This window comes from Shigella sonnei, from assembly GCF_002950395.1.
GTDB lineage: Bacteria > Pseudomonadota > Gammaproteobacteria > Enterobacterales > Enterobacteriaceae > ECMA0423.
On record NZ_CP026802.1, the window covers coordinates 2,302,640 to 2,360,310 of the forward strand.

Here is a 57,671-nt window from a genome sequence, read left to right on the forward strand (position 1 = left end):
AGGCTCATAAGACGCCCCAGCGTCGCCATAGTGCGTTCACCGAATACGTGCGCAACAACCGTCTTCCGGAGACTGTCATACGCGTAAAACAGCCAGCGCTGGCGCGATTTAGCCCCGACATAGCCCCACTGTTCGTCCATTTCCGCGCAGACGATGACGTCACTGCCCGGCTGTATGCGCGAGGTTACCGACTGCGGCCTGAGTTTTTTAAGTGACGTAAAATCGTGTTGAGGCCAACGCCCATAATGCGTGCAGTTGCCCGGCATCCAACGCCATTCATGGCCATATCAATGATTTTCTGGTGCGTACCGGGTTGAGAAGCGGTGTAAGTGAACTGCAGTTGCCATGTTTTACGGCAGTGAGAGCAGAGATAGCGCTGATGTCCGGCAGTGCTTTTGCCGTTACGCACCACCCCGTCAGTAGCTGAACTGGAGGGACAGCTGATAGAAACAGAAGCCACTGGAGCACCTCAAAAACACCATCATACACTAAATCAGTAAGTTGGCAGCATCACCGTAATTGAGTTGTTGACCAATTTGTCTGTGGCAGGTAATCACTTGCTGTCTTTGTCTCCATCCCTGGATACTGGGGATCATCCTGCGGCATACAAGTCAGATTGGGTTTTACCCACTTCCTGCAATACAGTGTGTAATCGTAAGGGCTTAATGCTCTGAAGAATGTTTTGAAAACATTAGGCGCACTACTGGCCTGGTCAATAGGATATGGCAGTCTTAATTGTTTCGCTATGTCTGGCAACTTACTTGGATCGGGCGTAGGCGGTTTGCTGGGTTTCGCTCCATATCCGCCATTATTTAAGTGTCCATATTTAGATGCCAGCCCCATTGAATCTATATACTGAACCGGATTCAACGGATACTGATAAAAATTCCATCCCCCTTCAGTCCAATCGGATCCTGAGTGATATACCGCCCCTGCAGCGGGTCATAATAGCGGTGGCGGTTGTAATACAGGCCGGACTCCTCATCATACTGCTGCCCCGGCAGGCGAATGAGCTGCTGCAGATGATGCGGGTTCTCATCACTCAGCAGGTTGCCCCATTCATCATATTCTGCGCACCACGCTGTTGTCCCTTCCGTGCTGATAAGGGCCAGCGGCAGGCCGCGATGGTCGCAGTGGTACAGGTGAATTTTTCGCGCCGGCGTGTATACCGGGTCCATCTGGCTTTGCATCTGCGCCACCGTCAGGCCGCACGATGCCAGCCAGCGGCGGCTTTCCTCACTCACCCGGTCAGCCAGGATTTCACTTTCCAGCCGGTCGAGCATCTGCACCAGCACCGGCGGGAACACCACACTGCCACCGTCTTCGCCGCCGGACTGCTGAAGGGCATCCGCCAGGCTGCGGCGCTGCGTTTTCGCCAGCTCACCGGTGGCAGTTTCGACCCTGATGAGTGGCGTGAAGCTCCCCGGCTGATAAATCGTCTGGATGCGGGTTCTGTCGTTCTGTATTGTGGTCAGCCGGTCGCCGTCCCAGCCGTACCAGGTCACTTGCGGTTTCCGTGACAGCGACATCCAGCCCGTCAGGTCCCGTTCACGCCGCCATACCCGTTTTGCCACCCTGCGGCCCAGCGGGTCGTAAAGATAGCGACTTTCGACCAGCGGCTCTGCATATTGTGTCCGCGTGTAGTGCACCAGCCGGTGCTGACTGTCGTAATGGTACCGATGGGTGCGCTCATCATCCGTGCGGATAACCCCTTCCGGGATGAGGTCGGTTTTCTCTGTCAGTCTGCCGTGATGGTCATACCGGTAAAGATAGTGCGCGTCACGGGCGATACGGTTATCCGGCCACATGCTGAGGGTGCTGTCCGGGTGCAGCTCCGGGTCGGGCAGGCGGTTCCCCGCCGGGTCTGTGGCATACGGGATGCGGATATCCAGATTCGCTGCGGTGGTGTGAACGCCGGTCAGCCTGCCGGTGGTGCTGTAGCTGTAACTCCGGGTCTGGCGCGGGCTGCTGATGCGGATGAGTTCGCCGTTGTCGTTCCAGGTGTAATCGCGGTCAGACAGCAGGCTGTTCAGGTGCTGGCTCTGTAACTGCCCGGCAGGGGTATAAGCGGTGGTGAGTTCATAACGGCCGAAGCTGCGCAGCGTTTCCCGGTGCAGGCGGTCGCGGGTGTACTCCACCAGCGGTGTGTCGCCGAGTTTCATGCCTGACAGCCAGCCGCTGCCGTAGGTCAGCCATTCCACGGCGGACAGGCTGTCCGGTATACAGCGGTTCGCCAGCCCCTGCGCGTTGTACGCATGTCTGGTCTCATGCTGCCAGAGCAGTGCTTCCGTCTGCGGGTGATGCACCGTCTGACGCTCACCGGTCAGCCGGCCTTTCTCATCATACCCGTAATGCACCGTCACCCGGTGCCCTTCGCTGAGATGGCTGATGTCTGTCAGCCAGCCGCGTTCGTCATACTGCCACCGCTCTGCGGTTTCGCCATTCACGGTGCGGTGCGTGAGGCGGTCTGCTTCGTCATAGTGCCAGTGGGTGACCAGCCCCTCATCCTCGCTGCGGATAAGTTTGCCGGTCAGGTCGTGGTGATAACGCTGTGTGCGGCCGTCAAAGCCGGTTTCCTGTATCAGCAGGTCGAGTACATCGTAACGGAAGGTGGTGTGGCTGCCGTTTTCACTGGTCAGGCGGATGACCCGTCCGGCAGCATCGTATTCCATACTGCGCGTCAGACCGCCCTGCGTGGTACAGATAGCTTTTCCCCACGCATCGTACTGTGTCCCGTTTCTGCTGCCGTCCGGGGCAATGACGGTGGTCAGGTCACCGGCGGCGTTGTATTCATACCGCGTTTCATGGCCCTGCGTGTCTTTCACGGCAATTAACTGTCCACGGCTGTCGTATGCGCGGTACTGACTCAGCCCTTCCTCGCGGTGCACCGCCGTCATCTGCCCGAAGCGGTCATGGTCATAACGGGTTACATAACCGGAACAGTCGGTGAAGCTCAGCAACTGACCGTAACGGCTCCACGTCATGGTTTTCCGGCTGCCGGTGGCATCTTCCGTTGCGCAGGGTAAGTCACTGTGTGGATTATCATAACGGTAGCGGATGATATCGCCGTCAGGGGCAGTTTCCTGAATCAGACGGCCGGATTCATCATATTTGCGGCGCATTTCCAGCCCGTCAGGCCCGGTGGCTGACGTTAACTGGCTGTGGTGGTTATAGTAAAACGCCGATGCCCTGCCATCCGGCGTGGTGATGCGCGTGATGAGTCCCGTCACCACATCCGGGCTGTACTCAGTCGTCCGGCCTGCGGCATCCGTCTGTGCCCTGAGCCTGCCCACCGCATCAAACTGACTCTGCGTGACGCTGCCGTCCGCGTGTTCCTTTTTCACCACCCGCTTCAGCCCGGCTTCACCCTGCGTGTGCAGCACTTCACGGCGGTTCAGGCTGTCGGTGATGGTGATGCGGTCCTTCTCATACTGATACGTGTAGCTTAAGCCTGCCGGGTTTAGCTGTTCTGTCACCCGCCCGTCGCTGTCGTAACGGTAACGGATTTCCGGCCGGCCCGTGTGACGGTGCGCCACCATCCGGCCCCGGTATTTATCATCGTAAGTAAAGCTGCGCACCTGTGTATTGCTGCGGTCATACACTGCCGCCAGTTCGCCGCGCGGCGTCCAGCCATAGCGCACCAGCGGCGCGGCAGGTAAATTCTCCGGGTATTCCGGGTCGTGCGTCAGCCACACGGCAGACAGACGGATGCCGTTGTCCCGGCCATATTCGGTGTAACCCGGCAGGGTATCAGGAAAAGCGGACGGTTCCGTCCCGCCGGAAATGGCCTGCTGCCGGGCTTCTTCTGCCCGCTGCGCCTGCGTGGTCAGTACCAGCTGCGTATTCCGCTCTATTCGATCACGGATTGGCATCGAAGTTCGATCAGCGATTCGCATCCATTCGATCAACCGGGAACTTAACTTTTTCTACCGCTTTTTAACTCGTTTTTTCGCTGCTTTCCACTGTCGGGGGATTTTTCCTCAGGGACTCTCCCTGAAGGACCACTCTGTGTGAGTTATGTACCAGTCTGTCCAGGATGGCATCTGCTGTTGTTGGGTTCTCCATCAGACCATGCCATTTATCTACCGGGAACTGGCTTACCACTATCGTGCTGCTTTGTCCGTAACGATCCTCTGTGATCTCCAGAAGGTCATTACACTGGGCGTTACTTAACTGTTCCAGCCCCAGATCGTCCAGGATTAGAACCTGTATTTTTTGCAACTGTTTCAGATATTTCAGCCAACTGCCATCAACACGTCCCTGAGCCAACTGTTCCAGTAATCGCCCGGTTCTACAGTACCGGACGCTGTATTTCTGTCGACATGCCTGTTCGCCCAGCGCATTGGCTATCCAGCTCTTACCGCATCCTGTCGGACCGGTTATCAGTAGGTTTTTCCTGTGGATTATGTAGTGGCCGTTCAGCAGTTCCCTCATCTGTTCAGCCCGCAGACCTCTTGAGGCCGGATAACGCAGCCCTTCCGGTGTTGCCTGATATTTCAGGCAGGCATTTTTTCTCAACCGTGCCACACGACTGTTTTCTCTGCTCAGAAGCTCGTCATCAACCAGCAGTGTCAGCCTTTCCTCGAACGACAGTTCGTCGTAAGTCTGAGGCGTTTCCCGTTGCCGTATCAGGCTCCCGGCCATCGCCGGGAGTTTCAGTTGGGTCAGTTTGTTTAACAGATTATCACTCATACGGTTGTTCCTTCTGTCAGTGATAGTAGCCAGGACCACGCAGGTTTTCATGCTCTGAAGCATATGCCGGATGTTGTTCGCCCTGGCGGGATAACGGAAGCTCAACGTTATCCCGATGATGACGCAGCAGATTGTCGATAAAGCGTCTGTCCGGGGCGTTATAGTGCAGGGCAACGTAACAGGCCTTTTCCAGCCGTTCCGGGCCGTATTTTTTCTGAAGTGCCAGCAGACCCAGGACTGCACGGTAAGCCAGCTCCGGATGGGGTTTGGCTTTCAGCATGGATTCAACCACCCGGCCTGTGGACGGACCTGTACGGTTTCCCTGCTCGATAAGGCGTTCCGGTGTCCATGTCCCATGCCGCCGGTGGCGTTCTGGCATGTGAAGCGGATTGGTTGTGTGTTTATATTCATGTGTGCTGCGCGGATGTTGCGCCACACACTGCCCCTTGTGCCAGAGCTGTACCACCGACTGCCCCACCTTCAGTGACAGACGCTGACCGACCAGTTCGTGTGGAACGGAGTACCAGTGACGGGCATATTCAACGTGGTAGTCAGGGCCAACCTTCACGGCTTTGTATTCCGTGTATTCATAAGGCTCCAGAGGCAGCGGAGAGAGTGCTGGTGCATCCAGCATGCGGAAGCGTTCTGCGCGGGTTTGATTACCGTATCCCTTCATTGGTCGGTTATTCATGTCCGTCAGCAACTCCCGAAGGCGTGCATTCAGCGCCCTGAGCGTGTGGAAGGTTTCATTACGGATGCGGGCAAGAAGCCATCGCTCGACGATGAGGACGCCGTTTTCTGCTTTTGGTTTATCTTTAGGTTTGCGCGGGCGGGCCGGGATAATAACCGTGCCATAGTGCTCAGCCAGCGCCTGATAACTGTCGTTGATGACAGGCTCATAGCGATCGGCTTTTTTCACTGCGCTTCTGAGGTTATCGGGGATGAGCAGCTTCGGTACGCCGCCCAGGAAGGTCAGGCAACGGCTGTGGGCATTTAACCATGACATCATGTCCTGACCTTCGCACGCTTCAACATAGGTATAGTTGGACGCCCCCATTACAGCCACGAAGATTGCCACGCGGCGTATCTCTCCGGTGTCCGGATTAATAACAGGGACCGTAGGACCACAGAAGTCGATAAAGAGCTTTTCGCCAGCACGATGCTCCTGTCGCATGGAGAGGCGTCGCGTTTTTTTCCACTTCCGGTAGCAACGGCAGAAGTGTGAGTATCCCATCGCTTTGTCACCCGCCTGTGCCTTGTATTCCATCCACAACAGTTGGCGCGTCACGCCAGGTTTTCTCATTTCCGTATCGAAGTACAGCATGTCAGGCATAACAAGCTCTGACGCAGAGGTGTCTTTGGGCGGGAAAATGAGTTTCTCCAGCGTGTCATGGGATATATCCGCAGGTAATGGCCATGACAGAGAAGAGGCTTTGAAGCGGGCAAGAACCTCAAAAACGGTTGAGGCGCTGATGTGTAACGTCAGTCCGATACAACGGTTAGTCAGCTTCTTATCGAACTTGAGCTGAAGGATCTTAAAACAAGTTTCCATAGTGCTCCTGGATTTTCTCTTTTTGGACATTGACGTCTCCACTGGTTTAAACACGGCAATGGAGACTGTGGTGAAAAGAGTTAATTCCCGGAGTGACTGGCGAATTCCAATCAATGATCGGAAGTATGCCAAATCGTGATCGATTGTGATGCCAAACTGTGATCGGAGATGGATGCCAAATCATGATCGATTCGAATGCCAAACTGCGATCGATTCAGATGCCATTTTGCACCAGCCGGAAGTGACGCCCGGCACCATCCGTCACGCCGGTGATTTCGCCGCTGAATTCACCGGCGGCTTCGCGGTGGAACGTCTGTGTGCGCCCGAAGCGGTCCACCAGCCCGGTCAGTACCCGGTACGGCGGCAGCGGCGCAGGCAGCACCTCATCCGCTTCCGGCACCCGCTCACACCAGCCGAGCAGCCACCACGGCCCCTGCGGACTGTTTGTCGCCAGATAACGATGCGGACTTAAGCGGAGTTCTTCCGGCAGCGCCTGCCAGAGTGCGGCCAGCCGGTGACCTTCATCCAGTTTCGCCACGCCGCCGCGCACCAGCCAGAGTGATTCGCTGCGGCTGTAACCGTCCTCACCGGGAAACAGGTGCTCAAAATACAGGCTTCTGCCGCCGTTATCACTGAGTATCAGTGTGTTATCGCGCAGCTGTAAGCGGATATCCGCAGGCATTTTCCAGCCGGGGCCGAGGCTCCCCACCGGCGCGGGCGTTTTTGTCCGGTAACTGCTGTAGGTGCGGGAGAGGATGAACGGCAGCGGGGCGGGCAGGGCGATGTCGGTTTCACCGGGAAGGACCTTTGCACCGAGCAGGGGATTGACCGGATGGCCGGACGTCACTCCGCCGGGGCACACCGAACAGGCCACACCGGTGGGGGCACCGATGCGCACCCCGGCTGAACCCTGGACAATGCTACCGCCATACTGCGTCATGTCGCCCTGACGCGCCGCCGGTTTTCCGCTCATTTCTCATCCTTGTTTTATCGGGTTATTTGTCCGCTGACAGGCAAGACCCTACAGATTTATAAGAAAGCCTTAAGTGAGATATCCGTCAGATAGAAACAATTAGGAAAATATTTATATATATTTCATGAATATATGTTTCGATTGGTATAACGGTGTCTAAATATTCCTCTGAACATCTTCCTGATACAAAAAACCGCCAGCGTTTCCGCTGGCGGTTTTCAATGTATTCAGAACTCAGCAATCAGTAAAAATCACCGGTTGCCTTTTCGGCCTGATCCATCCACACCGGTTTATCGCTGGTTTTCGACCAGACGCGGTGCAGGTAGCTGTAAAAGCGGGCGCGGTCTTTCCAGAAAAGCATGAAAGGCAGCGCCAGAACGCCCGCTGCAACCGCATATGTACGGCGTAAAAAGATAAGCCATGCAGGATATTCTCTGTAGAGTTCCATACTTTTCTCCCCCTTTTGTATCTACCCGGTGAATAGCACCGGAAAAATGAATTTGTTTATCTGATGAAAATAGTACCGCCTTTTGTGTAATTTTACTACTCATCCGACCACTTATTTTTGCTTATTGATGGTTTATTTACATTCACTCTGTAATTAAGTTACACAAAAGTTAAATTAATACTAAACATTAGTTAAATCATGGCTTTTGCCATTTTTATACTTTTTTTACACCCCGCCCGCAGATTTTTGCGAAATCTTTGCAGCCAGAATTCTACTCTTCCGGTATCACTTTTAGGCCACTGGAGGTGCACTGTGAGTGCAGGCGTGATAGCCGGCGTGTTGCTGGTGTTTTTATTACTGGGTTATTTGGTTTATGCCCTGATCAATGCGGAGGCGTTCTGATGGCTGCGCAAGGGTTCTTACTGATTGCCACGTTTTTACTGGTATTAATGGTGCTGGCGCGTCCTTTAGGCAGCGGGCTGGCGCGGCTGATTAATGACATTCCTCTTCCAGGTACAGCGGGCGTTGAACGTATACTCTTTCGTTTACCTGGCGTCTCTGACCATGAGATGAACTGGAAGCAATATCTTTGTGCCATTCTCGGCCTGAACATGCTGGGGCTGGCGGTGCTGTTTTTTATGTTGCTCGGTCAGCACTATCTGCCGCTTAATCCACAGCAGTTGCCGGGGCTGTCGTGGGATCTGGCGCTGAATACCGCCGTCAGCTTTGTCACGAATACCAACTGGCAATCTTATAGCGGTGAAACCACGTTGAGCTATTTCAGCCAGATGGCAGGCTTAACGGTACAAAACTTTCTTTCTGCCGCCAGCGGGATTGCGGTGATTTTTGCCTTCATCCGTGCGTTTACTCGCCAGAGCATGAGCACACTCGGGAATGCCTGGGTCGATCTGCTACGCATCACGTTATGGGTGCTAGTCCCTGTGGCGTTGTTGATCGCACTGTTTTTTATTCAACAAGGTGCGCTGCAAAACTTTCTGCCCTATCAGGCAGTGAATACCGTTGAAGGAGCGCAACAGCTGTTACCCATGGGACCAGTAGCTTCTCAGGAAGCGATCAAGATGCTCGGTACTAACGGCGGTGGCTTCTTTAATGCCAACTCGTCGCATCCGTTTGAAAACCCAACCGCACTGACCAACTTCGTGCAGATGCTGGCGATCTTCTTGATCCCAACAGCGCTGTGCTTTGCCTTTGGTGAAGTGACGGGCGATCGCCGCCAGGGGCGCATGTTGCTGTGGGCGATGTCAGTGATTTTTGTCATCTGCGTAGGCGTGGTTATGTGGGCAGAAGTTCAGGGTAATCCTCATCTGCTGGCGCTCGGCGCAGACAGCAGCATCAATATGGAAGGTAAAGAGAGCCGTTTCGGCGTGCTGGTCAGTAGCCTGTTTGCGGTCGTGACTACGGCGGCGTCCTGTGGCGCGGTGATTGCGATGCATGATTCGTTTACCGCTCTCGGCGGCATGGTGCCGATGTGGCTAATGCAAATTGGTGAAGTGGTGTTCGGCGGTGTCGGTTCTGGTCTTTACGGCATGATGCTGTTTGTCCTGCTGGCGGTGTTTATTGCCGGGCTGATGATTGGTCGTACACCGGAATATCTGGGTAAAAAAATCGACGTACGCGAGATGAAACTGATTGCACTGGCGATTCTGGTTACTCCAACACTGGTACTGATGGGCGCGGCGTTGGCGATGATGACCGACGCCGGACGTAGCGCCATGCTTAACCCTGGCCCGCATGGTTTTAGCGAAGTGCTGTACGCCGTGTCGTCCGCCGCTAACAACAACGGCAGCGCCTTTGCCGGATTAAGCGCCAACTCTCCGTTCTGGAACTGTTTACTGGCGTTCTGCATGTTTGTCGGTCGCTTCGGGGTGATTATCCCGGTGATGGCAATTGCCGGTTCGCTGGTGAGTAAAAAGAGCCAACCCGCCAGCTCCGGCACGCTGCCAACGCACGGCCCGCTGTTTGTTGGCCTGTTAATCGGCACCGTGTTGCTGGTTGGCGCACTGACCTTTATCCCTGCCCTGGCGCTTGGTCCGGTGGCGGAATATCTCTCCTGATGATATTGAGCGAGCACTGAATATGAGTCGTAAACAACTGGCGCTATTCGAACCAACACTTGTCGTTCAGGCGCTGAAAGAAGCGGTGAAAAAATTAAACCCGCAGGCGCAATGGCGCAATCCGGTGATGTTTATCGTCTGGATCGGCAGTCTGCTGACCACCTGTATTAGCATCGCGATGGCAAGCGGTGCGATGCCTGGCAATGCGCTGTTTAGCGCGGCAATTAGCGGCTGGCTGTGGGTCACCGTACTGTTCGCTAATTTCGCCGAGGCGCTGGCAGAAGGCCGCAGTAAAGCGCAGGCCAACAGTCTTAAAGGGGTGAAAAAAACTGCCTTTGCCCGCAAGCTGCGTGAGCCGAAATATGGCGCTGCGGCGGACAAAGTTCCTGCCGATCAACTGCGTAAAGGTGACATCGTGCTGGTAGAAGCTGGCGATATTATCCCCTGCGATGGTGAAGTCATTGAAGGCGGCGCATCGGTCGATGAAAGCGCCATCACCGGGGAATCGGCACCGGTGATCCGTGAATCCGGCGGCGATTTTGCCTCCGTCACCGGCGGCACGCGTATTCTTTCTGACTGGCTGGTGATTGAGTGTAGCGTTAACCCCGGTGAGACATTTCTGGATCGGATGATCGCGATGGTGGAAGGCGCACAGCGACGCAAAACACCGAACGAGATTGCCCTGACTATCCTGCTGATTGCTCTGACCATCGTCTTTTTACTGGCAACCGCCACGCTGTGGCCGTTTTCCGCGTGGGGCGGTAATGCCGTGAGTGTAACGGTACTGGTGGCGCTGCTGGTCTGTCTGATCCCAACCACTATTGGCGGCCTGTTGTCAGCGATCGGCGTCGCCGGGATGAGTCGGATGCTGGGCGCGAATGTGATTGCCACCAGCGGACGTGCAGTTGAAGCGGCAGGTGACGTTGACGTTCTGCTACTGGATAAAACCGGCACCATCACACTCGGTAACCGTCAGGCGTCGGAGTTTATCCCCGCGCAGGGCGTGGATGAAAAAACGCTGGCTGACGCCGCACAACTGGCTTCGCTGGCTGATGAAACGCCGGAAGGTCGCAGTATTGTGATCCTCGCCAAGCAACGTTTTAACCTGCGCGAGCGCGATGTGCAGTCGCTCCATGCCACCTTTGTACCGTTTACTGCGCAAAGCCGGATGAGCGGGATCAACATCGACAACCGCATGATCCGTAAAGGTTCTGTCGATGCCATTCGCCGCCATATTGAGGCTAACGGCGGTCACTTCCCTGCCGATGTTGATCAAAAAGTCGATCAGGTTGCGCGTCAGGGAGCCACGCCGCTGGTGGTGGTGGAAGGTTCTCGTGTGCTGGGCGTTATTGCGCTGAAAGATATCGTCAAAGGCGGTATTAAAGAGCGCTTCGCCCAGCTGCGCAAAATGGGCATTAAAACGGTGATGATTACCGGCGATAACCGTCTGACTGCCGCCGCGATAGCTGCGGAAGCGGGTGTCGATGATTTTCTCGCCGAAGCAACACCGGAGGCCAAGCTGGCATTGATCCGTCAGTATCAGGCGGAAGGTCGTTTGGTAGCGATGACCGGCGACGGCACCAACGATGCTCCGGCGCTGGCGCAGGCAGATGTCGCGGTGGCGATGAACTCCGGCACCCAGGCGGCGAAAGAGGCGGGCAATATGGTGGATCTCGACTCTAACCCGACCAAGTTGATCGAGGTGGTGCACATTGGCAAACAGATGCTGATGACCCGTGGCTCGCTGACCACCTTCAGCATTGCCAACGATGTGGCGAAATACTTCGCCATTATTCCGGCGGCGTTCGCGGCAACATATCCGCAGTTAAATGCGCTGAACATCATGCGCCTGCATTCGCCCGACTCCGCCATTCTCAGTGCGGTCATTTTCAACGCCTTGATTATCGTCTTTTTGATTCCTCTGGCGTTAAAAGGCGTGAGTTATAAACCGCTTACCGCTTCTGCCATGTTGCGCCGTAACTTATGGATTTACGGTCTGGGTGGGCTGCTGGTGCCGTTTATTGGTATCAAAGTCATTGATTTACTGCTGACCGTTTGCGGTCTGGTGTGAGGTTTACCATGAGTGGATTACGTCCGGCATTATCGACATTTCTCTTTCTGTTATTGATTACTGGCGGCGTTTACCCGCTGCTGACCACCGCACTGGGGCAATGGTGGTTTCCCTGGCAGGCCAACGGTTCGTTGATCCGTGAAGGTGATACGGTGCGTGGCTCGGCATTAATCGGGCAGAATTTTACCGGCAACGGCTATTTTCATGGTCGCCCGTCAGCAACGGCTGAAATGCCCTATAATCCACAGGCTTCTGGCGGGAGCAATCTGGCGGTCAGTAACCCTGAGCTGGATAAACTAATAGCCGCACGCGTTGCTGCATTACGGGCCGCTAACCCGGATGCCAGCGCGAGCATTCCGGTTGAACTGGTGACGGCATCGGCAAGCGGGCTGGACAATAATATCACCCCGCAAGCGGCGGCCTGGCAGATCCCACGCATCGCGAAAGCGCGTAATCTCAGCGTTGAACAGCTCACGCAGCTGATCGCAAAATACAGCCAACAACCGCTGGTGAAATATATCGGCCAGCCGGTCGTCAACATTGTCGAACTCAATCTGGCGCTGGATAAGCTTGATGAATAACGAACCCTTACGTCCCGACCCCGATCGTCTGCTGGAACAAACTGCCGCGCCGCATCGGGGGAAGCTGAAAGTTTTCTTCGGTGCCTGTGCAGGCGTCGGGAAGACCTGGGCGATGCTGGCAGAAGCCCAGCGACTGCGGGCGCAAGGGCTGGATATTGTGGTTGGCGTGGTAGAAACCCACGGGCGAAAAGATACCGCCGCAATGCTGGAAGGGCTGGCTGTTCTGCCGCCAAAACGCCTGGCGTACCGTGGGCGGCACATCTGCGAGTTTGACCTCGATGCCGCCCTCGCCCGCCGTCCGGCGCTGATCTTAATGGACGAACTGGCGCACAGTAATGCGCCAGGTTCTCGTCACCCTAAACGCTGGCAGGACATCGAAGAGCTGCTGGAAGCAGGCATTGATGTTTTCACTACCGTCAACGTTCAGCATCTGGAAAGTCTGAATGATGTGGTCAGCGGCGTCACCGGAATTCAGGTACGGGAAACCGTGCCCGATCCTTTTTTCGATGCCGCCGACGACGTGGTTCTGGTGGACTTGCCCCCGGACGATCTGCGCCAGCGGCTGAAAGAAGGCAAAGTCTATATTGCCGGGCAGGCGGAGCGCGCCATTGAACATTTTTTCCGCAAAGGCAATCTGATCGCCCTGCGCGAACTGGCACTGCGCCGTACTGCCGATCGCGTTGATGAGCAAATGCGCGCCTGGCGGGGGCATCCTAGCGAAGAGAAAGTCTGGCACACGCGCGACGCGATCCTTTTATGCATCGGCCATAACACCGGTAGTGAGAAGCTGGTCCGCGCGGCGGCGCGGCTGGCGTCACGGCTGGGTAGCGTCTGGCACGCGGTGTATGTTGAAACCCCTGCCCTGCATCGCTTACCGGAGAAAAAACGTCGTGCAATTCTCAGCGCCTTACGTCTGGCGCAGGAACTGGGCGCGGAGACGGCAACACTTTCTGATCCAGCGGAAGAGAAAGCGGTAGTGCGTTATGCCCGTGAACATAATCTCGGCAAGATTATTCTCGGTCGCCCGGCCTCGCGCCGCTGGTGGCGTCGGGAAACGTTTGCTGACCGACTGGCGCGCATCGCCCCCGATCTCGATCAGGTGCTGGTCGCGCTTGATGAACCACCCGCCCGCACGATTAACAACGCGCCGGATAGCCGCTCTTTTAAAGACAAGTGGCGGGTACAGATTCAGGGATGCGTGGTTGCCGCCGCGTTATGCGCCGTTATCACCTTAATTGCCATGCAGTGGCTGATGGCGTTTGATGCCGCCAACCTGGTGATGCTGTATCTGCTTGGCGTGGTGGTGGTGGCGCTATTTTATGGACGCTGGCCTTCGGTGGTTGCCACCGTCATTAATGTGGTGAGTTTCGATCTCTTTTTTATCGCCCCACGCGGCACGCTCGCCGTCTCTGATGTGCAATATCTGCTGACCTTCGCGGTGATGTTAACCGTCGGGCTGGTGATCGGGAACCTTACTGCTGGCGTGCGTTATCAGGCTCGGGTAGCCCGTTACCGCGAGCAACGCACACGGCACTTATATGAAATGTCGAAAGCTCTGGCGGTGGGCCGCAGTCCGCAGGACATCGCCGCCACCAGCGAACAATTTATTGCCTCCACGTTTCATGCCCGCAGTCAGGTGTTGTTGCCCGATGACAACGGTAAATTGCAGCCGTTAACACATCCGCAAGGAATGACGCCATGGGACGATGCCATCGCGCAGTGGAGTTTTGATAAAGGCCTGCCTGCGGGCGCGGGCACCGACACGTTACCCGGTGTACCGTACCAGATTTTGCCGCTAAAAAGCGGCGAGAAAACCTACGGGCTGGTGGTGGTGGAGCCGGGGAATCTGCGCCAGTTGATGATCCCGGAACAGCAGCGCCTGCTGGAGACGTTTACGCTGTTAGTCGCCAATGCCCTTGAGCGGCTGACGCTAACCGCCAGCGAAGAACAGGCGCGGATGGCAAGCGAACGTGAACAGATCCGCAACGCCCTGCTGGCAGCGCTTTCGCATGATTTACGCACGCCGCTTACGGTGCTGTTTGGTCAGGCAGAAATCTTAACGCTCGATCTGGCAAGCGAAGGATCACCCCACGCCCGCCAGGCCAGCGAGATTCGTCAGCATGTGCTGAACACTACCCGACTGGTGAATAATCTACTGGATATGGCGCGAATTCAGTCCGGCGGCTTTAATTTGAAGAAAGAGTGGTTAACGCTGGAAGAAGTAGTCGGCAGCGCGCTGCAAATGCTGGAACCGGGTTTATCGTCGCCCATCAATCTTTCTCTGCCAGAACCGCTGACCTTAATCCACGTTGACGGGCCACTCTTTGAACGGGTGCTGATTAATCTGCTGGAGAACGCGGTGAAATATGCGGGTGCGCAGGCCGAAATTGGTATCGATGCCCACTTTGAGGGCGAAAATCTACAACTGGATGTCTGGGATAACGGCCCCGGTCTTCCGCCAGGCCAGGAGCAGACGATATTTGATAAGTTTGCTCGCGGGAATAAAGAGTCGGCGGTGCCGGGTGTCGGGCTTGGGTTGGCAATTTGTCGGGCGATTGTGGATGTACACGGCGGCACCATTACCGCGTTCAACCGACCGGAAGGTGGTGCCTGTTTTCGTGTTACACTTCCCCAGCAAACCGCTCCTGAACTTGAAGACTTTCATGAGGATATGTGACAAACGTTCTGATTGTTGAAGATGAACAGGCTATTCGTCGCTTTCTGCGCACGGCGCTGGAGGGCGACGGGATGCGCGTCTTTGAGGCCGAAACTCTGCAACGCGGCTTGCTGGAAGCGGCAACCCGTAAGCCAGATTTGATTATTCTCGATCTCGGCCTGCCCGATGGTGATGGGATTGAGTTTATCCGCGACCTGCGCCAGTGGAGCCCGGTGCCGGTGATTGTGCTTTCCGCACGCAGCGAAGAGAGCGACAAGATCGCCGCGCTGGATGCCGGAGCGGATGATTATCTGAGTAAGCCGTTTGGCATTGGCGAATTGCAGGCCCGTCTGCGCGTCGCTTTACGCCGCCACTCCGCCACCGCCGCGCCCGATCCGCTGGTGAAATTTTCCGATGTTACCGTCGATTTAGCCGCCCGCGTGATTCACCGGGGTGAGGAAGAGGTGCATCTCACACCAATTGAGTTCCGCCTGCTGGCGGTGCTGCTCAACAATGCCGGAAAAGTACTCACCCAGCGCCAGCTCCTTAACCAGGTGTGGGGGCCAAACGCGGTCGAACACAGTCACTATTTGCGTATTTATATGGGACATCTGCGACAAAAACTGGAACAGGATCCGGCCCGGCCTCGCCACTTCATTACTGAAACCGGTATTGGATATCGGTTTATGCTTTGAATTGTTATTCAATAAATTCGCTTAAATAGTGATTAATTTATTATTAAACCTGCGCCGAATATTATTATTTGGCAGGTTTAATTTCTTGGTAATGACTCCAACTTATTGATAGTGTTTTATGTTCAGATAATGCCCGATGACTTTGTCATGCAGCTCCACCGATTTTGAGAACGACAGCGACTTCCGTCCCAGCCGTGCCAGGTGCTGCCTCAGATTCAGGTTATGCCGCTCAATTCGCTGCGTATATCGCTTGCTGATTACGTGCAGCTTTCCCTTCAGGCGGGATTCATACAGCGGCCAGCCATCCGTCATCCATATCACCACGTCAAAGGGTGACAGCAGGCTCATAAGACGCCCCAGCGTCGCCATAGTGCGTTCACCGAATACGTGCGCAACAACCGTCTTCCGGAGACTGTCATACGCGTAAAACAGCCAGCGCTGGCGCGATTTAGCCCCGACATAGCCCCACTGTTCGTCCATTTCCGCGCAGACGATGACGTCACTGCCCGGCTGTATGCGCGAGGTTACCGACTGCGGCCTGAGTTTTTTAAGTGACGTAAAATCGTGTTGAGGCCAACGCCCATAATGCGTGCAGTTGCCCGGCATCCAACGCCATTCATGGCCATATCAATGATTTTCTGGTGCGTACCGGGTTGGGAAGCGGTGTAAGTGAACTGCAGTTGCCATGTTTTACGGCAGTGAGAGCAGAGATAGCGCTGATGTCCGGCAGTGCTTTTGCCGTTACGCACCACCCCGTCAGTAGCTGAACAGGAGGGACAGCTGATAGAAACAGAAGCCACTGGAGCACCTCAAAAACACCATCATACACTAAATCAGTAAGTTGGCAGCATCACCTAATTTCTTAACGCAAATATAAAACACGAAATTACAACATTTAAGTAACAAAACAGCATCTAATATGGCGATATTCATAATTAATGATTTATTATCTGGGGTATGATCGTTTTTTGTTGATCTTCTTCACAGATTATAGCCATTTCATGGATAGAATAACTCTACCTTCAACTGACACAGCAAGAGGTAAAGGTAAATGGAAAATAATAACCGCTTAATGCCTCATATAAGGCGGACAACCCATATCATGAAGTTTGCCCATCGTAATAGTTTTGACTTTCATTTCTTTAATGCCCGCTAGTCTTCTGACTAAAGGGCACCCCAACGTACAGGTCTCCCTGACTTTAAGCATTACAGGTTAATACCTGTATTCCTCGGTGCTCATATACTGCTAACCCTTTTAAACTCTAAATAATTCGAGTCGCAGCACTTGCAACTTGAGGTATGACGAGTATAGCCAGTTACCGGGCTGGTCTGGGTTATTGCATCTGCAAAAAGCAAACTACTGATTTATTTATCAGCGGTGGAGCTTTGCTTTTTTTCCGGCGTGATCGATTTCTCCTTTGAGAAATTGAGGACCTGCTATTACCTGAAATAAAGAGATGAATAAAATGTCAGAATTAAAAATTGCCGTTAGCCGTTCTTGCCCGGATTGTTTTTCCACTCATCGTGCATGCGTGAATATTGACGAAAGTAATTATATTGACGTTGCCGCCATTATTTTATCAGTCAATGATGTTGAACGTGGAAAACTCGATGAAATAGACGCTACTGGCTATGGCATTCCTGTTTTTATTGCAACGGAAAATGAAGAACGTGTACCAGCAGAATATCTGCCACGTATTTCTGGTGTCTTCGAGCATTGCGAATCACGGAAAGAGTTTTATGGACGTCAGTTAGAAACCGCTGCTAGCCATTATGAAACGCAACTGCGCCCGCCCTTCTTCCGCGCACTGGTCGATTATGTCAATCAGGGCAATAGCGCTTTTGACTGCCCGGGTCATCAGGGAGGTGAGTTTTTCCGTCGTCATCCGGCAGGGAATCAGTTCGTGGAGTACTTCGGAGAAACGCTGTTCCGTTCCGACTTATGCAACGCAGACGTAGCAATGGGCGATCTGCTGATTCACGAAGGCGCGCCATGCATTGCACAGCAACATGCGGCAAAAGTGTTTAATGCCGATAAAACATACTTCGTTCTAAATGGCACTTCATCTTCTAACAAAGTGGTTTTAAACGCCCTGCTAACACCGGGTGATCTGGTGCTGTTTGATCGCAATAACCACAAATCTAACCACCACGGAGCGTTGCTACAGGCTGGTGCAACACCGGTTTATCTGGAAACGGCACGTAACCCGTATGGCTTTATCGGTGGCATTGATGCGCACTGTTTTGAAGAAAGTTACCTGCGTGAGCTGATCGCGGAAGTCGCACCGCAGCGGGCAAAAGAGGCTCGTCCTTTCCGCCTCGCTGTGATTCAGTTAGGCACCTACGACGGTACGATTTATAACGCCCGCCAGGTGGTGGATAAAATTGGTCATCTGTGTGACTACATTCTGTTTGACTCCGCATGGGTTGGCTATGAGCAATTTATCCCGATGATGGCTGACTGTTCGCCGCTGTTGCTGGATCTTAATGAGAACGATCCGGGTATTCTGGTTACGCAATCCGTACATAAACAGCAGGCTGGTTTTTCTCAAACTTCACAAATCCATAAAAAAGACAGCCACATCAAAGGGCAACAGCGTTATGTACCGCACAAACGCATGAACAACGCCTTTATGATGCACGCCTCCACCAGCCCGTTCTATCCGCTGTTTGCCGCACTGGATATCAACGCCAAAATGCATGAAGGTGTCAGCGGTCGTAATATGTGGATGGATTGTGTGGTAAATGGCATTAATGCCCGCAAACTGATCCTCGATAACTGTCAGCATATTCGTCCGTTCGTACCTGAACTGGTGGATGGTAAACCCTGGCAGTCGTATGAAACAGCGCAAATTGCGGTTGATCTGCGCTTCTTCCAGTTTGTACCAGGGGAACACTGGCATTCTTTTGAAGGCTATGCAGAGAATCAATACTTTGTCGATCCTTGCAAACTGTTGCTGACAACCCCAGGTATTGATGCACGTAACGGCGAATATGAAGCGTTCGGTGTACCCGCGACGATTCTTGCTAACTTCCTGCGCGAAAATGGCGTAGTGCCGGAAAAATGCGATCTTAACTCCATCCTCTTCCTGCTGACTCCGGCAGAAGATATGGCCAAACTTCAGCAACTTGTTGCCCTGCTGGTACGCTTCGAAAAACTGCTTGAGTCCGACGCGCCATTAGCAGAAGTGCTGCCTTCCATCTACAAACAGCATGAAGAGCGCTACGCCGGTTATACCCTGCGTCAGTTGTGCCAGGAAATGCATGATTTGTATGCCCGACACAACGTGAAACAACTGCAAAAAGAGATGTTCCGCAAAGCGCACTTCCCACACGTCAGCATGAATCCGCAAGAAGCCAACTACGCCTATTTACGCGGTGAAGTGGAGCTGGTTCGTCTGCCGGATGCCGAAGGTCGTATCGCTGCCGAAGGGGCGCTTCCTTATCCTCCGGGTGTGCTGTGTGTTGTTCCGGGTGAAATCTGGGGTGGTGCTGTTTTGCGTTACTTCAGCGCTCTGGAAGAAGGGATCAACCTGCTGCCAGGTTTTGCACCGGAGCTGCAGGGTGTCTATATCGAAGAACATGATGGTCGTAAGCAAGTTTGGTGCTATGTCATCAAGCCTCGTGATGCGCAAAGCACCCTGTTGAAAGGGGAAAAATTATGAGTCAGGCTAAATCGAACAAAATGGGCGTCGTTCAGTTAACCATACTGACGATGGTCAACATGATGGGCTCCGGTATCATCATGCTGCCGACAAAGCTTGCCGAAGTTGGGACAATTTCAATTATCTCCTGGCTGGTGACAGCCGTAGGCTCAATGGCACTGGCATGGGCATTCGCAAAATGCGGTATGTTCAGCCGTAAATCAGGTGGTATGGGCGGTTATGCCGAGTATGCTTTCGGTAAATCCGGTAACTTTATGGCGAACTATACCTACGGCGTCTCACTGCTGATTGCTAACGTCGCGATTGCTATTTCGGCGGTTGGTTACGGCACCGAACTGCTCGGCGCGAGTTTGTCGCCAGTGCAGATTGGTCTTGCGACCATCGGGGTGCTGTGGATTTGTACCGTGGCTAACTTTGGTGGTGCGCGCATTACCGGGCAAATCAGTAGCATTACCGTGTGGGGGGTCATTATTCCGGTGGTAGGCCTGTGCATTATCGGCTGGTTCTGGTTTAGCCCGACGCTTTACGTTGATTCCTGGAATCCGCATCATGCACCGTTCTTCAGTGCAGTAGGTTCTTCCATCGCTATGACGCTGTGGGCTTTTCTCGGTCTGGAGTCTGCGTGTGCGAATACTGATGTAGTGGAAAACCCGGAACGTAATGTGCCAATCGCGGTACTCGGCGGTACGTTAGGTGCGGCGGTGATTTATATCGTCTCCACCAACGTGATTGCAGGGATTGTGCCTAATATGGAGCTGGCAAATTCAACGGCACCATTTGGCCTGGCCTTCGCACAGATGTTCACACCAGAAGTGGGTAAAGTCATTATGGCGCTGATGGTGATGTCCTGCTGCGGTTCGCTGCTTGGCTGGCAGTTCACCATTGCCCAGGTGTTTAAGTCTTCATCTGATGAAGGCTACTTCCCTAAAATTTTCTCCCGTGTAACCAAAGTGGATGCACCGGTGCAGGGAATGTTGACCATTGTGATTATCCAGAGCGGGTTGGCGCTGATGACGATTAGCCCGTCGCTAAACAGTCAGTTCAACGTGCTGGTTAACCTGGCCGTGGTGACCAATATCATTCCGTATATTCTGTCAATGGCGGCATTAGTCATTATTCAGAAGGTCGCTAATGTGCCCCCCTCAAAAGCGAAAGTTGCAAACTTTGTTGCTTTTGTTGGCGCGATGTATAGCTTTTATGCGCTGTACTCATCCGGGGAAGAAGCCATGCTGTACGGTTCCATCGTGACCTTCCTTGGTTGGACACTGTATGGTCTGGTATCACCACGCTTTGAACTGAAAAATAAACACGGTTAAAAAAGCAAAGTAAAAAAGGGCGATCTTGCGACCGCCCTTTTTTTATTAAATGTGTTTACGCGTTTTTCAGAACTTCGCTAACAATCTCAACCGCTTCTTTCTCAATCTGCTTGCGATGTTCTTCACCGAGGAAGCTTTCGCAGTAGATCTTATATGCGTCTTCCGTGCCTGACGGACGCGCGGCGAACCAGCCGTTGTCAGTCATCACTTTCAGACCGCCGATAGAAGCACCATTGCCCGGTGCCGCCGTCAGGCGCGCGGTGATCGGGTCGCCTGCCAGGGTGCTGGCGCTCACCATTTCCGGAGACAGCTTAGACAGCGCCGCTTTTTGTGCGGAAGTCGCAGCTGCCTGCAAACGGTTGTAGCTCGGCGCACCAAAGCGTTTTGCCAGTTCGTTGTAGTGTTCCTGCGGGTTCTTACCGGTGACAGCGGTGATTTCCGCCGCCAGCAGACACATGATGATGCCGTCTTTGTCGGTGGACCACGGCGTGCCGTCGAAACGCAGGAAGGAAGCCCCTGCGCTCTCTTCGCCGCCAAAGCCGAAGCTGCCGTCGAACAGACCATCAACAAACCATTTGAAACCTACCGGGACTTCTACCAGCTTGCGGCCCAAGTCATTGACCACACGGTCGATCATCGCAGAAGAAACCAGCGTTTTACCGACAGCAACATCTTTGCCCCACTGCGGACGATGCTGGAACAGGTAGTTGATCGCCACCGCCAGGTAGTGGTTCGGATTCATCAAACCTGCCGGAGTGACGATACCGTGACGGTCATAATCCGGGTCGTTAGCAAACGCCAGATCGAACTTATCACGCAATGCCAGCAGGCCCGCCATCGCACACTCGGAGGAGCAGTCCATACGGATCGCGCCGTCTTTATCGAGGTGCATAAAGCGGAAGGTTTGATCGACCTGATCGTTAACGATGGTCAGGTTGAGGTTGTAATACTCGCCAATTCGCTTCCAGTATTCGATACCGGAACCACCCAGCGGATCAACGCCCAGCGTCAGGCCCGTTTTCTGAATCGCCGCCATATCAACGATATCGGCCAGACCTTCCACAAACTGCTGCACCAGATCCTGCTCTTTCACATGACCGGATGCCATCGCTTCGTCGAGGGAGATACGCTTCACGCCTTTCAGGCCATCGGCCATCAGTGCGTTGGCACGATCTTCCACCACTTTAGTGACGTTGGTATCAGCCGGGCCACCATTTGGCGGATTGTACTTGATACCACCATCTTCCGGCGGGTTATGGGAGGGTGTAATCACGATACCGTCTGCCAGCGGGCCACCTTTTTTATTATGAACCAGGATGGCATTGGAAACGGCAGGCGTCGGAGTGAAGCCATTGTTTTCCTGCACAATGACATCAACGCCGTTCGCTGCCAGCACTTCCAGTACGGAAATGAACGCAGGCTCGGACAGGGCGTGAGTATCTTTACCCACATAGCAAGGGCCAGTGATGCCGTTTTTCGCACGTTCTTCAGCAATTGCCTGAGCGATCGCCAGAATGTGCGGCTCGTTAAAGCTGTGGCGCGCTGCACTGCCACGGTGACCGGAAGTACCGAATTTCACCGCGTGCTCCGCATTCCCTGCTTCTGGTTTCAGTACATAATATTGCGCCGTCAGTTGGGCGACGTTAATCAAATCACTCTGTTGTGCAGGTTGGCCTGCACGATTGTGGATTGCCATTGCTTTGTCCTTTGTCTGCAACGTTTTAGATAGTTCCGCAAACCTTCTCAATCAATTCCGCCGGGAATTGCATCGACTGCATGATGTGTTCGATCATGCTGCATTTACGGCCGGTGTTGGTGTTGGTGATCACCCAATACGGCGTGCCTGGCACATGTTTCGGCTTGGTCTGATTACCATTTTTCAGCAGCGTTTGTTCATCTGCCGCAAAGTAAACGCGTGTACGACCGTGCAACGATTCCGTTGCTTCGGCAAACGCCTGGGCGTCAAGAGAATATAGTGTAGACAACAGCAGCATAAAGCGATTGACCGCTCGCTTTTGCTCTGCGTATTCGTCAGAAAGCAGAAGTTCACGCATTGCGCGAACCTTGTCTTTAATCGTTTTGACCGGCTTCGCTTCGACGATAGCAGGTGACGCAACGCGAACCTCTTTCGTCACCGGAGCAGCAGGCTGTGATGCGGCGGAAAATTTCAACATACGCCGTAAAATGTCGGATGCGCTCTCGCCGATATGCTTAGTGTGGCTGGCAATATAGCTGTAGAGTTCATCATCAACTTCAATCGTTTTCATCTTAATCCAGTACAGTGTCTTAGCTGAATACAAGTCGCCAAGAGTATATGAATAAATCCCGGCAGCGGATAGCGTCAAGCCTGGCTTGCAGAAAAACTCGGAATAAACCTTATTTGTTGCAGCCCTGTGGCACAATGGTCAACATAATACCCTAACCCGACAACGCGAAAAAAAGAACTTTGCCATGAAATTGAATATCCGCGCGCAAACTGCACAAAACCAGCACAATAATTCTCCCATCGTTCTTGTCCATGGTCTGTTTGGTAGCCTCGACAACCTTGGCGTACTGGCTCGCGATCTGGTAAACGATCACAATATCATCCAGGTTGATATGCGTAACCACGGTCTTTCACCGAGAGATCCGGTAATGAATTACCCGGCGATGGCGCAGGATCTTGTTGATACTCTGGATGCACAGCAGATCGACAAAGCAACATTTATCGGTCACTCCATGGGCGGTAAAGCGGTAATGGCACTTACGGCACTGGCCCGCGATCGCATCGATAAACTGGTGGCGATCGATATCGCACCGGTCGACTATCACGTACGCCGTCATGATGAGATTTTCGCGGCTATCAACGCGGTCAGTGAATCGGACGCACAAACTCGCCAGCAAGCAGCAGCAATAATGCACCAGCATCTTAATGAAGAAGGGGTGATTCAGTTTCTGTTGAAATCTTTTGTTGACGGGGAGTGGCGCTTTAACGTGCCGGTATTGTGGGATCAGTATCCGCATATTGTGGGTTGGGAGAAAATCCCGGCATGGGATCACCCTGCCCTGTTTATCCCTGGCGGCAATTCTCCGTATGTTAGCGAGCAGTACCGTGATGATTTACTGGCACAATTTCCACAGGCACGGGCGCATGTGATTGCAGGCGCGGGTCACTGGGTCCATGCTGAAAAACCGGATGCGGTATTACGCGCTATCCGTCGCTATCTCAATGATTAACGCAACTGATTAAAAACCCAGCGTCCGCGTCGCTTTCCGCGCGTGGGCGTTGGCGTGACTCATCGCGCTGATGTATTATGGCGCGCTATCCATCCGGGCAGAGGCCTGGCTGATTGTTTCCCCCGAAGTCACCAAGATCATGGCCAAAGAACAAACGGACCGTACGACATTAGATCTGTTCGCGCACGAGCGTCGACCGGGACGACCGAAAACTAATCCGCTTTCGCGCGATGAACAGCTGCGTATTAATAAACGCAACCAGCTAAAACGCGACAAAGTACGTGGCCTTAAGCGTGTCGAACTGAAGCTGAACGCGGAAGCTGTCGAGGCGCTGAACGAGCTGGCGGAGTCGCGCAATATGAGCCGTAGCGAACTGATCGAAGAGATGTTAATGCAGCAACTGGCGGCGCTGCGTAGTCAGGGCATCGTTTAAATTTCCACTTTCATGTAGCACAGTGTGCAGTCCTGCTCGTTTGCTGATTCCGCAAGACTGCCTGTTCTGCTATGATTGCCTTTATCCGTGGGCAATTTTCCACCCCCATTTCAATAAGTTTCAAGAGGTTATTTCACTCATGGCTATCACTGGCATCTTTTTCGGCAGCGACACCGGTAATACCGAAAATATCGCAAAAATGATTCAAAAACAGCTTGGTAAAGACGTTGCCGATGTCCATGACATTGCAAAAAGCAGCAAAGAAGATCTGGAAGCTTATGACATTCTGCTGCTGGGCATCCCAACCTGGTATTATGGCGAAGCGCAGTGTGACTGGGATGACTTCTTCCCGACTCTCGAAGAGATTGATTTCAACGGCAAACTGGTTGCGCTGTTTGGTTGTGGTGACCAGGAAGATTACGCCGAATATTTCTGCGACGCATTGGGCACCATCCGCGACATCATTGAACCGCGCGGTGCAACGATCGTTGGTCACTGGCCAACTGCGGGCTATCATTTCGAAGCATCAAAAGGTCTGGCTGATGACGACCACTTTGTCGGTCTGGCTATCGACGAAGACCGTCAGCCGGAACTGACCGCTGAACGTGTAGAAAAATGGGTTAAACAGATTTCTGAAGAGTTGCATCTCGACGAAATTCTCAATGCCTGATGTGATGCGGCGTAGACTCATGTCTACGCCGTATTAATAGATAATGCCAATCAAAATAATTGCTACAAATTTGTAACTTTTGCTGTTGTACCTGTACAATGTCCCGGTGTTCAAGTGGCCTTGCCGTTGTAAATGTAAGCTGTGCCACGTTTTTATTAACAATATTTGCCAGGGACTTGTGGTTTTCATTTAGGCGTGGCAATTCTATAATGATACGCATTATCTCAAGAGCAAATTCTGTCACTTCTTCTAATGAAGTGAACCGCTTAGTAACAGGACAGATTCCGCATGACTGATAACAATACCGCCCTAAAGAAAGCTGGCCTGAAAGTAACGCTTCCTCGTTTAAAAATCCTAGAAGTTCTTCAGGAGCCGGACAACCATCACGTCAGTGCGGAAGATTTATACAAACGTCTGATCGATATGGGTGAAGAAATTGGTCTGGCTACGGTATATCGCGTACTGAACCAGTTTGACGACGCTGGTATCGTCACCCGCCACAATTTTGAAGGCGGTAAATCCGTATTTGAACTGACACAGCAACATCACCACGATCACCTGATCTGCCTCGACTGCGGCAAGGTTATCGAATTTAGTGATGATTCCATCGAAGCGCGTCAGCGTGAAATTGCCGCAAAACATGGCATTCGCCTGACTAACCACAGTCTCTATCTTTACGGTCACTGTGCCGAAGGCGATTGCCGCGAAGATGAACATGCGCACGAAGGCAAATAAGCCAGCCTGAATGAGAAAAAGCCAACCTGCGGGTTGGCTTTTTTATGCAAGGGAAATAAGAAAAGCGAGAGTTACAGCTCTCACTTATTTGTTATTACTGCGAATTTCCTGCCAAACTTTATCACAATCGGCTTTCACCGCCTGATCATTTCCGGTTTGCGTTGCACGCAGACACTGCTGATAATCCAGTACGCGGACACTTTCCTGGTCGGCAAAATGCTGATGTTGTTTCTCTTTCTTCAGCACGTTTAACACGCTCTGGCAGGCTTCAATTTTTTCTGGCGAACCTTGTGCGGTGTTGATACAGGCGCTGTATGCCTCTTTCAGACGACTGTCTTCCTGTGGCGCGGTTGATTGCGCACAAGCTACCAGCCCCGATGCCATTATGGCGATGAGAATCAGTTTTTTCATAGCAAATTCCTCAAACGTGCGGCAGGCACAAAACCTGCCGCGTCGGGCATCAGAAGATGGTGAATGGTGCGATTACCATAAATTTCACGTCACGCTCATCCTGGAAGATGTTGCCGTAACCACCGCCCCAGCTTGGGATGTCGGAGTGGTTGTCGTATTCGGTGAAGTGCAGTTTGAACATCGTGCCTTTGGCGCGACCGTCCTGAATGGTGTAGACCGCATCCAGGCTGTATGCAGACTCTTCAATAGTCCGGTTTTTGTCGTAGTACGCATCCGGATTGCTCTGCTAGGTCGCAGGTTTAGCATCCCATGCGTAAACGTAGGAAGCGCCGATGGCGAAGCCTGGAAGATTCCAGTTTTTCAGGTCATACATCGCACCGAAGAAGACCGCTTTTTCGCCGTTAGCGTTGAAGTCGGAACGGTTATCCCACCAGATATCCAGGCGGCCGTTGGAGGAAGCGTAGGTTGGAGTCATACGTTGCAGGAAGTATCCCTGCTGACCGTCAGCCTTAACCCAGGTGCCTTCGAGGCGCAAATCCACTACGTCAGCCGCCCGGTAACCAAAGGTCAACGCTTGCAGCCAGGCGGTGCCGTCATAAAGGTCGTTGACGCTGCGATCGTCAACTTTATCGCGCGTACCATAGAACTGGTAGCTGGTGGTTAACGGGCTACCGGCGATATCAAATTTGTAGCTGGCTTTGGCAAAATATTGATCGATATACCCTTCCGCCTGACCAAATGCCGCTTCCAGTACGAAGTTATTTTTGAAGTCGTATTTCGCCCCAAGGGAGTGCAGATAATCAACTTTGGTGGTTTTATCGTTCTGATAAAACTCATCCATTTCCAGATGCCACGGCGCTTTGTATTCGTTGGTCCACATGTAGGAGAAACTCAACGCACCAGCATCGCCGTAATCAAAATTCGCCCCGGCTTCCGCCCCCTGATAAGTACCTGGCATAAAGCTCCAGTGCGGCGCTAACAGCGTTTGACCAGTTGGCTGAATGTAACCTGCCCTCGCCCAAACCGGACCGTATTTAAATTTGGCCGCAGCTTTATACAGGCTTATACCGCTTTTGTCGCCGGACCAGTCTTCGTCATAGGCTTTATTACTTTTTGAAAACGCGATTTCGTTCGGGTGGGAGCTGTCGCCGTTTTCCGCCATTTCAATCGCCGTAAACGCAGCAATATCAAGGCCGAACATATCAGCAGCATAACCGGACTGAAAATCGAGGTTGGCATTCCAGGTGGAGTGAGAAAGGTTGGTTTTGTATTTGTCGCCGTCGGTAACATCTTTACGGTCGCGTTCACGCTGCCAGTAATATATACCGCCGGTTAAGGTTGAATCGTCGATGAATCCTTCGGCGCGAGCCTCCGGCATTGCCATAAAGCCCGACATTGCTGTAACACCGGCGATAGCCAGCGCCAGCGTACTATGTTTGCCACTAAACGTACGCATGGGTTAATCCTCTTTGACGTATAAATTGCTGCACCAAAGGTGAACAGCGAAAAAATAAAAATTAAAAAAGTAGCGTTGAGAAAAGTCTCGCTGACTACAGGAACAGACTATTTTTCGCGACGCGAATTATCAATCTCTTTCTGTAACCAGAATGTAAGAACATGAGCAACCGCACATATTTTGATGATTTTTGTTACAAGGCTTAAGTTTGCGGTTGAAAGGCTTGCAGAAGAATAAAAGCGTGAAATTCCAGCAAGATGAAAGCGGTTACATTTTATTTAATTATGTTTTGTTATTTTAAATTTATTTTATGGATAAATTGCGAAGCGGAATTAATTCGCGAAGAAAAGCAGAAAAAACGCCGCTGAACGCGGCGTTTTGGATTGTTTGCATATTTCTTGCCGGATGCGGCGTGAACGCCTTAACCGGCCTACAAAAGCACGCAAACTCAATATATTGCAGAGATCATGTAGGCCTGATAAGCGTAGTGCATCAGGCAATTTAGCGTTTGAAACTGTTTGTCTGTTCCTTGCCGGATGCGACGTAAACGCCCCATCCGGCATAGCGAAACTTAAAATTACTCGCCTACTTTCGCCCAGGTATCACGCAGCCCAACGGTGCGGTTAAATACCGGTTTTTCCGCCGTAGAATGGCGGCTATCGAGGCAGAAGTAACCTTCACGCTCAAACTGGAATGCTTTACCCGCAACCGCATCTTTCAGCGACGGTTCAGCAAAGCCCTGTTTGATCACCAGCGATTCCGGGTTAATCACCGACAGGAAATCATCCGCAGCACCAGGGTTCGGCACGCTGAACAGACGGTCGTACAGACGGATTTCAACCGGCAGCGCATGTGCCGCGCTCACCCAGTGAATAACACCTTTGACTTTACGACCATCTGCCGGATCTTTGCTTAAGGTGTCGGCGTCATAAGTACAGAAGATGGTGGTGATATTGCCTTCGGCATCTTTCTCCACGCGTTCTGCCTTAATGACGTAAGCATTACGCAGACGCACTTCTTTACCCAGCACCAGACGTTTGTACTGCTTGTTAGCTTCTTCGCGGAAATCGGCGCGATCGATCCAAATCTCACCGCTAAACGGCACCTGGCGGCTACCCATTTCCGGTTTGTTCGGATGGTTCGGCATGGTAACCATTTCGCCTTCGCCCTGATAGTTTTCGATAACCAGTTTCACCGGATCGATAACCGCCATTGCGCGCGGGGCGTTTTCGTTGAGATCTTCACGGATGCAGGATTCCAGCGACGCCATCTCAATGGTGTTGTCCTGCTTGGTCACGCCGATGCGTTTGCAGAACTCACGAATAGAAGCAGCAGTGTAACCACGACGACGCAGACCGGAAATGGTCGGCATACGCGGGTCATCCCAGCCTTCAACGTGCTTGTCGGTCACCAGCAGGTTCAGCTTACGCTTGGACATCACAGTGTATTCCAGATTCAGGCGCGAGAATTCGTACTGGCGCGGGTGAACAGGAATGGTGATGTTGTCCAGCACCCAGTCGTACAGGCGACGGTTGTCCTGGAACTCAAGCGTACACAGAGAGTGCGTAATACCTTCCAGGGCATCGCTGATGCAGTGGGTGAAGTCGTACATCGGGTAGATGCACCACTTGTTGCCAGTCTGGTGGTGTTCAGCAAATTTAATGCGGTACAGCACCGGATCGCGCATCACGATAAACGGTGAAGCCATGTCGATTTTCGCACGCAGGCAGGCTTTACCTTCTTCAAAACCACCGGCACGCATTTTTTCGAACAGCGCCAGGTTCTCTTCAACGCTGCGGTCGCGGTACGGGCTGTTTTTACCCGGTTGCGTCAGGGTGCCGCGGTATTCGCGGATCTGTTCCGGCGTCAGTTCATCAACGTACGCCAGGCCTTTATTGATCAGTTCGATCGCATAGGCGTGGAGCTGATCAAAATAATCGGAGGAGTAACGGACGTTACCAGACCAGTGAAAACCTAACCACTCTACGTCGTTTTTGATCGACTCAACATACTCGATATCTTCTTTTACCGGGTTAGTGTCGTCGAAACGCAGGTTGCACTGGCCTTTATAGTCCTGGGCGATCCCGAAGTTCAGGCAGATAGATTTCGCATGGCCAATATGCAGATAGCCATTCGGCTCCGGCGGGAAACGGGTGTGTACTGTGGTGTGCTTACCACTGGCCAGATCTTCATCGATGATCTGACGGATAAAGTTAGTCGGGCGGGCTTCTGCCTCACTCATCGTGGATTCCTCAAAGCGTAAACAACGTATAACGGCGTATGATCTTATAAGCGGGACAGGCTGACAACTGTTAGTTAGCGAAAATCGAAAATCTCACTGAGATTATGGGGATGATTGATGAAAAAAAAAGCGGCAGAGAAGATCTCCACCGCTTTTGCCAGTCCCGCGTCATTGTTGGATGCGCGTCTTATCCAACCAGGACTGAGCTTTTGTAGGCCTGATAAGACGCGTCAAGCGTCGCATCAGGCATAAAGCAGATTACTTTTTGATTTCATACAGCGGTGTTTGACCCGCCACAACATTGCCCTGAGCTTTAATGATCAAGCCACTGAAATCGTCGATATTGCTGCAAACCACCGGGCTAATCATCGAACGGGCGTTAGCGTTCAGGTAATCCAGATCCATTTCCAGAATCGGTTGCCCTGCGCTCACCTGCGCGCCCTCTTCCACCAGACGTTTAAAGCCTTTACCTTCCAGCGCTACGGTGTCGATACCCATGTGGACGACAATCTCCGCGCCTTTTTCGGTTTCTAGGCAGAACGCGTGGTTGGTGTTGAAGATTTTCACGATTGTCCCTGCGGCTGGTGATACGACGATTTTATCTGTCGGTTTCACCGCCACACCGTCACCCACCGCTTTGCTGGCGAATGCTTCGTCAGAAACCTGATCCAGTGCCACGACATCACCGGTAATCGGCGATACCAGCTCCGCGATAGATACCGCGTTTGGTACAGCCTGCGGTTTTGCTACAGGAGCGGCAGTTGCCGGAGTTGCTTCAGCTGACGCAGCTGCTACCGGGCCACGGGCAACGACTTTCTTCATCGCATCGCCAATGGATTCTGCTTTCGCGCCAACAATCACCTGAATGGTCTGTTTGTTCAGTTTTACTACACCAGAAGCACCCAGACGTTTACACATCGCATCGTTGACGCGAGCTGAGTCAGCCACGGTAAGGCGCAGACGGGTAATACAGGCGTCAATCGCTTTCAGGTTGTCAGTACCGCCAACCGCAGCAATATAGTTGGTTGCCAGTTGAGTCAGACCTTCTTCAGTATTGCTGTTAGCCTCTTCAGTTACGATCTCGTCTTCTTTATCTTCACGACCCGGCGTTTTCAGGTTGAACATGCGGATAACCAAACTGAACACCACGAAGTAGATAGCGAAGAAGACAACACCCATCACCAGCAGCATCCAGACGTTCTGGCTGGCGGCCGGCAGGTTATACATCAACGCGTAGTCGATAGCCCCCGCAGAGAAAGAGAAGCCAGCATGGATACCCAGCAGCGTTGCCACAAACAGGCTGATACCGGTCAGCAGTGCGTGCAGGAGGTACAGCAGCGGAGCAAGGAACATGAACAGGAATTCCAGCGGCTCAGTCACACCGGTCAGGAACGCAGTAACAGCAACAGAAAGCAGCATCCCGCCAACCATCGGACGACGCTCTTTCGGTGCTGCGAAGTACATCGCCAGCGCCGCACCCGGCAGACCGAACATCATGATCGGGAAGAAGCCGGACATGAACATCCCCGCGGTGCCGTCACCAGCGTAGAAACGGTTGATGTCGCCGTGGAAAACCGTACCCGCCGCGTTGGTGAATTCACCAATCTGGAACCAGGCGATGGTGTTCAGCACCTGATGCAGACCGGTTGGGATCAGCAGACGGTTGATGAAACCAAAGATACCGGAACCCAGCGCGCCTGCAGAAACGATCCACTCGCCGCCTGCATGGATAGCGTGCTGTACTGGCGGCCAGACGTAACCAAAAATGGCCGCCAGCACCAGGCAGAAGAAGCCGGTGGCAATCGGCACAAAGCGTTTGCCGCCGAAGAAGCTCAGGAAGTCCGGCAGTTTAATATCGGACCAACGGTTATAGGCTGCGCCACCAACCAGACCGGTAATGATACCCGCCAGTACACCCATGTTAATTTCTGGGTTGATGGTCACCATCGCTTTGGTTAACACAAAGTAACCTACCGCACCCGCCAGCGCCGCCGCACCTGCGCTGTCTTTCGACCAGCTGGATGCCACACCGATGGCGAAGATTAATGCGAGGTTATCAAAAATCGCACCGCCCGCCTGGGCAATAAACGCAACGTTAAGTAAATCTGGCTGACCGAATCGCAGCAACAGTGCCGCCACCGGCAGCACCGCGATAGGGAGCTGTAACGCCCTACCGAGTCGCTGGAAAAAACCTAAAATATTCATCTTATTCCCCCTACGAGAACCCTATTTGGCTCGTTTAAAGCCGTATTTTTATTTTGCTGCAAATTGTACTGCCGATGTTCTGTAATCAGATTGTTAGATCATCTGCTACAGAGTGTGTGAAAATTTAATTCGTATCGCAAATTAAACGCGTGCCTTTTGTGAGTTTTGTCACCAAATATCGTTATCATCACTCCCTTTTACTGGCTAAAGCAGAAAACTTATTTTATCATTCAAAAAATCAGGTCGGATTGACGCCTGTCTGCGCAAATCCAGGTTACGCTTAAAGATGCCTAATCCGCCAACGGCTTACATTTTACTTATTGAGGTGAATAATGAGACTGATCCCCCTAACTACCGCTGAACAGGTCGGCAAATGGGCTGCTCGCCATATCGTCAATCGTATCAATGCGTTCAAACCGACTGCCGATCGTCCGTTTGTTCTGGGCCTGCCGACTGGCGGCACGCCGATGACCACCTATAAAGCGTTAGTCGAAATGCATAAAGCAGGCCAGGTCAGCTTTAAGCACGTTGTCACCTTCAACATGGACGAATATGTCGGTCTGCCGAAAGAGCATCCGGAAAGCTACTACAGCTTTATGCACCGTAATTTCTTCGATCACGTTGATATTCCAGCAGAAAACATCAACCTTCTCAACGGCAACGCCCCGGATATCGACGCCGAATGCCGCCAGTATGAAGAAAAAATCCGTTCTTACGGAAAAATTCATCTGTTTATGGGCGGTGTAGGTAACGACGGTCATATTGCATTTAACGAACCGGCGTCTTCTCTGGCTTCTCGTACTCGTATCAAAACCCTGACTCATGACACTCGCGTCGCGAACTCTCGTTTCTTTGATAACGATGTCAATCAGGTGCCAAAATATGCCCTGACTGTCGGTGTTGGTACATTGCTGGATGCCGAAGAAGTGATGATTCTGGTGCTGGGTAGCCAGAAAGCACTGGCACTGCAGGCTGCAGTTGAAGGTTGCGTGAACCACATGTGGACCATCAGCTGTCTGCAACTGCATCCAAAAGCGATCATGGTGTGCGATGAACCTTCCACCATGGAGCTGAAAGTTAAGACTTTAAGATATTTCAATGAATTAGAAGCAGAAAATATCAAAGGTCTGTAATTGTTATCCCTGCCCTGGCTCCTTGCTCAGGGCAATATTTTTTAAAATCGGGGGGCAGAATGTATGCATTAACCCAGGGCCGGATCTTTACCGGCCACGAATTTCTTGATGACCACGCGGTTGTTATCGCTGATGGCCTGATTAAAAGCGTCTGTCCGGTAGCGGAACTGCCGCCAGAGATCGAACAACGTTCACTGAACGGGGCCATTCTCTCCCCCGGTTTTATCGATGTGCAGTTAAACGGCTGCGGCGGCGTACAGTTTAACGACACCGCTGAAGCGGTCAGCGTGGAAACGCTGGAAATCATGCAGAAAGCCAATGAGAAATCAGGCTGTACTAACTATCTGCCGACGCTTATCACCACCAGCGATGAGCTGATGAAACAGGGCGTGCGCGTTATGCGCGAGTACCTGGCAAGACATCCGAATCAGGCGTTAGGTCTGCATCTGGAAGGTCCGTGGCTGAATCTGGTAAAAAAAGGCACCCATAATCCGAATTTTGTGCGTAAGCCTGATGCCGCGCTGGTCGATTTCCTGTGTGAAAACGCCGACGTCATTACCAAAGTGACCCTGGCACCGGAAATGGTTCCTGCGGAAGTCATCAGCAAACTGGCAAATGCCGGGATTGTGGTTTCTGCCGGTCACTCCAACGCGACGTTGAAAGAAGCGAAAGCCGGTTTCCGCGCGGGGATTACCTTTGCCACCCATCTGTACAACGCGATGCCGTATATTACCGGTCGTGAACCGGGCCTGGCGGGCGCGATCCTCGACGAAGCTGACATTTATTGCGGTATTATCGCTGATGGCCTGCATGTTGATTACGCCAACATTCGTAACGCTAAACGCCTTAAAGGCGACAAACTGTGTCTGGTTACCGACGCCACCGCGCCAGCAGGTGCCAACATTGAACAGTTCATTTTTGCGGGTAAAACAATATACTACCGTAACGGACTTTGTGTGGATGAGAACGGTACGTTAAGCGGTTCATCCTTAACCATGATTGAAGGCGTGCGTAATCTGGTCGAACATTGCGGTATCGCACTGGATGAAGTGCTGCGTATGGCGACGCTCTATCCGGCGCGTGCGATTGGCGTTGAGAAACGTCTCGGCACACTCGCCGCAGGTAAAGTAGCCAACCTGACCTCATTCACACCTGATTTTAAAATCACCAAGACCATCGTTAACGGTAACGAGGTCGTAACTCAATAAGAGAAAGTATGACACCAGGCGGACAAGCTCAGATAGGTAATGTTGATCTCGTAAAACAGCTTAACAGCGCGGCGGTTTATCGCCTGATTGACCAGTACGGGCCAATCTCGCGGATTCAGATTGCCGAGCAAAGCCAGCTTGCCCCCGCCAGCGTAACCAAAATTACGCGTCAGCTTATCGAACGCGGGCTGATCAAAGAAGTTGATCAGCAGGCCTCCACCGGGGGCCGCCGCGCTATCTCCATCGTCACCGAAACCCGCAATTTCCACGCAATCGGCGTACGGCTTGGTCGTCACGACGCCACCATCACCCTGTTTGATCTCAGCAGCAAAGTGCTGGCAGAAGAACATTACCCGCTGCCGGAACGTACCCAGCAAACGCTGGAACATGCCCTGTTGAATGCCATTGCTCAGTTTATTGATAGCTACCAGCGCAAACTGCGCGAGCTGATCGCGATTTCGGTGATCCTGCCAGGGCTTGTTGACCCGGACAGCGGCAAAATTCATTACATGCCGCATATTCAGGTAGAAAACTGGGGGCTGGTAGAAGCTCTGGAAGAACGTTTTAAAGTGACCTGTTTCGTTGGTCACGATATCCGTAGTCTGGCGCTGGCGGAGCACTACTTCGGTGCAAGTCAGGATTGCGAAGACTCCATTCTGGTGCGTGTCCATCGCGGAACCGGGGCCGGGATTATCTCTAACGGGCGCATTTTTATTGGCCGCAACGGTAACGTCGGTGAAATTGGCCATATTCAGGTCGAACCGCTGGGTGAACGCTGCCACTGCGGCAACTTTGGCTGCCTGGAAACTATCGCCGCCAACGCTGCCATTGAACAACGGGTGTTGAATCTGTTAAAGCAGGGCTACCAGAGCCGCGTGCCGCTGGACGACTGCACCATCAAAACTATCTGCAAAGCCGCGAACAAAGGCGATAGTCTGGCGTCGGAAGTAATTGAGTATGTCGGTCGTCATCTGGGTAAAACCATCGCCATTGCTATCAACTTATTTAATCCGCAAAAAATTGTTATTGCCGGTGAAATCACCGAAGCCGATAAAGTGCTGCTCCCTGCTATTGAAAGCTGCATTAATACCCAGGCGCTGAAGGCGTTTCGTACTAATCTGCCGGTGGTACGTTCTGAGCTGGATCACCGCTCGGCAATCGGCGCTTTTGCGCTGGTAAAACGCGCCATGCTCAACGGTATTTTGCTCCAGCATTTGCTGGAAAATTAATGTGCTTTTATAGTGGCGCTTATTGTTGTCAATATTCTGGGTAGTCCATGACCATTAAAAATGTAATTTGCGATATCGACGGCGTGCTGATGCACGATAACGTCGCCGTACCGGGTGCAGCGGAATTTTTGCACGGGATTATGGATAAAGGCCTGCCGCTGGTGTTGCTGACCAACTATCCTTCGCAGACCGGGCAAGATCTGGCGAACCGCTTTGCCACTGCCGGTGTCGATGTGCCGGATAGCGTGTTTTATACCTCTGCGATGGCGACCGCCGATTTCCTGCGTCGCCAGGAAGGCAAGAAAGCATATGTGGTGGGCGAAGGCGCACTGATTCATGAACTGTACAAAGCCGGTTTCACTATTACCGATGTGAACCCTGATTTCGTGATTGTTGGCGAAACGCGTTCCTACAACTGGGACATGATGCATAAAGCGGCCTATTTCGTCGCTAACGGTGCACGCTTTATCGCCACCAACCCGGACACCCACGGGCGCGGTTTTTATCCCGCTTGTGGCGCGTTGTGTGCAGGGATTGAGAAAATCTCCGGGCGCAAACCGTTCTATGTTGGTAAGCCCAGCCCGTGGATCATCCGCGCAGCATTAAACAAAATGCAGGCGCATTCGGAAGAAACGGTGATTGTCGGCGATAACTTGCGCACCGACATTCTGGCGGGCTTCCAGGCAGGTCTGGAAACGATTCTGGTGCTTTCTGGTGTTTCATCGCTCGACGATATCGACAGTATGCCGTTCCGCCCAAGCTGGATTTACCCGTCAGTCGCTGAAATCGACGTTATCTGAATACCACCCACGTCTGCGGACGTGGTTGGCTCTGATGACAAACGCCAAACTGCCTGATGCGCTACGCTTATCAGGCCTACGCAGCTCCTGCAATATATTGAATTTTCATGCTTTTGTAGGCCGGATAAGGCGTTCACGCCGCATCCGGCATGAACAAATCGCACTTTATCAGCAATTTGGCCCCCGGGTAATGACTCCAACTTATTGATAGTGTTTTATGTTCAGATAATGCCCGATGACTTTGTCATGCAGCTCCACCGATTTTGAGAACGACAGCGACTTCCGTCCCAGCCGTGCCAGGTGCTGCCTCAGATTCAGGTTATGCCGCTCAATTCGCTGCGTATATCGCTTGCTGATTACGTGCAGCTTTCCCTTCAGGCGGGATTCATACAGCGGCCAGCCATCCGTCATCCATATCACCACGTCAAAGGGTGACAGCAGGCTCATAAGACGCCCCAGCGTCGCCATAGTGCGTTCACCGAATACGTGCGCAACAACCGTCTTCCGGAGACTGTCATACGCGTAAAACAGCCAGCGCTGGCGCGATTTAGCCCCGACATAGCCCCACTGTTCGTCCATTTCCGCGCAGACGATGACGTCACTGCCCGGCTGTATGCGCGAGGTTACCGACCGCGGCCTGAGTTTTTTAAGTGACGTAAAATCGTGTTGAGGCCAACGCCCATAATGCGTGCAGTTGCCCGGCATCCAACGCCATTCATGGCCATATCAATGATTTTCTGGTGCGTACCGGGTTGAGAAGCGGTGTAAGTGAACTGCAGTTGCCATGTTTTACGGCAGTGAGAGCAGAGATAGCGCTGATGTCCGGCAGTGCTTTTGCCGTTACGCACCACCCCGTCAGTAGCTGAACAGGAGGGACAGCTGATAGAAACAGAAGCCACTGGAGCACCTCAAAAACACCATCATACACTAAATCAGTAAGTTGGCAGCATCACCTGGCCCCCGTAAAATATAACCATTCAATAAAACCCGCTAAAAATTATCGATTCATCAATAAATACATCCTCACACCAGCCCCTTTTTCACCAATCGACAATCACCATTACGTTTTTTATTTTTTCACCGCCAAATCGCTTGCGCACAGTGCTGCTTTGCGGCATTTTTTTAAACAAGCAAACACAACAAGCAACAAATACCAGGTTAACGGAGAAGGTTATGTGTTCAATTTTTGGCGTATTCGATATCAAAACAGACGCAGTTGAGCAGCGTAAGAAAGCACTCGAGCTGTCACGCCTGATGCGTCATCGTGGCCCGGACTGGTCCGGTATTTATGCCAGCGATAACGCCATTCTCGCTCACGAACGTCTGTCAATTGTTGACGTTAACGCGGGGGCGCAACCTCTCTACAACCAACAAAAAACCCACGTACTGGCGGTAAACGGTGAAATCTACAACCACCAGGCATTGCGCGCTGAATATGGCGATCGTTATCAGTTCCAGACAGGGTCTGACTGTGAAGTGATCCTCGCGCTGTATCAGGAAAAAGGGCCGGAATTTCTCGACGACTTGCAGGGCATGTTTGCCTTTGCCCTGTACGACAGCGAAAAAGATGCCTACCTGATTGGTCGCGACCATCTGGGGATCATCCCACTGTATATGGGGTATGACGAACACGGTCAGCTGTATGTGGCCTCAGAAATGAAATCGCTGGTGCCAGTTTGCCGCACGATTAAAGAGTTCCCGGCGGGGAGCTATTTGTGGAGCCAGGACGGCGAAATCCGTTCTTATTATCATCGCGACTGGTTCGACTTTGATGCAGTGAAAGATAACGTGACCGACAAAAACGAGCTGCGTCAGGCTCTGGAAGATTCCGTTAAAAGCCATCTGATGTCTGATGTGCCTTACGGTGTGCTGCTTTCTGGTGGTCTGGATTCCTCAATTATTTCCGCTATCACCAAGAAATACGCAGCCCGTCGCGTGGAAGATCAGGAACGCTCTGAAGCCTGGTGGCCCCAGTTACACTCCTTTGCTGTAGGTCTGCCGGGTTCACCGGATCTTAAAGCAGCCCAGGAAGTGGCAAACCATCTGGGCACGGTGCATCACGAAATTCACTTCACTGTACAGGAAGGTCTGGATGCCATCCGCGACGTGATTTACCACATCGAAACTTATGATGTGACCACTATTCGCGCTTCAACACCGATGTATTTAATGTCGCGTAAGATCAAGGCGATGGGCATTAAAATGGTGCTGTCCGGTGAAGGTTCTGATGAAGTGTTTGGCGGTTATCTTTACTTCCATAAAGCGCCCAACGCTAAAGAACTGCATGAAGAGACGGTGCGTAAACTGCTGGCCCTGCATATGTATGACTGCGCGCGCGCCAACAAAGCGATGTCAGCCTGGGGCGTGGAAGCACGCGTTCCGTTCCTCGACAAAAAATTCCTTGATGTGGCGATGCGCATTAACCCGCAGGATAAAATGTGCGGTAACGGCAAAATGGAAAAACACATCCTGCGTGAATGTTTTGAGTCATACCTGCCCGCAAGCGTGGCCTGGCGGCAGAAAGAGCAGTTCTCCGATGGCGTCGGTTACAGTTGGATCGACACCCTGAAAGAAGTGGCGGCGCAGCAGGTTTCTGATCAGCAACTGGAAACTGCCCGCTTCCGCTTCCCGTACAACACGCCAACCTCAAAAGAAGCGTATCTGTACCGGGAGATCTTTGAAGAACTGTTCCCGCTTCCGAGCGCCGCTGAGTGCGTGCCGGGCGGCCCGTCCGTCGCGTGTTCTTCCGCTAAAGCGATTGAGTGGGATGAGGCGTTCAAGAAAATGGACGATCCGTCTGGTCGTGCGGTTGGCGTTCACCAGTCGGCGTATAAGTAAGAAATGCGAAACAGCCCCGGTGAAATCCGGGGCTGTTTCAGTTATTGAGGTGCTTGTTGATTCTGATATGCAGTAAGGAAATGTTCCGGGTTTGCCACATCACTGTTTGACAACTCATCACTGTAGGCCAGTATTTCATAGATTAATTTCCCACCACCATTGTTGAATTCCGAATTTCATCCTGTATGACAAAAGAATGGCTGTAGGGTGGGGAAAAAACACAAAGTAAACAATAATTGACGAATATAGCGCCACGCTGTTCGCAACCTAACCAAACAGTCACTTTCGAGCAATTTTCCTTGAAAAAGAGGTTGACGCTGCAAGGCTCTATACGCATAATGCGCCCCGCAACGCCGATAAGGTATCGCGAAAAAAAGATGGCTACGTAGCTCAGTTGGTTAGAGCACATCACTCATAATGATGGGGTCACAGGTTCGAATCCCGTCGTAGCCACCATCTTTTTTGCGGGAGTGGCGAAATTGGTAGACGCACCAGATTTAGGTTCTGGCGCCGCAAGGTGTGCGAGTTCAAGTCTCGCCTCCCGCACCATTCACCAGAAAGCGTTGTACGGATGGGGTATCGCCAAGCGGTAAGGCACCGGTTTTTGATACCGGCATTCCCTGGTTCGAATCCAGGTACCCCAGCCATCTTCTTCGAGTAAGCGGTTCACCGACCGGTTATTGGGGTATCGCCAAGCGGTAAGGCACCGGTTTTTGATACCGGCATTCCCTGGTTCGAATCCAGGTACCCCAGCCATCGAAGAAACAATCTGGCTACGTAGCTCAGTTGGTTAGAGCACATCACTCATAATGATGGGGTCACAGGTTCGAATCCCGTCGTAGCCACCAAATTCTGAATGTGTCGAATACGTTCGGCAAATTCAAAAACCAATTTGTTGGGGTATCGCCAAGCGGTAAGGCACCGGATTCTGATTCCGGCATTCCGAGGTTCGAATCCTCGTACCCCAGCCAATTTATTCAAGACGCTTACATCGTAAGTGCACCAGTTGGGGTATCGCCAAGCGGTAAGGCACCGGATTCTGATTCCGGCATTCCGAGGTTCGAATCCTCGTACCCCAGCCACATTAAAAAAGCTCGCTTCGGCGAGTTTTTTGCTTTTCTGCGTTCATTCAATGTCGAATGCGATGTTGACACGTCTTATCCTTCAATGTCGGATGCGACGCTGCCGCGTCTTATCCGACCTACGGTTGGCACGCATCCGGCAATGTTGTAAGGCTACAACCCTAACGCATATTTCAGCGCCTGACGTTTCAACACGCCAGCACGCTCTGCCGCCATTAACCCGAGATTACGCACAAAACGCAGCGGCGGCAGATTATTACTGAATCCGGCATAAAACAGATCCATACCACTTTGCATAATGAAGTTATCCGCCATGCGCCGCATCTGGTAACGCTTGAGGACAGGATAACTGGCCCACGCTTCACCGTAGCTGCGGGCATTCACCAGAACATCAATCAGGGCATCGACATCACGATAACCAAGATTCACCCCCTGCCCCGCCAGCGGATGGATGGTATGCGCGGCATCGCCCACCAGCGCAAGCCCCGGCTGCACATACTGCAACGCATGTCGGCGCGTCAGCGGAAACGCACCAGCGGCAAGCGGTGTAACGTAACCCAGACGCGACGGGAAATGCTTCGCGATTTCCGCCTGGAATTGCGCCATATTCATATTCTGCAACTGGCGAATACGCGCCGGAGAGTCATACCACACCAGCGATGCCCAGTTATCAAACAACGGCAGAAACGCACGCGGTCCGTCCGGGGTAAATTGCTGCCAGGTGCTGTCGCCGGGATCGTTCTCACACTGTACGCTAATCAACATGCACGACTGCGCATACTGCCAGGCATGAACGCCAATTCCCGCCATCTGCCGCACCTGAGAATTTGCGCCGTCGGCACCAATCACCAGTTTCGCGCGGATCGTTTCACCGCCCTTCAGTTCCAGCTCCTGAAGATCATTATCTCGATGTAATGCAATCAGCGAGCCTGGCACACGTAACGTTACTTTCGGATGCGCTTCCAGCGCCTGCCACAGCGCCTGTTGCAGGACGGTGTTTTCCACCATATAGCCAAGCAACGGTAGCTTAAGTTCAGCGGCGTCAAACACCACATGCGCCGTTTCCCACTCCCACGTTTCCAGTCTGCGGTAAGGATGGCAACGCATAGCCTGTACTGCATCCCAGACCCCTAACCCTTTAAGCAATGATACCGATGCGGCGCTGATCGCCGAGATCCGCACGTCCGGTTGGCTATCAGCGACAAACGGTGCAGGTTCTGCGTGCTCGATCACCGTTACCGAAAATCCGTGCTGTGCCAGCCCCAGCGCCAGCGCGCCGCCGACCATTCCTCCGCCGACAATGGCAATTTCCGTTGGTTGATTTGTCATGGTCAATCATCCTGTTAGCAATATGCTTTAAGTTTACAGGATTTTTACCCCCAAGGGCTGATAACGCTCATACTGGTCACAACGGCAGCAAAGCATTACACTATACGCCCTGCATTCCTGGCTACTATTTCGCAAGAGCAAGTCGATGACCAAAAAACTCCATATTAAAACCTGGGGCTGTCAGATGAACGAGTACGATTCATCGAAGATGGCCGATCTGCTGGATGCCACCCACGGCTATCAACTGACCGACGTGGCGGAAGAAGCGGATGTGCTGCTGCTGAACACCTGCTCAATCCGCGAGAAGGCTCAGGAAAAAGTCTTCCATCAGTTGGGTCGCTGGAAACTGTTAAAAGAGAAGAATCCAGACCTGATTATCGGCGTCGGTGGCTGCGTGGCATCGCAAGAAGGCGAGCACATTCGCCAGCGCGCCCACTATGTCGATATTATTTTTGGGCCGCAAACGCTGCACCGTCTGCCGGAGATGATCAACTCCGTGCGCGGCGACCGCAGCCCGGTTGTAGATATCAGCTTCCCGGAAATCGAGAAGTTTGACCGTCTACCGGAACCGCGCGCCGAAGGGCCGACCGCGTTTGTCTCCATCATGGAAGGCTGCAATAAATATTGCACCTACTGCGTGGTGCCTTACACCCGTGGTGAAGAGGTAAGCCGTCCGTCTGACGATATTCTGTTTGAGATTGCCCAGCTTGCGGCTCAGGGCGTGCGTGAAGTCAACCTGCTCGGTCAGAACGTGAACGCCTGGCGTGGTGAAAACTACGACGGCTCCACCGGATCGTTTGCCGATCTGCTGCGTCTGGTTGCTGCGATCGACGGGATCGATCGTATTCGCTTTACCACCAGCCATCCGATCGAATTCACCGACGATATCATCGAAGTGTATCGCGACACGCCGGAGCTGGTGAGCTTCCTGCATCTGCCGGTACAAAGCGGTTCCGATCGCATTCTGAACCTGATGGGCCGTACTCACACGGCGCTGGAGTACAAAGCGATCATCCGTAAACTGCGTGCGGCGCGTCCGGATATTCAGATCAGTTCTGACTTCATTGTTGGCTTCCCTGGCGAAACCACCGAAGACTTCGAGAAAACGATGAAGCTGATTGCCGACGTCAATTTCGACATGAGCTACAGCTTTATCTTCTCTGCACGTCCGGGTACACCAGCCGCCGATATGGTTGATGATGTTCCGGAAGAAGAGAAGAAGCAACGTCTGTATATTCTGCAAGAACGTATCAATCAGCAAGCGATGGCATGGAGCCGCCGGATGCTCGGCACCACCCAGCGTATTCTGGTAGAAGGGACTTCGCGTAAGAGCATCATGGAGCTTTCCGGGCGTACCGAAAATAACCGCGTGGTCAACTTCGAGGGCACACCGGATATGATCGGTAAATTCGTCGATGTAGAAATTACCGACGTCTACCCGAACTCTCTGCGCGGTAAAGTGGTGCGTACTGAAGATGAAATGGGTCTGCGCGTGGCAGAAACACCGGAATCGGTGATTGCCCGTACCCGCAAAGAAAACGACCTTGGCGTGGGTTATTATCAGCCGTAATTCTCAGGCCCGCCGTTCCGGTGGGCCTTGTTTTTTCTCTCTTTATCCCCATCTTTATCGCAATGCTTGCGCCTTTTTCCTGTGGCGTGAATAATTTCCTTATAGGCCGGTGAATGTTCAGCTTCCGGCGGCATACAGATAAGAGGAACGGTTTGAACATAGACACTCGCGAAATCACCCTGGAGCCAGCAGACAACGCGCGTCTGTTGAGCCTGTGCGGCCCGTTTGATGACAACATCAAGCAGCTCGAACGCCGTCTCGGCATCGAGATCAATCGCCGCGACAACCACTTTAAACTGACCGGCCGTCCGATTTGCGTCACCGCTGCGGCAGACATTCTGCGTAGCCTGTATGTCGATACAGCCCCGATGCGCGGTCAGATTCAGGATATCGAACCGGAACAGATCCACCTTGCGATTAAAGAAGCGCGAGTACTGGAGCAAAGTGCGGAGAGCGTGCCGGAGTACGGCAAAGCGGTCAATATCAAAACCAAACGCGGCGTAATTAAGCCGCGCACGCCAAACCAGGCGCAGTACATCGCCAATATTCTCGACCATGACATTACCTTCGGCGTTGGCCCGGCGGGTACGGGTAAAACCTACCTGGCAGTGGCTGCGGCAGTTGATGCCCTGGAGCGTCAGGAGATTCGCCGTATTCTGCTGACTCGTCCGGCGGTCGAAGCCGGTGAGAAACTGGGCTTCCTGCCTGGCGATTTAAGCCAGAAAGTAGACCCGTATCTGCGCCCACTGTACGACGCGCTGTTTGAAATGCTGGGCTTTGAGAAAGTTGAGAAACTGATTGAGCGCAACGTTATTGAAGTCGCGCCGCTGGCCTATATGCGTGGTCGTACGCTGAACGACGCGTTTATCATTCTCGATGAGAGCCAGAACACCACCATCGAACAGATGAAGATGTTCCTGACCCGTATCGGTTTTAACTCAAAAGCGGTTATCACCGGCGACGTCACACAGATCGACCTGCCGCGTAATACTAAATCAGGCTTACGTCACGCCATCGAAGTGCTGGCCGATGTCGAAGAGATCAGCTTTAACTTCTTCCACAGCGAAGACGTGGTTCGTCACCCTGTGGTGGCGCGTATCGTTAACGCCTATGAAGCCTGGGAAGAAGCCGAACAAAAACGAAAAGCGGCGCTGGCGGCAGAACGCAAGCGCGAAGAACAGGAACAAAAATGAGTCAGGTGATCCTCGATTTACAACTGGCATGTGAAGATAATTCCGGGTTACCGGAAGAGAGCCAGTTTCAAACATGGCTGAATGCGGTGATCCCGCAGTTTCAGGAAGAATCGGAAGTGACTATTCGCGTGGTCGATACCGCCGAAAGCCACAGTCTGAATCTGACCTATCGCGGTAAGGATAAGCCGACCAACGTGCTCTCCTTCCCGTTTGAAGTGCCGCCTGGCATGGAAATGTCGCTACTGGGCGATCTGGTTATCTGCCGTCAGGTGGTTGAGAAGGAAGCTCAGGAGCAAGGCAAACCACTGGAGGCGCACTGGGCGCATATGGTGGTGCACGGCAGTCTGCATTTGTTAGGTTACGATCACATCGAAGATGACGAAGCAGAAGAAATGGAAGCCCTCGAAACAGAGATTATGCTTGCTCTGGGCTATGAGGATCCGTACATTGCCGAGAAAGAATAATTTGCCAGGCATTTGACTGGCAGACGTCCCCGCCGTTGGTGATTAACGACGGCGTTTTGATTAACTAACATGAGAACCCATACGACGCCATGAGCGACGACAATTCACACAGTAGTGACACGATAAGCAACAAGAAGGGATTTTTCTCCCTGTTACTCAGCCAACTTTTCCACGGTGAACCGAAAAACCGTGACGAACTGCTGGCGCTGATCCGTGATTCCGGGCAGAACGACCTTATCGACGAAGATACGCGCGATATGCTCGAAGGGGTGATGGACATCGCAGACCAACGCGTTCGCGACATCATGATCCCCCGCTCCCAGATGATTACCCTGAAACGCAACCAGACGCTGGACGAATGCCTTGATGTCATCATCGAGTCCGCCCACTCACGTTTCCCGGTGATTAGCGAAGACAAAGATCACATTGAAGGGATTCTGATGGCGAAAGACTTGCTGCCGTTTATGCGCAGCGATGCTGAAGCCTTCAGCATGGACAAAGTGTTACGTCAGGCGGTTGTCGTTCCTGAAAGTAAGCGCGTAGACCGGATGCTGAAAGAGTTTCGCTCTCAGCGTTACCACATGGCGATCGTCATTGACGAATTCGGTGGGGTTTCCGGTCTGGTGACCATTGAAGACATCCTGGAACTGATTGTTGGTGAGATTGAAGACGAGTATGACGAAGAAGATGATATCGACTTCCGTCAGCTGAGTCGTCATACCTGGACCGTGCGTGCACTGGCTTCCATTGAAGACTTCAACGAAGCGTTCGGCACCCACTTTAGCGATGAAGAGGTTGACACTATCGGTGGTCTGGTGATGCAGGCATTTGGGCATCTTCCGGCGCGTGGCGAAACTATCGACATCGACGGTTACCAGTTCAAAGTGGCGATGGCCGACAGTCGGCGTATTATTCAGGTTCATGTCAAAATCCCGGATGACTCACCCCAGCCGAAGCTGGATGAATAAAACCGAAACTGGATAGATAACTACATGGCTTTTGCCTCATTAATTGAACGCCAGCGCATTCGCCTGCTGCTGGCGTTATTATTCGGTGCCTGCGGAACGCTGGCCTTCTCTCCTTACGACGTCTGGCCTGCGGCGATTATTTCGTTGATGGGGCTTCAGGCGTTGACCTTTAACCGCCGTCCACTCCAGTCTGCCGCTATTGGCTTTTGCTGGGGATTTGGCCTCTTTGGCAGCGGTATTAACTGGGTCTATGTCAGCATCGCGACCTTTGGCGGAATGCCTGGCCCGGTTAACATCTTCCTGGTGGTGCTGCTGGCGGCGTATTTGTCGCTGTATACCGGACTGTTTGCTGGCGTGCTGTCGCGTCTGTGGCCGAAAACCACCTGGCTGCGCGTGGCGATTGCCGCCCCTGCTCTCTGGCAAGTGACCGAGTTTCTGCGCGGTTGGGTACTGACAGGCTTCCCGTGGTTACAGTTCGGCTATAGCCAGATTGATGGCCCGTTAAAAGGGCTGGCACCGATAATGGGCGTGGAAGCCATTAACTTCCTGCTGATGATGGTTAGTGGCCTGCTGGCACTGGCGTTGGTCAAACGCAACTGGCGTCCGCTGGTGGTGGCCGTCGTGCTGTTTGCCCTACCCTTCCCGCTGCGTTACATCCAATGGTTTACCCCGCAACCGGAGAAAACCATTCAGGTTTCGATGGTTCAGGGCGATATTCCGCAATCACTGAAATGGGATGGAGATCAGCTTCTTAATACGCTGAAGATTTACTACAACGCAACGGCTCCGCTGATGGGCAAATCATCGTTGATTATCTGGCCGGAGTCGGCGATAACCGATCTGGAAATTAATCAGCAACCGTTCCTCAAAGCACTGGACGGTGAGTTGCGCGATAAAGGTAGCTCGCTGGTAACCGGGATTGTCGACGCGCGTCTCAATAAGCAGAACCGCTACGATACCTACAACACCATCATCACACTGGGTAAAGGTGCACCATACAGCTACGAATCAGCCGATCGCTATAACAAAAACCATCTAGTGCCGTTTGGCGAGTTTGTCCCGCTGGAGTCGATTCTGCGTCCGTTAGCACCGTTCTTTGATCTGCCGATGTCGTCGTTCAGCCGTGGGCCATATATCCAGCCGCCGCTGTCGGTAAATGGTATTGAGCTTACTGCGGCTATTTGCTACGAGATCATTCTCGGCGAGCAAGTGCGCGATAACTTCCGCCCGGATACCGACTATCTGCTGACTATCTCCAACGATGCGTGGTTTGGTAAGTCTATTGGTCCATGGCAGCACTTCCAGATGGCGCGAATGCGTGCGCTGGAGCTGGCGCGCCCACTGTTGCGCAGCACCAACAACGGCATTACGGCGGTGATTGGCCCGCAGGGGGAGGTTCAGGCGATGATCCCGCAGTTCACCCGCGAGGTGTTGACCACTAATGTGACACCGACCACCGGACTCACACCGTATGCACGTACCGGCAACTGGCCACTGTGGGTGCTGACGGCGCTGTTTGGTTTTGCCGCTGTGTTGATGAGTCTGCGAGCACGTAAACGTTGATGTGCCTGATGTATCCTGCATGAGCAAAACGTACTTTCTCATTGAGCTTTGGGGCATGGTTATCATGCCCCTTTTTCTTACGGTTCAGGGATACAAGCCACATTGCCATATTGGGGATGACGAATAATTGCCTGCGGATCAAGCGAGCGCGTCCTGTCCATTTGGATCAACCCGTTCTTCGCCATGACAAATATTTTTCTACCATCCGCTGAAAAACGAAGGTGATTAACGTAGCTGGCAGGATAAACGCCAATAATCTGCCCGGCATTAATATTGAGCAGGATGACATAACCTTGCAGGCCATATGACACCAACGCTAAATATTGACCGTCCGGGCTAATACCCTCAACGGAATAAACGCTCCTGCTACACCATTGCGTCATAATGCTGGCTTGTTGATCCCCTACGCTTATACGTGAAATCCCCTGACTATCGGCAAAAATAACCTCGCCGTTTTCAGGTCGAAAACGCATCGCCGATATCGTTCCACGCGCATCACCTGCGGGAAAGTCTTCTTTCTGATGCGTGATGGTATTGATCCGCACGATGTTACCTCTGCCTGCTCCCGGAACCAGTAATGTTCTTTCATCCGGGGAAAGTGCCATAACCCAGGCGCCTGGTTTACCGCTCGTCCCCGTCCCGTCGTATTTCTCCAGCGGGATATCCGCCACATGCTGATAAGTCACCAGATCAATCGCTGACACACTATTACTGGTGCGATTCATCACCCAGGCTTTTGTGCCATCACGCGAGAGGATAAGGCTGTCAGGATGTGCACCGGTGGTAATCGACTGAATAATCTCCCCTGTCGCCACGTTAATGACCGATAACGCATTCGCTTCAAATGAAGTCGCATAAATCAACTTTTCATCCGGGCTTAATGCCAGCGATCTGACGCCCTGATCTTTACAGCCACCACAATGTTTGACTGACTTTTCTTTCGCTATGGGCGCTGTAAAGGTATGCAGGATTTTCTTTTGTCCGAGGTCGAAAACAACAATGCTGTTCGTGTTTTCAATTGCGGCATACAACATATTACCATCCCGACTGATCGCCATATCATGGATATCGGCAATCTCAGCGAGCAAATCACCACTGGCCTGTTCACGACTTACCGGAGCGGATAATGTTTCCCTGAGGGCGTTGCGTTCCTCCGCTAACTGCTGCTTTTTTTGCCGTCGCTCTTGTTCAATCTCCTGTGGATAAAACGCTTCACGCAGGCTTTGCCTGACCTGTAAAACTGACTCATCCATCTGCTGCTGCGCAAGCCAGATAGCCCCGGTCAGAAGAAGACTGCCCGCAACAATAATCCCGCCTTCCGTAACGAGTCGGTTTTGCCCAGATAAACGCGCGCTCAGCCAACCCAACGCGCCACCCGCAATCAGGCCGCCAATGTGGCAAGCGTTATCTATTCCTGTTTGCCGGGCACCGTACAACAGTGTCAGCGCCACCATACCCAACAGAGGAAATACTCGCCGCTGGTTTTTATGGTATGTGCCCGTACCTGAAGCAAACTGTGTTGCTATCGCTGCACCAGCTATTCCCAGAATCGCCCCGGATGCCCCAACGCTGATGACTATCTGCTCACTTTCGCGTAACGCATAACAGGCGCTGATGAGCCCACCAAAGACGCCGGAGAATAACCAGGTAATCAGGAGTCGCCATTTCCCCAGAATCTGTTCCGCCACGCCTCCCACGACCAGGAATGCAAACATATTCATCAGCAGATGAGAAACACTACTGTGCAGAAAGATACTGCTCAATAAGCGCCAGGGTTCACCCGACAAAGTAAGAGGCGCAACGTTTGCGCCGAGATGGATAAGTGCGGATTGATCGACCTCTTCATAACTCATCCATTGTGCGAGATAACAAAATATCCCAATACAGAGTGCAAAAAGGATAAGGGTTATTGCGGGTAATTGAACATTTAACGGCTTAACCGAAGATGCAGACATAAGGTGTTTCTTCCTTGAAAAGACAGGTAAAAAGCATTTTTCCCGTGTGCAGTTATCATCCCGGCAAACGTCCCATGCCGAAAAGATAATTCTGTCCGAAATATGACTTTTTCAGCCTAAAATTACAATCGTAATTAATTCGCCCCTAAGTATTTTTTGGCATGTAAGTTGCTTTATTTACTGTGTAAGCGATGAAATCAGCCGCGACGCAACCAGGTTGCACCACCACAAATCAGCGGTAGCACCAAAAAGGTGCGGTTTAAGAATTTTGCTTCGGAATGGTGCGGCGCATCTCGCAAAAACAAACAATAAAACAGCAATATCTTTACATTTAGCCAAACTAAATGTTACCTAACAGGCACAACACTGCACAATAAAGTTGCAGACGATAACAACACAAACACTCACAACGGGTATCCATGCGTTCTTAACGCAGAAGATAAAGGAGTTGGATATGCAATTACGTAAACCTGCCACAGCAATCCTCGCCCTGGCGCTTTCCGCAGGACTGGCACAGGCAGATGACGCCGCCCCGGCAGCAGGCAGTACGCTGGACAAAATCGCCAAAAACGGTGTGATTGTCGTCGGTCACCGTGAATCTTCAGTACCTTTCTCTTATTACGACAATCAGCAAAAAGTGGTGGGTTACTCGCAGGATTACTCCAACGCCATTGTTGAAGCAGTGAAAAAGAAACTCAACAAACCGGACTTGCAGGTAAAACTGATTCCGATTACCTCACAAAACCGTATTCCACTGCTGCAAAACGGCACTTTCGATTTTGAATGTGGTTCTACCACCAACAACGTCGAACGCCAAAAACAGGCGGCTTTCTCTGATACTATTTTCGTGGTCGGTACGCGCCTGCTGACCAAAAAGGGCGGCGATATCAAAGATTTTGCCGACCTGAAAGACAAAGCCGTAGTCGTCACTTCCGGCACTACCTCTGAAGTTTTGCTCAACAAACTGAATGAAGAGCAAAAAATGAATATGCGCATCATCAGCGCCAAAGATCACAGTGACTCTTTCCGCACCCTGGAAAGCGGTCGTGCCGTTGCCTTTATGATGGATGATGCCCTGCTGGCCGGTGAACGTGCGAAAGCGAAGAAACCAGACAACTGGGAAATCGTCGGCAAGCCGCAGTCTCAGGAAGCCTACGGTTGCATGTTGCGTAAAGACGATCCGCAGTTCAAAAAGCTGATGGATGACACCACCGCGCAGGTGCAGACCTCCGGTGAAGCGGAAAAATGGTTTGATAAATGGTTCAAAAATCCCATTCCGCCGAAAAACCTGAACATGAATTTCGAACTGTCAGACGAAATGAAAGCACTGTTCAAAGAACCGAATGACAAGGCACTGAACTAATTACAAGAACCAGGGGCGGAAATTCCAGCCCTCTCGATTGTTACGTAGCACGGACAGACTATACGCCTGATGGTCGTTCCCCATCGGGCCTGAAAACCGCAATACGCTGGGTAACAATCTTCGAGGGTAGCAGTTAACGCTGCTACCCTCTTTTTTCTGGAGTAGATTTATGTCTATAGACTGGAACTGGGGTATTTTTTTACAACAAGCCCCGTTCGGCAACACCACCTATCTTGGTTGGATCTGGAGTGGTTTTCAGGTGACGATCGCTTTGTCGATCTGCGCCTGGATTATCGCTTTCCTCGTCGGTTCATTTTTCGGCATTTTACGTACCGTTCCAAACCGTTTTCTCTCCGGTCTGGGTACGTTGTATGTCGAACTGTTCCGCAACGTGCCGTTGATTGTGCAATTCTTTACCTGGTATCTGGTGATCCCGGAGCTGTTGCCGGAGAAAATCGGCATGTGGTTTAAGGCCGAGCTGGATCCCAATATTCAGTTTTTCCTTTCATCCATGCTCTGCCTGGGGCTGTTTACCGCCGCCCGTGTTTGCGAACAGGTACGCGCCGCCATTCAGTCGTTGCCGCGTGGGCAAAAAAATGCCGCGCTGGCGATGGGCCTGACGCTACCGCAGGCTTATCGATACGTACTGCTGCCTAATGCTTATCGCGTTATCGTCCCGCCGATGACTTCCGAGATGATGAACCTGGTGAAAAACTCCGCCATCGCCTCGACTATTGGTCTGGTGGATATGGCGGCGCAGGCGGGTAAATTGCTTGATTACTCAGCCCACGCCTGGGAGTCGTTTACCGCTATTACGCTGGCGTATGTGTTGATTAACGCGGTTATCATGCTGGTAATGACGCTGGTTGAACGTAAAGTTCGCCTGCCTGGCAACATGGGGGGCAAATAATGTACGAGTTTGACTGGAGTTCCATTGTCCCTTCCCTGCCATATCTGCTCGACGGGCTGGTGATCACGCTGAAAATCACCGTCACGGCAGTCGTGATTGGTATTTTGTGGGGCACCATGCTGGCGGTGATGCGCTTGTCCAGCTTTGCGCCCGTAGCGTGGTTTGCCAAAGCCTACGTTAACGTATTCCGCTCGATTCCTTTAGTTATGGTTTTGCTGTGGTTTTACCTGATCGTGCCAGGTTTTCTGCAAAACGTGCTGGGATTATCACCAAAAAATGATATCCGTTTAATTTCGGCGATGGTGGCGTTTTCGATGTTTGAAGCGGCCTACTATTCAGAGATTATCCGTGCTGGTATTCAAAGTATTTCTCGTGGTCAGTCGAGCGCCGCGCTGGCGTTGGGAATGACTCACTGGCAGTCGATGAAACTGATTATTCTGCCGCAGGCGTTCCGCGCGATGGTGCCGCTTCTGCTCACTCAGGGCATCGTACTGTTCCAGGATACCTCACTGGTGTATGTGTTATCTCTGGCCGATTTCTTCCGTACCGCCTCAACCATTGGTGAGCGTGATGGTACGCAGGTTGAGATGATCCTGTTTGCCGGATTTGTTTATTTCGTTATTAGTCTTAGCGCGTCGTTGTTGGTCAGCTACTTGAAAAGAAGGACAGCATAATGATTACCCTGAAAAATGTTTCAAAATGGTATGGTCACTTTCAGGTGCTGACCGACTGCTCAACCGAAGTGAAAAAAGGCGAAGTGGTGGTGGTTTGCGGCCCGTCTGGTTCCGGCAAATCAACGCTGATTAAAACCGTCAACGGCCTCGAACCAGTGCAGCAAGGTGAAATCACCGTCGATGGTATCGTGGTTAATGACAAGAAAACCGATCTGGCAAAGCTGCGTTCCCGCGTCGGGATGGTATTCCAGCATTTCGAGCTGTTCCCTCATCTGTCGATTATCGAAAACCTGACCCTGGCGCAGGTGAAAGTGCTTAAACGCGATAAAGCGCCCGCTCGTGAAAAAGCATTGAAATTGCTGGAGCGCGTGGGACTTTCCGCACATGCCAATAAATTTCCGGCGCAGCTTTCCGGCGGTCAGCAGCAGCGTGTGGCAATCGCTCGCGCATTGTGTATGGATCCTATTGCGATGCTGTTCGACGAACCGACATCGGCGCTGGATCCGGAGATGATCAACGAAGTGCTGGACGTGATGGTGGAACTGGCGAACGAAGGAATGACCATGATGGTGGTGACCCACGAAATGGGCTTTGCCCGCAAAGTGGCGAATCGGGTGATCTTTATGGACGAGGGTAAAATTGTCGAAGACTCGCCGAAAGACGCTTTCTTCGATGATCCGAAATCGGACCGCGCGAAAGACTTCCTCGCGAAAATCCTGCATTAATCACTCTGGCGCGCATACCCAAGTGCGCGCCATCTCACGCTTTATCGTTTCGCCCCTCGTATCTGTTACATCCTGGCGTTACCCTTGTCGCAAAGAAGCACACAACAAGGAGCAACAATGGCACTGCCAATTCTGTTAGATTGCGACCCAGGTCATGACGACGCTATCGCAATAGTTCTCGCCCTCGCCTCACCAGAGCTTGATGTCAAAGCAATTACGTCTTCCGCCGGAAACCAGACACCAGAAAAAACCTTACGCAATGTTCTGCGTATGCTGACCTTGCTTAATCGCACCGATATTCCGGTAGCAGGCGGCGCGGTAAAACCGTTAATGCGTGAGTTGATTATCGCGGACAATGTGCACGGCGAAAGCGGTCTGGATGGCCCGGCATTACCGGAACCGACGTTCGCACCGCAAAACTGTACGGCGGTAGAGCTGATGGCGAAAACGCTGCGCGAAAGTGCGGAACCTGTCACGATTGTGTCTACCGGACCGCAAACTAACGTTGCCTTGCTGCTCAATAGCCATCCGGAACTGCATAGCAAAATTGCCCGTATCGTGATTATGGGCGGCGCAATGGGGCTTGGTAACTGGACGCCTGCGGCTGAATTTAATATTTACGTTGACCCGGAAGCGGCAGAAATTGTCTTCCAGTCAGGGATCCCAGTGGTGATGGCCGGTCTGGATGTTACTCACAAAGCACAAATCCACGTTGAAGACACCGAGCGTTTCCGCGCGATTGGCAACCCTGTTTCAACCATTGTTGCCGAACTGCTGGATTTCTTCCTCGAATATCATAAAGACGAAAAATGGGGCTTTGTCGGTGCACCGCTGCATGACCCATGCACCATCGCCTGGCTGTTGAAACCCGAGTTGTTTACCACTGTTGAGCGCTGGGTTGGCGTGGAAACACAGGGGAAATATAGCCAGGGTATGACGGTTGTTGATTATTATTATCTGACTGGCAATAAACCGAATGCCACTGTAATGGTCGATGTTGATCGTCAGGGCTTTGTTGATTTACTGGCTGATCGTCTGAAATTTTACGCTTAACACACGTCATTGATTAAGATCACCACGCGTTACCTGGGTGGTCTTAATCTGTTTATCTGTTTATCTCTTTTTCTTTCAAGATATAAATGCAATGGATAATGCAGAACTCGCCATTGGTATCGATCTCGGCACTACCAATAGTTTAATTGCCGTCTGGAAAGACGGTGCCGCGCAATTAATTCCAAATAAGTTCGGTGAATATTTAACACCATCCATAATTAGCATGGATGAAAATAATCATATTTTAGTCGGAAAACCGGCTGTATCACGGCGTACTTCGCATCCGGATAAAACGGCAGCGTTATTTAAACGTGCAATGGGCAGTAATACCAACTGGCGGTTAGGCAGCGACACATTTAACGCGCCAGAACTGTCCTCTTTGGTATTACGCTCATTAAAAGAAGATGCCGAAGAATTTCTGCAACGTCCGATTAAAGATGTGGTGATCTCCGTTCCGGCTTATTTCAGCGATGAACAACGCAAGCATACCCGTTTAGCAGCGGAGTTAGCCGGGTTAAATGCGGTACGCTTAATTAATGAACCCACAGCAGCTGCGATGGCATATGGCCTGCATACGCAACAAAATACCCGCTCGCTGGTTTTTGATCTCGGTGGCGGCACGTTTGACGTCACGGTGCTCGAATACGCCACGCCGGTGATTGAAGTTCACGCCTCCGCTGGCGATAACTTCCTCGGTGGCGAAGATTTTACCCATATGTTGGTCGATGACGTTTTAAAGCGCGCGGATGTCGCCAGGACCACGCTTAACGAGAGTGAACTGGCAGCCTTGTACGCCTGTGTGGAAGCGGCAAAATGTAGCAATCAATCGCCATTGCACATTCGCTGGCAGTACCAGGATGAAACGCGGGAGTGCGAATTTTACGAGAACGAACTGGAAGATTTGTGGTTGCCGCTGCTCAATCGCTTGCGAGTGCCGATTGAACAGGCGTTGCGCGATGCACGTCTGAAGCCGAGTCAAATCGACAGTCTGGTGCTGGTTGGCGGCGCGTCACAAATGCCGCTGGTGCAGCGAATCGCCGTGCGTCTGTTTGGCAAATTACCGTATCAAAGTTACGACCCGAGCACCATTGTCGCGCTGGGCGCAGCAATCCAGGCCGCCTGCCGCTTACGCAGTGAAGATATTGAAGAGGTGATCCTCACTGATATTTGCCCTTACTCGTTGGGCGTTGAAGTTAACCGCCAGGGCGTTTCCGGCATTTTCTCTCCAATTATTGAACGAAACACCACAGTACCCGTGTCGCGTGTAGAAACTTACTCGACCATGCACCCGGAACAGGATTCTATTACGGTTAACGTCTATCAGGGAGAAAACCACAAAGTTAAAAATAACATTCTGGTTGAATCCTTCGATGTGCCGTTGAAGAAAACCGGGGCTTATCAGTCGATTGATATTCGCTTTAGTTATGATATCAACGGCTTGCTTGAAGTTGACGTGCTTCTGGAAGATGGCAGCGTTAAGTCCAGAGTCATTAATCATAGCCCGGTAACATTGAGCGCGCAGCAGATTGAAGAGAGTCGGACGCGGTTATCCGCATTGAAAATTTATCCGCGCGATATGCTAATCAACCGCACCTTTAAGGCCAAACTGGAAGAGTTGTGGGCGCGGGCGCTGGGTGACGAGCGAGAAGAGATTGGCCGGGTGATCACCGATTTTGATGCGGCGTTGCAGTCAAACGATATGGCCCGCGTCGATGAAGTTCGTCGACGGGCGAGCGATTATTTGGCTATTGAGATCCCTTAAACACGGCTGCCGGATGCGGCATAAACGCTGCATCCGGCATCGGCGCAAAAAACACATCCTCAGCTAAACAACATCGCGATTTTTCCGAGCGCATAACCTATCATCAGCACCGTTAAGCTGATTTTGATAATACTGGTAATGCTCTGTGGTTTTTCATCCTCATCATTTTTTTCTTCATGGTTTTCAGGTGTTGGCTCATCGACATCTTCATCCTCCGGCTCGAGTTTCACTTTCGTCAACAGCATCTGGGTGATAATGGCCTCTAATGGATGAGCATCTCCACCTTCCAGCCTTGTATTAAGACGGGCCAGCATCTCTTGTTTCGGGAACGCTTCCAGCACAACCTGTTCCGCTACCCGATACAAATCCAGTAACGGTGAATCTTGCTCTGTCTCGCTACCGACTCTCGATTTCCACCACGCCCATGCTTTGCGCTTGAAGAATAACGACTCAATAAACGATTGACCTAACGGCGATAATTTTCCGCTATGTAAAATCTCCGCCCATAACAGCCGCGTCCGGGCGCTCTCACCAGGAACATATTTCAACGGTTTACCTTGCGCATCTACCATGCTTCGCGCTTCGATAACCATCACTAATAACGCGAAATAATCCGGGCAATGACGCTTGCTCCACTGCAACAACAAATTATCAGCTTGTGTAGATGGGTAACTTTCCCAGTACGCGCAGAGATCGGCAAGCAGGCTTTCCCCCTCGCCGCAGTACAAACGTTGTGCACACTGGTAATACCGGGCATCTTCGCTTTCTGGTTCTTCCGCTTGCCACTGTTTGGCTACAGGAATGAGTTCCGCCATACCTGTTTGCACCGAGCTGTACCAGCGCAACAGTTTGCGATGTAACTTTGCATCATCAGGAATGAACCACGGTCCTTCCATCGCCAAAAACGCAGTGACATAGTCAGGATGGTAACGGCAGCAACGTTCCAGCGCGAAGTAATATTCAACAGTCTGGTTCTGTAACGCGACGGGATATTCCAGAAGGCTAAGGAAATCGAAACAATCACCAGCCTGAATGGCCTCAAGAAAAGCCTCCCTTTCTTCCTCATCCATTCCTTCGCTGTCATTAAACGAATGCCAGTTCAAACGCTCTGCCAACAAAGAAGCACAATTTAATGAAAGATATCGCGCTTCTATAGCGATTGCACACAGCGGCCAGCGTAATTGATCGACATCCTCCATGTTCCAGGTATTTAATTGCTGAATAAATTTCTGCCAGGCGGAGGGCTGAAAACGATCACTTTCTGAATCCAGTAATGTCCTGAATGCACGTAGTATTTCATGTTCAGCGGTGGCATCTTTTTCTTCATCATCTGCTTCCTCGACAGGATTTACCGCCAGTCGCAGCGCCTCTTCATAGGCCTGGCGTAATGCTTTAAACCCCTGCGGATCGGTTTCGGGATGACACAACGGTAAGCGAGCAAGATAAGCCTGGCGGATAATGTCTATTTGCGTCGTGCTTTCAATTTCGAGGATTTGCCAACATGTTTTCATAGGTCGCTCACATCCTTAAGCGTTACCGGGCATTCAGGCTGGACAGTTAATGGTTGCCAGGGAAGCGTGGCATAGAAACGGTCGCTTCCCGCTGCCAGCTCTTCGAACATCCGACTCCCGGCGCTATCGTATTTGTACAGGGTTAGCGCCTCGCGTAGCGAAGCGTTGTCTTCGCACTGAGAAGATTGCCAGTAGAGACGCCCTAGTGAATAGGCAGAAAAATAGTGCATCCAGCTGTGATAGTAATGG

The 57,671-nt window shown here is 52.2% G+C and carries 46 protein-coding genes, 7 tRNA genes and 3 pseudogenes (2 of these 56 running past the window's edge); 38 read left to right on the forward strand and 18 right to left on the reverse strand.

Annotated features, from left to right (window positions below; translation table 11 throughout):
- The 6 genes and pseudogenes from C1P89_RS12275 to C1P89_RS12305 all read right to left on the reverse strand — a co-directional run.
- A protein-coding gene (locus C1P89_RS12275) for an IS1-like element IS1A family transposase (protein WP_243461341.1) occupies positions 1–460 on the reverse strand; the annotation gives its coding sequence in 2 pieces (ribosomal slippage) (positions 1–211 and positions 211–460; 699 coding nt in all); it reaches 238 nt to the left of the window's first position.
- A gap of 50 nt (positions 461–510) precedes the next feature.
- Positions 511–3,842: pseudogene (gene rhsC / locus C1P89_RS12280) on the reverse strand (rhs element protein RhsC); the annotation flags it as partial.
- 94 nt (positions 3,843–3,936) lie between these two features.
- Positions 3,937–4,692: an IS21-like element ISSso4 family helper ATPase IstB gene (istB, locus tag C1P89_RS12290; protein ID WP_001282649.1), complete on the reverse strand. Its 756-nt coding sequence runs from the start codon at positions 4,690–4,692 to the stop codon at positions 3,937–3,939.
- A gap of 16 nt (positions 4,693–4,708) precedes the next feature.
- Positions 4,709–6,244: an IS21-like element ISSso4 family transposase gene (gene istA, locus C1P89_RS12295; RefSeq protein ID WP_000447022.1), complete on the reverse strand. Its 1,536-nt coding sequence runs from the start codon at positions 6,242–6,244 to the stop codon at positions 4,709–4,711.
- Between the two features lie 229 nt (positions 6,245–6,473).
- A pseudogene (locus C1P89_RS12300) lies at positions 6,474–7,217 on the reverse strand (DUF6531 domain-containing protein); the annotation flags it as partial.
- A 241-nt stretch (positions 7,218–7,458) separates the two neighbouring features.
- Complete coding sequence (locus C1P89_RS12305; RefSeq protein ID WP_000424924.1) at positions 7,459–7,665, reverse strand: YbfA family protein; 207 nt, start codon at positions 7,663–7,665, stop codon at positions 7,459–7,461.
- A 312-nt stretch (positions 7,666–7,977) separates the two neighbouring features.
- Here C1P89_RS12305 and kdpF point away from each other — a divergent pair, with 312 nt between their 5' ends.
- From kdpF to kdpE, 6 genes are read left to right on the forward strand one after another with little or no spacing between them, the layout of a single operon-like run.
- A complete protein-coding gene (gene kdpF, locus C1P89_RS12310; RefSeq protein ID WP_001365534.1) occupies positions 7,978–8,067 on the forward strand; it encodes a K(+)-transporting ATPase subunit F in 90 nt (29 codons plus the stop codon).
- The gene (gene kdpA, locus C1P89_RS12315) at positions 8,067–9,740 is read left to right on the forward strand and encodes a potassium-transporting ATPase subunit KdpA (RefSeq protein WP_000730105.1); all 1,674 of its coding nucleotides are present in this window, start codon (positions 8,067–8,069) and stop codon (positions 9,738–9,740) included. The genes kdpF and kdpA overlap by 1 nt, the downstream gene beginning before the upstream one ends.
- A 22-nt stretch (positions 9,741–9,762) precedes the next feature.
- The gene (kdpB, locus tag C1P89_RS12320; RefSeq protein ID WP_000087960.1) at positions 9,763–11,811 is read left to right on the forward strand and encodes a potassium-transporting ATPase subunit KdpB; all 2,049 of its coding nucleotides are present in this window, start codon (positions 9,763–9,765) and stop codon (positions 11,809–11,811) included.
- Positions 11,812–11,819: 8 nt separating this feature from the next.
- The gene (kdpC, locus tag C1P89_RS12325; RefSeq protein WP_005141254.1) at positions 11,820–12,392 is read left to right on the forward strand and encodes a K(+)-transporting ATPase subunit C; all 573 of its coding nucleotides are present in this window, start codon (positions 11,820–11,822) and stop codon (positions 12,390–12,392) included.
- Complete coding sequence (gene kdpD, locus C1P89_RS12330; RefSeq protein ID WP_005145234.1) at positions 12,385–15,069, forward strand: two-component system sensor histidine kinase KdpD; 2,685 nt, start codon at positions 12,385–12,387, stop codon at positions 15,067–15,069. The genes kdpC and kdpD overlap by 8 nt, the downstream gene beginning before the upstream one ends.
- Complete coding sequence (gene kdpE, locus C1P89_RS12335; RefSeq protein ID WP_000186088.1) at positions 15,066–15,743, forward strand: two-component system response regulator KdpE; 678 nt, start codon at positions 15,066–15,068, stop codon at positions 15,741–15,743. The genes kdpD and kdpE overlap by 4 nt, the downstream gene beginning before the upstream one ends.
- 102 nt (positions 15,744–15,845) lie before the next feature.
- Here the strand turns inward: kdpE and C1P89_RS12340 are convergent.
- Positions 15,846–16,543, reverse strand: a protein-coding gene (locus C1P89_RS12340) for an IS1-like element IS1A family transposase (RefSeq protein ID WP_094096600.1) whose coding sequence is annotated in 2 segments (ribosomal slippage) — positions 15,846–16,294 and positions 16,294–16,543 — 699 coding nt in all. Because the reading frame shifts where the segments join, the coding sequence is not laid out codon by codon here.
- A 138-nt stretch (positions 16,544–16,681) separates the two neighbouring features.
- Between C1P89_RS12340 and C1P89_RS26355 the strand changes: the two genes are divergently transcribed.
- From C1P89_RS26355 to potE, 4 genes are all read left to right on the forward strand, one after another.
- Entirely contained in the window at positions 16,682–16,816 is a 135-nt protein-coding gene (locus tag C1P89_RS26355; protein WP_001299172.1) for a hypothetical protein, read from the forward strand.
- Positions 16,795–16,899 carry a leader peptide SpeFL gene (gene speFL, locus C1P89_RS12350; RefSeq protein WP_001312672.1) on the forward strand — a complete coding sequence of 35 codons (105 nt, stop codon included), beginning with the start codon at positions 16,795–16,797 and terminating at the stop codon, positions 16,897–16,899. The genes C1P89_RS26355 and speFL overlap by 22 nt, the downstream gene beginning before the upstream one ends.
- Before the next feature lie 310 nt (positions 16,900–17,209).
- Positions 17,210–19,408, forward strand: a complete 2,199-nt coding sequence (gene speF / locus C1P89_RS12355; protein ID WP_005141237.1) for an ornithine decarboxylase SpeF — start codon at positions 17,210–17,212, stop codon at positions 19,406–19,408.
- A complete protein-coding gene (potE, locus tag C1P89_RS12360) occupies positions 19,405–20,724 on the forward strand; it encodes a putrescine-ornithine antiporter (protein ID WP_000075845.1) in 1,320 nt (439 codons plus the stop codon). The genes speF and potE overlap by 4 nt, the downstream gene beginning before the upstream one ends.
- 55 nt (positions 20,725–20,779) lie before the next feature.
- Here potE and pgm read toward each other — a convergent pair whose 3' ends face one another.
- The gene (pgm, locus tag C1P89_RS12365; RefSeq protein WP_005141235.1) at positions 20,780–22,420 is read right to left on the reverse strand and encodes a phosphoglucomutase (alpha-D-glucose-1,6-bisphosphate-dependent); all 1,641 of its coding nucleotides are present in this window, start codon (positions 22,418–22,420) and stop codon (positions 20,780–20,782) included.
- A gap of 25 nt (positions 22,421–22,445) precedes the next feature.
- Entirely contained in the window at positions 22,446–22,991 is a 546-nt protein-coding gene (gene seqA, locus C1P89_RS12370) for a replication initiation negative regulator SeqA (protein ID WP_000848387.1), read from the reverse strand.
- Between the two features lie 184 nt (positions 22,992–23,175).
- On the opposite strand from seqA, the gene ybfF reads away from it, so the two are divergent.
- The 5 genes from ybfF (at position 23,176) to fur (ending at position 25,778) form a co-directional block, all read left to right on the forward strand.
- A complete protein-coding gene (gene ybfF, locus C1P89_RS12375) occupies positions 23,176–23,940 on the forward strand; it encodes an esterase (RefSeq protein ID WP_000773285.1) in 765 nt (254 codons plus the stop codon).
- A gap of 139 nt (positions 23,941–24,079) precedes the next feature.
- Positions 24,080–24,373 (forward strand): LexA regulated protein, encoded by a 294-nt coding sequence (gene ybfE / locus C1P89_RS12380; RefSeq protein ID WP_001300829.1) that lies wholly within the window; start codon positions 24,080–24,082, stop codon positions 24,371–24,373.
- Positions 24,374–24,512: 139 nt separating this feature from the next.
- Positions 24,513–25,043, forward strand: coding sequence for a flavodoxin FldA (gene fldA, locus C1P89_RS12385; protein WP_001018618.1), 531 nt, complete (start codon positions 24,513–24,515; stop codon positions 25,041–25,043).
- A gap of 209 nt (positions 25,044–25,252) precedes the next feature.
- Positions 25,253–25,339, forward strand: coding sequence for a fur leader peptide (uof, locus tag C1P89_RS12390; protein ID WP_001406816.1), 87 nt, complete (start codon positions 25,253–25,255; stop codon positions 25,337–25,339).
- Positions 25,332–25,778 (forward strand): ferric iron uptake transcriptional regulator, encoded by a 447-nt coding sequence (gene fur, locus C1P89_RS12395; RefSeq protein ID WP_000131702.1) that lies wholly within the window; start codon positions 25,332–25,334, stop codon positions 25,776–25,778. Before uof ends, fur begins: the two co-directional genes overlap by 8 nt.
- An 84-nt stretch (positions 25,779–25,862) precedes the next feature.
- On the opposite strand, the gene C1P89_RS12400 is transcribed toward fur, so the two are convergent.
- The 4 genes and pseudogenes from C1P89_RS12400 to nagE all read right to left on the reverse strand — a co-directional run bounded on the left by C1P89_RS12400 (position 25,863) and on the right by nagE (position 32,092).
- Entirely contained in the window at positions 25,863–26,189 is a 327-nt protein-coding gene (locus C1P89_RS12400; RefSeq protein ID WP_000733572.1) for a ChiQ/YbfN family lipoprotein, read from the reverse strand.
- Positions 26,190–26,238: 49 nt separating this feature from the next.
- A pseudogene (gene chiP / locus C1P89_RS12405) lies at positions 26,239–27,645 on the reverse strand (chitoporin ChiP).
- Between the two features lie 577 nt (positions 27,646–28,222).
- The gene (gene glnS / locus C1P89_RS12415) at positions 28,223–29,887 is read right to left on the reverse strand and encodes a glutamine--tRNA ligase (RefSeq protein WP_001287154.1); all 1,665 of its coding nucleotides are present in this window, start codon (positions 29,885–29,887) and stop codon (positions 28,223–28,225) included.
- Between the two features lie 258 nt (positions 29,888–30,145).
- Positions 30,146–32,092 carry a PTS N-acetyl glucosamine transporter subunit IIABC gene (nagE, locus tag C1P89_RS12420; protein WP_001023124.1) on the reverse strand — a complete coding sequence of 649 codons (1,947 nt, stop codon included), beginning with the start codon at positions 32,090–32,092 and terminating at the stop codon, positions 30,146–30,148.
- Positions 32,093–32,424: 332 nt separating this feature from the next.
- Between nagE and nagB the strand changes: the two genes are divergently transcribed.
- The 4 genes from nagB to nagD are packed head-to-tail and all read left to right on the forward strand — an operon-like array spanning position 32,425 to position 36,462.
- On the forward strand, positions 32,425–33,225 hold the full coding sequence (gene nagB / locus C1P89_RS12425; protein ID WP_001237072.1) for a glucosamine-6-phosphate deaminase: 801 nt from the start codon (positions 32,425–32,427) through the stop codon (positions 33,223–33,225).
- A gap of 59 nt (positions 33,226–33,284) precedes the next feature.
- Positions 33,285–34,433, forward strand: a complete 1,149-nt coding sequence (gene nagA, locus C1P89_RS12430) for an N-acetylglucosamine-6-phosphate deacetylase (RefSeq protein WP_000271169.1) — start codon at positions 33,285–33,287, stop codon at positions 34,431–34,433.
- A gap of 8 nt (positions 34,434–34,441) precedes the next feature.
- Complete coding sequence (nagC, locus tag C1P89_RS12435) at positions 34,442–35,662, forward strand: DNA-binding transcriptional regulator NagC (RefSeq protein WP_000187594.1); 1,221 nt, start codon at positions 34,442–34,444, stop codon at positions 35,660–35,662.
- A gap of 47 nt (positions 35,663–35,709) precedes the next feature.
- Complete coding sequence (gene nagD, locus C1P89_RS12440) at positions 35,710–36,462, forward strand: ribonucleotide monophosphatase NagD (protein WP_000153129.1); 753 nt, start codon at positions 35,710–35,712, stop codon at positions 36,460–36,462.
- Positions 36,463–36,663: 201 nt separating this feature from the next.
- Here nagD and C1P89_RS12445 read toward each other — a convergent pair.
- A protein-coding gene (locus tag C1P89_RS12445) for an IS1-like element IS1A family transposase (protein WP_094098222.1) occupies positions 36,664–37,361 on the reverse strand; the annotation gives its coding sequence in 2 pieces (ribosomal slippage) (positions 36,664–37,112 and positions 37,112–37,361; 699 coding nt in all).
- A gap of 274 nt (positions 37,362–37,635) precedes the next feature.
- Here C1P89_RS12445 and asnB point away from each other — a divergent pair.
- The 8 genes from asnB (at position 37,636) to C1P89_RS12485 (ending at position 40,382) form a co-directional block, all read left to right on the forward strand.
- Positions 37,636–39,300 (forward strand): asparagine synthase B, encoded by a 1,665-nt coding sequence (asnB, locus tag C1P89_RS12450; protein WP_000337107.1) that lies wholly within the window; start codon positions 37,636–37,638, stop codon positions 39,298–39,300.
- A 379-nt stretch (positions 39,301–39,679) separates the two neighbouring features.
- Positions 39,680–39,756: transfer RNA gene (locus C1P89_RS12455), tRNA-Met, on the forward strand.
- 8 nt (positions 39,757–39,764) lie between these two features.
- A tRNA-Leu gene (locus C1P89_RS12460) sits at positions 39,765–39,849 on the forward strand.
- A gap of 23 nt (positions 39,850–39,872) precedes the next feature.
- Positions 39,873–39,947: transfer RNA gene (locus C1P89_RS12465), tRNA-Gln, on the forward strand.
- A 34-nt stretch (positions 39,948–39,981) separates the two neighbouring features.
- Positions 39,982–40,056: transfer RNA gene (locus C1P89_RS12470), tRNA-Gln, on the forward strand.
- A 15-nt stretch (positions 40,057–40,071) separates the two neighbouring features.
- A tRNA-Met gene (locus C1P89_RS12475) sits at positions 40,072–40,148 on the forward strand.
- A 48-nt stretch (positions 40,149–40,196) separates the two neighbouring features.
- Positions 40,197–40,271: transfer RNA gene (locus C1P89_RS12480), tRNA-Gln, on the forward strand.
- Positions 40,272–40,307: 36 nt separating this feature from the next.
- Positions 40,308–40,382: transfer RNA gene (locus C1P89_RS12485), tRNA-Gln, on the forward strand.
- A gap of 153 nt (positions 40,383–40,535) precedes the next feature.
- Here the strand turns inward: C1P89_RS12485 and ubiF are convergent.
- Entirely contained in the window at positions 40,536–41,711 is a 1,176-nt protein-coding gene (ubiF, locus tag C1P89_RS12490) for a 3-demethoxyubiquinol 3-hydroxylase (RefSeq protein ID WP_000184582.1), read from the reverse strand.
- Positions 41,712–41,856: 145 nt separating this feature from the next.
- Between ubiF and miaB the strand changes: the two genes are divergently transcribed.
- The 5 genes from miaB (at position 41,857) to lnt (ending at position 47,469) form a co-directional block, all read left to right on the forward strand.
- Positions 41,857–43,281 carry a tRNA (N6-isopentenyl adenosine(37)-C2)-methylthiotransferase MiaB gene (miaB, locus tag C1P89_RS12495; protein ID WP_000162733.1) on the forward strand — a complete coding sequence of 475 codons (1,425 nt, stop codon included), beginning with the start codon at positions 41,857–41,859 and terminating at the stop codon, positions 43,279–43,281.
- A 152-nt stretch (positions 43,282–43,433) separates the two neighbouring features.
- Complete coding sequence (locus tag C1P89_RS12500) at positions 43,434–44,474, forward strand: PhoH family protein (protein WP_001018040.1); 1,041 nt, start codon at positions 43,434–43,436, stop codon at positions 44,472–44,474.
- Positions 44,471–44,938 (forward strand): rRNA maturation RNase YbeY, encoded by a 468-nt coding sequence (ybeY, locus tag C1P89_RS12505; RefSeq protein ID WP_000084469.1) that lies wholly within the window; start codon positions 44,471–44,473, stop codon positions 44,936–44,938. Before C1P89_RS12500 ends, ybeY begins: the two co-directional genes overlap by 4 nt.
- 89 nt (positions 44,939–45,027) lie before the next feature.
- Entirely contained in the window at positions 45,028–45,906 is an 879-nt protein-coding gene (corC, locus tag C1P89_RS12510; protein WP_001278605.1) for a CNNM family magnesium/cobalt transport protein CorC, read from the forward strand.
- Positions 45,907–45,930: 24 nt separating this feature from the next.
- Positions 45,931–47,469, forward strand: a complete 1,539-nt coding sequence (gene lnt / locus C1P89_RS12515; protein ID WP_000853031.1) for an apolipoprotein N-acyltransferase — start codon at positions 45,931–45,933, stop codon at positions 47,467–47,469.
- 77 nt (positions 47,470–47,546) lie between these two features.
- Here the strand turns inward: lnt and C1P89_RS12525 are convergent, their stop codons facing one another.
- A complete protein-coding gene (locus C1P89_RS12525; protein ID WP_001276724.1) occupies positions 47,547–49,424 on the reverse strand; it encodes a rhomboid family intramembrane serine protease in 1,878 nt (625 codons plus the stop codon).
- A 454-nt stretch (positions 49,425–49,878) separates the two neighbouring features.
- Here C1P89_RS12525 and gltI point away from each other — a divergent pair, with 454 nt between their 5' ends.
- The 6 genes from gltI (at position 49,879) to hscC (ending at position 55,911) form a co-directional block, all read left to right on the forward strand.
- Complete coding sequence (gene gltI, locus C1P89_RS12530) at positions 49,879–50,787, forward strand: glutamate/aspartate ABC transporter substrate-binding protein GltI (RefSeq protein ID WP_005141229.1); 909 nt, start codon at positions 49,879–49,881, stop codon at positions 50,785–50,787.
- Positions 50,788–50,956: 169 nt separating this feature from the next.
- A complete protein-coding gene (gene gltJ / locus C1P89_RS12535; RefSeq protein ID WP_000020944.1) occupies positions 50,957–51,697 on the forward strand; it encodes a glutamate/aspartate ABC transporter permease GltJ in 741 nt (246 codons plus the stop codon).
- Complete coding sequence (gene gltK, locus C1P89_RS12540; protein ID WP_000272824.1) at positions 51,697–52,371, forward strand: glutamate/aspartate ABC transporter permease GltK; 675 nt, start codon at positions 51,697–51,699, stop codon at positions 52,369–52,371. Before gltJ ends, gltK begins: the two co-directional genes overlap by 1 nt.
- Positions 52,371–53,096, forward strand: coding sequence for a glutamate/aspartate ABC transporter ATP-binding protein GltL (gene gltL, locus C1P89_RS12545; RefSeq protein ID WP_000631384.1), 726 nt, complete (start codon positions 52,371–52,373; stop codon positions 53,094–53,096). The genes gltK and gltL overlap by 1 nt, the downstream gene beginning before the upstream one ends.
- A 117-nt stretch (positions 53,097–53,213) precedes the next feature.
- On the forward strand, positions 53,214–54,149 hold the full coding sequence (gene rihA / locus C1P89_RS12550) for a pyrimidine-specific ribonucleoside hydrolase RihA (RefSeq protein ID WP_001207522.1): 936 nt from the start codon (positions 53,214–53,216) through the stop codon (positions 54,147–54,149).
- 91 nt (positions 54,150–54,240) lie between these two features.
- Positions 54,241–55,911 carry a molecular chaperone HscC gene (hscC, locus tag C1P89_RS12555; protein WP_000367853.1) on the forward strand — a complete coding sequence of 557 codons (1,671 nt, stop codon included), beginning with the start codon at positions 54,241–54,243 and terminating at the stop codon, positions 55,909–55,911.
- 59 nt (positions 55,912–55,970) lie between these two features.
- Here hscC and djlC read toward each other — a convergent pair whose 3' ends face one another.
- Positions 55,971–57,422, reverse strand: coding sequence for a co-chaperone DjlC (gene djlC / locus C1P89_RS12560; protein ID WP_005141225.1), 1,452 nt, complete (start codon positions 57,420–57,422; stop codon positions 55,971–55,973).
- On the reverse strand, positions 57,419–57,671 hold the 3' end of the coding sequence (locus tag C1P89_RS12565; RefSeq protein WP_001030939.1) for a DUF1266 domain-containing protein. 455 nt of this gene lie beyond the right edge of the window; only the last 253 of its 708 coding nucleotides appear in the window; the start codon falls outside the window, past its right edge; the stop codon is at positions 57,419–57,421. The genes djlC and C1P89_RS12565 overlap by 4 nt, the downstream gene beginning before the upstream one ends.

Bases quoted from the DNA above. Each gene is read 5' to 3' on its own strand.
- istB (WP_001282649.1), bottom strand. From the start codon at position 4,692: ATGAGTGATAATCTGTTAAACAAACTGACCCAACTGAAACTCCCGGCG.
- istA (WP_000447022.1), bottom strand. From the start codon at position 6,244: ATGGAAACTTGTTTTAAGATCCTTCAGCTCAAGTTCGATAAGAAGCTG.
- C1P89_RS12305 (WP_000424924.1), bottom strand. From the start codon at position 7,665: ATGGAACTCTACAGAGAATATCCTGCATGGCTTATCTTTTTACGCCGT.
- kdpA (WP_000730105.1), top strand. From the start codon at position 8,067: ATGGCTGCGCAAGGGTTCTTACTGATTGCCACGTTTTTACTGGTATTA.
- kdpB (WP_000087960.1), top strand. From the start codon at position 9,763: ATGAGTCGTAAACAACTGGCGCTATTCGAACCAACACTTGTCGTTCAG.
- kdpC (WP_005141254.1), top strand. From the start codon at position 11,820: ATGAGTGGATTACGTCCGGCATTATCGACATTTCTCTTTCTGTTATTG.
- kdpD (WP_005145234.1), top strand. From the start codon at position 12,385: ATGAATAACGAACCCTTACGTCCCGACCCCGATCGTCTGCTGGAACAA.
- C1P89_RS26355 (WP_001299172.1), top strand. From the start codon at position 16,682: ATGATTTATTATCTGGGGTATGATCGTTTTTTGTTGATCTTCTTCACA.
- speFL (WP_001312672.1), top strand. From the start codon at position 16,795: ATGGAAAATAATAACCGCTTAATGCCTCATATAAGGCGGACAACCCAT.
- speF (WP_005141237.1), top strand. From the start codon at position 17,210: ATGTCAGAATTAAAAATTGCCGTTAGCCGTTCTTGCCCGGATTGTTTT.
- potE (WP_000075845.1), top strand. From the start codon at position 19,405: ATGAGTCAGGCTAAATCGAACAAAATGGGCGTCGTTCAGTTAACCATA.
- pgm (WP_005141235.1), bottom strand. From the start codon at position 22,420: ATGGCAATCCACAATCGTGCAGGCCAACCTGCACAACAGAGTGATTTG.
- seqA (WP_000848387.1), bottom strand. From the start codon at position 22,991: ATGAAAACGATTGAAGTTGATGATGAACTCTACAGCTATATTGCCAGC.
- ybfF (WP_000773285.1), top strand. From the start codon at position 23,176: ATGAAATTGAATATCCGCGCGCAAACTGCACAAAACCAGCACAATAAT.
- ybfE (WP_001300829.1), top strand. From the start codon at position 24,080: ATGGCCAAAGAACAAACGGACCGTACGACATTAGATCTGTTCGCGCAC.
- fldA (WP_001018618.1), top strand. From the start codon at position 24,513: ATGGCTATCACTGGCATCTTTTTCGGCAGCGACACCGGTAATACCGAA.
- uof (WP_001406816.1), top strand. From the start codon at position 25,253: ATGATACGCATTATCTCAAGAGCAAATTCTGTCACTTCTTCTAATGAA.
- fur (WP_000131702.1), top strand. From the start codon at position 25,332: ATGACTGATAACAATACCGCCCTAAAGAAAGCTGGCCTGAAAGTAACG.
- C1P89_RS12400 (WP_000733572.1), bottom strand. From the start codon at position 26,189: ATGAAAAAACTGATTCTCATCGCCATAATGGCATCGGGGCTGGTAGCT.
- glnS (WP_001287154.1), bottom strand. From the start codon at position 29,887: ATGAGTGAGGCAGAAGCCCGCCCGACTAACTTTATCCGTCAGATCATC.
- nagE (WP_001023124.1), bottom strand. From the start codon at position 32,092: ATGAATATTTTAGGTTTTTTCCAGCGACTCGGTAGGGCGTTACAGCTC.
- nagB (WP_001237072.1), top strand. From the start codon at position 32,425: ATGAGACTGATCCCCCTAACTACCGCTGAACAGGTCGGCAAATGGGCT.
- nagA (WP_000271169.1), top strand. From the start codon at position 33,285: ATGTATGCATTAACCCAGGGCCGGATCTTTACCGGCCACGAATTTCTT.
- nagC (WP_000187594.1), top strand. From the start codon at position 34,442: ATGACACCAGGCGGACAAGCTCAGATAGGTAATGTTGATCTCGTAAAA.
- nagD (WP_000153129.1), top strand. From the start codon at position 35,710: ATGACCATTAAAAATGTAATTTGCGATATCGACGGCGTGCTGATGCAC.
- asnB (WP_000337107.1), top strand. From the start codon at position 37,636: ATGTGTTCAATTTTTGGCGTATTCGATATCAAAACAGACGCAGTTGAG.
- ubiF (WP_000184582.1), bottom strand. From the start codon at position 41,711: ATGACAAATCAACCAACGGAAATTGCCATTGTCGGCGGAGGAATGGTC.
- miaB (WP_000162733.1), top strand. From the start codon at position 41,857: ATGACCAAAAAACTCCATATTAAAACCTGGGGCTGTCAGATGAACGAG.
- ybeY (WP_000084469.1), top strand. From the start codon at position 44,471: ATGAGTCAGGTGATCCTCGATTTACAACTGGCATGTGAAGATAATTCC.
- corC (WP_001278605.1), top strand. From the start codon at position 45,028: ATGAGCGACGACAATTCACACAGTAGTGACACGATAAGCAACAAGAAG.
- lnt (WP_000853031.1), top strand. From the start codon at position 45,931: ATGGCTTTTGCCTCATTAATTGAACGCCAGCGCATTCGCCTGCTGCTG.
- C1P89_RS12525 (WP_001276724.1), bottom strand. From the start codon at position 49,424: ATGTCTGCATCTTCGGTTAAGCCGTTAAATGTTCAATTACCCGCAATA.
- gltI (WP_005141229.1), top strand. From the start codon at position 49,879: ATGCAATTACGTAAACCTGCCACAGCAATCCTCGCCCTGGCGCTTTCC.
- gltJ (WP_000020944.1), top strand. From the start codon at position 50,957: ATGTCTATAGACTGGAACTGGGGTATTTTTTTACAACAAGCCCCGTTC.
- gltK (WP_000272824.1), top strand. From the start codon at position 51,697: ATGTACGAGTTTGACTGGAGTTCCATTGTCCCTTCCCTGCCATATCTG.
- gltL (WP_000631384.1), top strand. From the start codon at position 52,371: ATGATTACCCTGAAAAATGTTTCAAAATGGTATGGTCACTTTCAGGTG.
- rihA (WP_001207522.1), top strand. From the start codon at position 53,214: ATGGCACTGCCAATTCTGTTAGATTGCGACCCAGGTCATGACGACGCT.
- hscC (WP_000367853.1), top strand. From the start codon at position 54,241: ATGGATAATGCAGAACTCGCCATTGGTATCGATCTCGGCACTACCAAT.
- djlC (WP_005141225.1), bottom strand. From the start codon at position 57,422: ATGAAAACATGTTGGCAAATCCTCGAAATTGAAAGCACGACGCAAATA.